This window comes from Paludisphaera rhizosphaerae (assembly GCF_011065895.1).
Lineage (GTDB): Bacteria > Planctomycetota > Planctomycetia > Isosphaerales > Isosphaeraceae > Paludisphaera > Paludisphaera rhizosphaerae.
This window is the reverse complement of record NZ_JAALCR010000031.1, coordinates 1-57,671: the sequence shown is the minus strand read 5'-3', so window position 1 is coordinate 57,671 and position 57,671 is coordinate 1. Positions and strand designations below refer to the sequence as shown.

Here is a 57,671-nt window from a genome sequence, read left to right as displayed (position 1 = left end):
GCGTATCGAGGAGCTCGATACGACGTGGCCAAGGTGCTCGACTTCGGACTTGTGAAGTTGATCGCCGACGCCGATGCGCCGATGGTCACGCTGGAGGGAATCGTGACGGGGTCGCCGCTCTACATGGCGCCGGAGTTAGTCGCCCGAGACCGGATCGCCGACGGCCGGGCCGATCTGTACAGCCTTGGGGCGGTCGCCTACTTTCTGCTGACCGGGAGGCCCCCGTTCCTTGGGCCCGACGCCGTGGCTGTCATGTTGGCCCACGTTTCTGACGAGGTTGAGCCGCCCTCACGCCTCGAACCCAGCATCCCCTCCGACCTGGAGGCCGTTGTGCTCCGCTGTCTGGCGAAAGTCCCCGAGGATCGTCCGGCCGATGCCGGCGAACTGGGGAGGCTTCTGGCGTCCTGCCGGGACGCCGGCGGCTGGTCGGCCGATCAGGCCGAGGTGTGGTGGCGAGAACACCAGCCGATCGAGCCGGACTCTAAAACAGAGCGGCCGATCGATTCCGAGGACTTCCACGGTCCCACGCTCGTCGTTCGCGATTTCCCGGGGATCGACGCGCCGGGCGAACCCGATCCCGACGATCCACTCTTGACCCGGGCGGAGGAGCCGCCACCCGTTTAGTGGTAGACGTTCGCCTCAACGTGTTCCACGCCGGCGGCTGCCGCCGCGTCTTTTACGTGCTGCTGGTCTTCGGGAAGATATCGCGAGCCGAACAGGAAGAACGCCGCTCCAACCGCCAGCACGGGAGCGACCACCAGCATGGCCACGGTCAAGTTCTCGTCGCCGGTGGGCGTCGCGCCCAGCGAGGAGAAAAAGGAGCCCAGCCATGATTCGGCCACGTCAGGCCTGCCGAAGAACGTCGAGATCCATCCCAGGATCACCGGCGAGCTGATGTCGCCGAAGACGTGGATCAGGAAGATGTACAGAGCGAAGCCTGAGGCTCGCTTGTTCGCCGGCACGACGTTGGCGATGACCGTGTTGCACGGGCCCAGGACCATTGACGTCAGGAGCATCGCCCCAAAGAGCAGCCCCAAGGATACGGCCGTGTCCTTCTCCAGGATGGCGAGAAGCCCGAGGGGAACCGCCGCCGCTGTCACGATCGCCGCGAGGAGCAGATAGGCTCGTCGGGTGAACCGCATCGTGAAGTCCGCTAGACCCGTCCCCAGAGCGATCCCCAAAAGGCCGGCCAGAGCGGTCAGGATGCCGATCGAGGAGGTCGCCCGGGTCATGGACATGCCGCGGACCGTCTGGTAGAAGTTCGCCCCATGGACGGCGTACGCCCCCGTCGCGAACGTCACGGCGGCCATGCCAACCGTGTTCAAGACGTACGTAGGAATCTTGAACAACCGGAGATAGTCGATCATTCTCGGCCGATCGGTCGAGCCGGTCGGCTGGCCCCCTTCAGACGCCCCGCGTCCGGGGTCGTGGATCAAGAGCCCCGCCACCGCGGCCAGCAGCCCGGGGAGCCCGACGATCAGGAACGCTCGCGACCATCCCCAATGGTCGCCGATCCAGCCCCCAAGGGCGTAGCCGAGCGCACCGCCGAGCGGAAGGGCCAGATAATAGAGTCCCATCGCCTTCCCGCGCTTCTCCACCGGGAAGAGGTCAGCGATCAGGGTTGGAGCGAGGACGCCGTAGCTTGCCTCACCCACTCCCAGCAGCGAACGCCAGAAGAACATGTGGTAGAAATCGAGTGAGAATGCAGAACCGACCGTCGCGAAGCTCCAGAGCGCGACTCCACCCGCCAGCAGTCGACGGCGGTCGTAACGGTCTCCCAGCCAGCCCATGACCGGCGAGACGACCGTGTACACTACCATGAAGGCTACGCCCAACACGCTGTACCAGAAGTCGTCGATGTCGAACGACTTCTTGATATCCACCCCGACGGCGAAGAACGAATAGCGGTCGATGTAGTTCAGGAGATTCATCCCGAACAACACGGCGAGGGCGAAGTTGGGGCCGCCGATGGTCGGGAGCAGACGGGGAGACGCGGGAGCGACTCCGGCCGAGCCGGATGCGGGGGACGACATCTTCAAGAAAAGCCTCGTCGAGGAAAATCGCGTGGGTCAACTCTGTTTTATACCCGCCCCGGGCTCTCCTGACGAGACCGACGCATCCGCCGTCGCGCTTGAACCGAGGTGAAGTCACCGCCAGAGCAGCGCCGATTCAAGGTGAATGACCGTGTGCGCCGCCTCCATTCTCGGCAGGGGAAGAACTCCGTGACCACCGCGTATCGTCCGGGCCGGAGCCAGGATCCGGTCGGTCCATTCCTTCACTATCTTATGGCCGAATGCGGCGTGTCGCCGCATACGCTGGCTGCTTATCGGGCCGATCTGATGCGATTCCTCGGTTGGCGTCGCGAACACGCCTCGGGGCCGATCGCCGAATTGGACGTTCCGACGCTTCGGGGGTATGTCGATGCGCTGGTCCAGGGAGGGCTTGCTCCCAGCAGTGTCGCGCGACATCTCGCGAGCCTCTCCACGTTTTTCCGGTATCTCGTGCTTGAGGGCAAGCTGGCGGACAACGTTGCCAAACTGCTGACGGCTCCGGCGGTGTGGGATCGATTGCCGGTCGTCCTCGGCCCCGCCGCGGTGGAGCGGTTGCTGTCGGCTCCGACAGCCGAGACTCGTTTAGGACGTCGCGACCGAGCGGCTCTTGAGACGCTGTATGCGACCGGCTGCCGGGCTTCGGAGGTCGTCGGCCTACGCCCCAATGACATCGACCTGGAAGCGGGGCTGGCGCGTTGTATCGGCAAGGGCGATAAGGAGCGGGTGGTTCCCATCGGATCAAGGGCTCGGGAAGCCTTGACCACCTACCTGAAGCGCGATCGTCCTGTGTTGACCGCCGGGCGGGCCGGTACGGACGCCGTGTTCGTAACACGTTCGGGCAAACCGCTTTCGCGAGTCGGATTGTGGCGGATCGTGAAGCAACACGCTAGAGCGGCGGGTCTCCCAGAAGGAGTCAGCCCTCACACCTTGCGTCACAGTTTCGCCACGCATCTTCTGGCCGGCGGCGCCGATCTGCGCGCCGTGCAGGAGATGCTTGGACACGCCTCCATCGCGACGACCCAGATTTACACGCGTGTCGAACTCAGTCGCCTCCGTCAGGTCCACGCACGCTTTCATCCCCGGTCGGCACCTGGAACGTCGTCGACCTGATTGGCGTTATCCCGAGTCGGTCGAGGTGGGAAAGCGCTGCAAGAGTTCCCGGTGTCGACGGCGGTATTCGTCTTCGAACGTCTGATCGATCGGATTGCCCTCGGCACGAGCCATATCAATCCAGTCGTCCAAGGCTTCCTTGGCGTTAAGACAATCGGTTCGCCCGCGTTCATCGTTCCCCAGACGATGATGCAGGAGACTCCTCGTCAGTAACGCTTCTGTGCGGCATCCTCGGCGGAGCGACTGATTCACGGCCTTGTTCAACGTATCCGCGAGATCCAGGTCGGCTAGCGCCTCGTCCATCTGCGGCAGAGCCTTTGCACGAGCCTCATCATCCGCTTCGATGGCCTTCTTCGCGCGCCTGATCGAGACTCGGCAGCGTTGCGTCCGAAGGGAGCCGAGCAGCGCCTTCTGGGTCGCCTCTTTCGGGTCGATGGTGGTCTCGAGAGCGGCCGTAAGGCGCTCATAGGCCTTTTCGAGATCGCTGTGGATCTCGGCGATGGTGGCAAGCCCTTGAAGCGCGTCGGCTGAGACCAAAGGGAGATTCTGGACGCTGGAAAGTTCAAGGGCCATCTCGAAGGCGTCGGCTGCCGTCTCGAGTTCCGCGCGCAGCGGGGCCAGTTCCTCGGGGGTCATGTCCCGGTTCTTCTGGGTTTCGTCGTTGTAATGTCCCAGCCTGCTGTTCGCAAATGCAATGAGATGCTCGACGACTTCCGAACGACCTGCCGACCAGGCCCGAAGTTCCTCGTGGGCCCCAGGTAGCTTGATCGCCTTGGCGTAGTCGAACTGAGCCGGTGAAGGCATGGACGAACCAACCCCGTTCCGGGCGAAGCTCAGGTAGAAGTGCAGGAGAGAAGAGTCGGGATAAAGTTTGACCAGATTCTCAAGAATCGGCACCGCTTCGGTGTATGAGCCGGAATCGACGGCTCGTACAGCGCGGTGCATGTCTGGCTGGTTCTTGAGGTCGGGCAAGAGGAGGAGAGTCGCCTTCTGGATCAGCAGTGGCGAGATCAACGCGAGGACGGCGAGGTAGAAAGCGTTGGCGGCGAGCAGGCGGCGATTTCGCACAGCCCAGTTGCCTAGGCGTTCCGTGCGGGACGGGTTTTCGGTGTGGATGAGCGGCAAACGCTGCAGGAATCGTTCCAGGTCCTCGGCGAGCTGACGGGCGCTGTACCGTTCTTCTGGATCGTATAGGAGGCACTTCTGAACGATCGCCTCAAGGCCGTGCGGGGTATTCGGGGCGTGACGGCGGATGTCCGACGCCAGACAGAGGCGGCGGTCCAGAAGATTCTGCAAAGCTCTGGGCGTCAAAAGTTTGCCGTTAGGGGCGTCAAGCGGCTCGCCGGTGAGCAGCTCACGGAGCACGAGTCCGAGTGAATAAACGTCGGCTGGATCGGACACGTCGGCCCACCGCGCCGGATTGAGGAATGCCTCGATCTGTTCGGGGGCCATGTAGGGGAGAGTTCCCCCCTGGAAGGCGGAATTGGCCTCGTCGGCGGAGTGCGGTGACTGGGCGAGGTTGAAGTCCAGGAGTTGCGGGCCGTGCTGGACGGTCAGCAGGACGTTCCCCGGCTTCACGTCGCGGTGAAAAGTCCGGTGATCGTGCGCATAGGCCAGGGCTCGTGCAAGCACCATCCCGATCCAGGCGACTCCTTGTGCGAACGAGCCGTTGATGGGGAACCCACGCCAACCGTCGCTGTTCGGCCCAACCTTCAGGGCATTGGCCAGGTCTTCGCTGATAGGAGCGGCCGAGTTGCGAACTCCCGCAGCCATGGCGTCCCAGAGTTCCGACGCCGATCGGGGACGGCGTCCGTCGACGCGTAGACGATGAACCACGTCGTCGAGAGGGAGCCCTGGCCGGTAGGGCATCGAGAGGCCGCGAAACTCCCCCTGGTCTGGAAAGGCGACGGAATTGACCGGAACGATATGGGGATGGTCGAGCGCCCCCTGGGCTTCGGCCTCGCGGCCGCGGTCGAGAGCCACCTTCAGCACGACCCGTTTACCGCCCAACGAATGGTCAGCGGCCAGGAAAACTCGCGAATACCCCCCCTTGCCAATCTGCTTCAGAAGCTCGAATTCCTCAAACCACTCTCCTTCCTTGGGGAAGGAAGGTCGAGGAGGCGTCAGCCCAGCCGCTTGACTCAGGATGCGGTGATAGCCGAGCTGAGCTTTAAGGGAGTCCTTCCAGGGAGCGTAGCGGTCACAGAACGAATCGACGTCAAGCGGCTCGCCGCGTTCTTCGCGAAGACAATACTCCTCGTACACAAGACTTACGACGCGATTGGAGGCCTCGCGTAGTTCGGGGAATTCTTTGAGATAGGCCGACACCGAAGGGGATTCGCCCTGCTCGAAGCGACGTCCCAGGTCTTCCTTGATAAGAGCGGTGAGACATACGAGACGTTCCGCCTCGTTGATCAGCTGAGCCTGAGGGGAGCGACCGATCCAGTAAGGTCGAAGAGCAACGTGTCGAGCACTGGCGACGTATCGACGGTATTGTTCCACTTCGACGTCGATGCGCTCCAGACCATCTGCGCTCACATCGTCGGAATCGAAACCACTCATAGAGCCTACCGCCCTCCGCTGTGCAGCGAGTCGTGGAGGCGTTTGAGAAACCGCTGGACCTTTCGGATGTTCCAGCCGGTCTTATCGGCGATGTCGTTGTTGTCATGCCCCTGCCGACGCAGGTCGATGATCGTCCGCTCGATTTCATCCCGCTGGCTCAGCAGGATCGCTTCCGCTTCATTGGCCTGGGCCAACTGACTTGCGGTGGGCTCGTCGGAAGCAAGCTGGACGGGTGTCGAGGCGGCCTCGATGCGGCGCTCACGGGTCACATCGCGTTTCAAGGTCCGCCGGCGACGATATTCGTCGACGACCTTCTGCTCCGCGACCTGGGCCAAAAAAGCAACGAGATGCTCGGAGGAGGGGAAATCGAGCCGGCCTAGATTTGCTGCCAGGCTTTTCATGACATCGCTGGCGAAATCGGTCGAATCGTAGACCGATCTCATCGAGTGGCCCATCTTGCGCCTGACAACGCGGCGCACCTTGGGATAATACTCTCGAAAGAGCTTTTCCCAGGCCAGCTGATCGCCACTTTGTGCTTCTTTAAGCGTCTGGCTCAGATCGTCGTCGATCCCGCGATTCGACAACGGCGCCATGATGGGCCCCTCCCGCGTGGGTCTAGGGAAGCATCGACGGTCGCCTCAGGCGATAGTTGATGTCGTTTCCGAGAAGTTAGGCGTCATCTCAGGATCCCAGCCTTGAGCGACTTCGTTAATTGTAACGATGTACGGCACCTCGGGAAGAGGTCTCGGGGGGGATTTCAGGCGACGACGCATCAAGGGACTCGCGTCTCCACCAACGGAGTCGCAAACTCATGGAAAGATAAGATGTGATTCCTGATCAAGCAAGTCCCAGGAGTCAAAAAATAGCTTGAATGCGAAGGCGAGTGTTGCTTTTTTTCAACATTCATCCGGCGGGAGGGAAGAATGTTGTTTAGGTAGGCGGTTCTGCGTGCCGGAAAGTGGCCTCAGGCGTTCACCGTGGCGGGAGGATCGATGCTCGTCGAGGTGTCGGAACCGACGTAAGTTTCGTCGGTCGTCGTGGTATCTGTGATCTTGACGGGATCCGTCGGAAGCGGGCTCACCGTGGGTGATGTTTTCGGAACTAGAATTGGGGCCATGGGATCGGTGGTGGCCAGGGTGGACAAGACAAGACGAAGGGACAGCGTTTCGACGACGGGGCGGAAAGCGCGGCGCGTGCGCATGGTCAGGCCTCCTCAGGCAGGATTAGGTAAAGCTAAGGGATGAGAGATTGGGTCTTGAAAAGCGTAATCGGCGCGACGAGCGAGAAGAACTGCGGGTGGGGGGCGACCAAAGTCTAGGTGGAGACGGTGTTAGGTTGAGACGGCGGCGGCGACGTCTCTCGACCGTGCTCCCAAATTCGATCGGTGATATCTATATTCGGCGAATAGAACTTATGTCGAAACTCGCCGAATTTGGAATTGAACCGGTGGTAAAAGACGCACTTTTTAGTTGAGCGAGGAAAGCGTCGAATAGGTTCGGATCGACGCTGGCGATGTAAGCTCGATCCCGACGGGATAAGCTTCGACGGGAAGGAAGTCGCAGCATGCCGACCGGTACAGCGGGCAACTGTCGTGTTGGGCCAGCGCCTCGCGGCTCCATTCATCGGCGAGATCGGGCCTCAGGGCCCTTCGGGCGACGATGTAGCGGCCGAGTGGCGACAGCTTGGCGTTGGCGCCTCCCACAACGTCGCCAATCGAACGTCCTCGTTCGATCAATTCCTCGGCGCGACGGATTTCGCGGGCTAGTTCGCTTCTGAGTTGGCGTATGATCGTCACGACCTGATTTCGATAACGCTTTTGGGCGAGCGGTGAGGCCAGGTCGGTCCATGGGTTGTCGACCGTCTGGGAGGCCACGAACAACTCCGGGTCGACCGGCAGTTCGGGATCCTCGATGTGGCATTGGATCAGAGCGAGCGCGGCGGCCTCCCAAACGCGGGCCGTCGAGCAGCCGTCATGCCATCGGAAGCCTCGCCGACGGCAGGCGTTCTGGATCCGACCGGCCAGCCGTTCGATCTCGTGACGTGAGGCGAGTGACACCGGTCCAACCCCTAATAATGATGACAATCCGAAATCGGCAGGGCCTGTTTCGGGAGGCGGTTGCGGGTTCTCGTCTCCCTCGACATCATCCACCGTGATCCGCCGGCCTCGGCGACAGGTCGGATTCCGGAAGTTCGAGATTTCTGACGAGAAAAATTCGCTGCTTCTCGAGATTGACGGTGCGATCCCTCAAAGTGGAAACCGAGAATCGGCTCCATGGGTCATTTGAAGAGTTATAAATGGCCTGTATCTGGTTAAATGAGGCGATTTGCAAGCTCCTCGCTCTAGGGAGGCGTAGCCTCGGGGAAGGGGTCGTCCTTCCTGTCCGAGAGGCGTAGGGGCAAGTGAATGAGTTGTGACGGGGTTGAGATGGGCGATTCTGAATCCCACTCGGCGGAGTGGAACGAACTCAAACGCGAGGTTTCGCGGCGTGTGCGCGAGATCCGGCTAGAGCTTTACGGCGAGCATGGGGGACCGATGCTGGCGTCGGCCATCGACGTCCCCTACCGCAACTGGGTGCGCTATGAGTCCGGCGCTACGATGCCCGGACCTGCGCTATTGCGATTTCTGGAGGTGACCGGCGCAAATCCCAACTGGCTACTTACCGGCGACGGGCCGAGGTTCAGCGGTCAGGCGGATCAGGACTGACCGCCGGAGCGTTTTCCACGATGCGCAGCGGCATTCCCGGCCGAATATCGCGGCGGATCTCGACGCCTCCCCAGGGCCAGGCGATTTCCAGGGTCTCGATCGCTGAAGCCGAACCAAGGCTGAATGTCAGCCGGGGAGGTGAGGACGAGAGGTACCCGGCTCCGCCGACCAGACCCGTAACCTCCGTCCGGCCTCCGATCCGAGCCGTCACGCGGGCCCCGATCGCGGGAACGCCCTGACGGTTCACGAGGTCGATGTGGACGACCGAGGCGGCAGGCGTCCGATTGACCAGAAGGGCGAACGGAACGTCGAGCGACGCGGCGGCGACATCCAGTCGGCCGTCGTCGTCCAGGTCGCCCACGGCGAGTCCTCGCCCCAGGGCAGGACGCGAAAACCAGGGGCCTCCCCGCTTCGAGGCGTCGTCGAAACCGCCTGCACGACCCTGTAGGAGAATCGGGCGCATGGCGAAGGGGACGCCGAGGCGGGCGCGGTCGAGGACATGGCCGTTGGCCTGGAGGAGGTCGATGCGGCCGTCGGCGTCGAAGTCAGCCGCGACGACGCCGAACCCGAGTACCTCGCGAGTGGCGGCGGCGATTCCCAGACGGCTGGATTCATCGCGGAAGCCGCCCCGGCCGTCGAGTCCTCGAAAGGCGATCGTTGAACGGCCCAGGAAGTTGGTGACGGCCAGGTCGATGAGGCCGTCGCCGTCGAGATCGGCGGCGGCCGTTCCCATTCCAGCGAGTGCTCGCCCCCCGCCGTCGCGGGCCGTGCCGGCTGCCTCGGCGACGTCCTCGAAGTGGAGGCCCCCGCGATTCGCCAGCATCCAGCAGCGGCCGCCGTCGTTCGCCACGAAGACGTCGGGGCGTCGGTCGCCGTCGAAATCAGCGATTAACACGCCGAGTCCGCGCTCCTCCCTTTGCGGCAAGCCGGCTTCGCGAACGACGTCGACGAATCGGCCGCCGTCGTTCCGGTAGATGTGGTCGGGCTCGGGGTCGAAGTCCTCGGGCGCGCAGAAGTCGCGACGACCGTCGGGGGCGGCGCAGTAGGGGGCGGCGGCTGGATCAAAAGCGACGTAGCCGGCGACGTAGAGGTCCAGATCGCCGTCTCCATCGAGGTCGGCCCAAGCGGCTCCGGTCGTCCAACTCTCGCCGGCGACGCCCGCGGCGACAGTGACGTCTTCGAAGCGGCAGTCGCCTAGATTCCGATAGAGTCGTCGTCCTCGCCACCCCGTGACGAAGAGGTCGATTCGGCCGTCCCCGTCGAAGTCCGCAGGGGCGACCCCCATCGCGTAACTGGGGCCAGGTATGCCGGCGGTCGCTGTTCGATCCTCGAACTTGAGACCACCGAGATTGCGGTAGAGACGGCAGGGGGGATCAATTGCGCCGGGGGTCGGCTGGATTGGTCCACCCTGGCAGAGGAAGACGTCCAGAAGCCCGTCGCCGTCCGCGTCGAACAGGGCTAAGCCGCCGGCCATGATCTCCGGGAGGTCATGGCGTCCTCGGGAGCCGGCGTGGAACTGGAAGTCGATCCCAGCGGATCGTGCGACATCTTCGAAGCAGATGTCCGCGGCGTTCGCTGTGAGGGCGGTCGCCACCAGCAGGAGCGCTGGAAGCAGGCGGATCACGGAGCAGACCTGGGGGGGGGAGCCTTCCAGAGAAAGACCTCGCCGGAATGACTGCAGGTGGCGAGCACCGTGTCGTCGCGCGAGAAAGCGACGGCGTTGATCCGGGCATTATGGCCGTTTAGACGCAGGACGATTTCTTGGGTTTCGGCGTCGCAGAGGCGGATGCAGCCGTCGTCGCATCCCGTGGCGAGCGTGAGCCGATCGTGCGAGAAGGCCAGGGCGCGGACGGAATCGGGATGTCCCTTAACCGCTCGCACAAAGTCTGTGGTTCCCATGTCGAGGATTTGGATCACTCGCTGGGACCCTCCTAACGCCAGCATCGAACTGAGCGAGCCTTCAGGTTTGCGGAACGCGACGGCCATCAACGATCCATCGCCTCGTTTGTCGGCGAAGCAGGTCTGGTCGTCGGTATTCCAGATCTTGAGCCGGCCGTCGCAAGAAACGGAAGCGAGGACGACCGATTGGGCCTCTGAGAACGCTATGGCTGTAACCATCTGCGTGTGGGCGTTGGAGATGGTCGCCGGGGCGTCGTAATTGGGGGCCGAATCGAGCAGGATGTCCGGCGTCAGACCGGATGCGGCGACTCGCTTGCCGTCCGGGGAGTAGGCTACGCATCGGAGTTGGCTCCGACCCTCGGGCCGGAGGACACGAAGGATTTCAAGGCGGACTGAGGAGGCGTCGGCATCGGACCGAACGACTCGCCAGATCTTCCAGGAGCCGTCGAGGCTCACGCTGGCGAGGTGTGCCCCGTCTGGAGAAAATGCAAGCCCCGAAACGGTTTGCGAATGGGCCTCGATGCTCGCCAACTCTCGCCCGTCGGCGACGTTCCAGAGCTTGATTTGATGGTCGTCGGCCCCAGACGCAAGGATTCGGCCGTCGGTCGAGAAAGCCAGCGCCCAGGCTTCCGCCTGGTGGCCGGCAAGTGCCAGCCGCGGGGGGGTGGCGGTCGGCGTCTTCCATACGAAGACCGACGGCTCATCGAAGTTCATGAGCAGGGTTCCGCCGGCCGGCGAAAACTCCAGGCAGCTCGGGGATCGGAACCGGCTCAAAACCTTGGGTTCCTCGGCGGGCTTCTGGAGGTTCCAGTATCGCACTGACTCGGATTCGTAACCGGCCACCAGGGCGTCTCCCCCCGGCGAGGTCGCCAGGCGGATCGGCGCTTTGCCGATCGTCGTCAAGGTTCTGCGAGTGCCCAGGCTTTCGAGGCTGTGGACGGCGAGCGTTTGCGTCCCCTCAAGGATCACGAGCCCGCGTCCGCCTCGGCAGAAGGCGATGTAGGAAGGGGGGCCGTCGACGCATTCCAACTCGGCCTGGGAACGGCCTTCGAGAACGTTCCAGAGAACCACCTGGCCATTGGACCAACCTGTCGCCAAGGATGCTCCGTCTGCGGAGAAGCATGCCGAAATCGGCCGTGCGAATTCAGGTGTTCGGAGTAGCCTTCGATCACCTGGTCTCGGCCCGAGCAGGAGGACCGAACCGTCCCCAAGACCCACGGCCATCTGATCGCCGGCGTGGGAGAAGGACAACCAACTGGTGTCGGGGAGTTCGTCGGCCTCTTCTTCGATCCATTCGCCGTCGCGGAGGCTGAAGAAGATGGTGCGCCAGGGGGCGTCGGCAGCAACCCGGCAACGGACCGCGAGTCGATTCCCGTCCTGGGTGAAGCCCATTTCGGCGACCTCGCGGAGCGTCTCCTTGAAACTCCAGTGGCCGGTTCGGCCTCGGTCTCCCCACACGTCAACGACGGCCGAATCATCGTCGACGTGTACGGCCGCGTAGTTGGTGGATCGGCCCTGGAGATCGCTGGCGCAGGCAAGCCCACGCACCGGAACCGCGTTCCCTTTCGCGAGGACCTGAGTATGCATGAGCGAGTCGAGGTCCCACTCGACGACCATGCCGTCGACGTCTCCCGTGATCAGGGTTCGGGCGTCGCGTGAGGTGGCGAGGTGTCGAACGGGCGCCTTGTGGGCCGCCTCGTTGCTCAACAGTTGGGCCGAGGAGTGGATCAGGCCGTCGACGTAACGCCACTCGAAGCCGCGCTTTCCAGGCGCGTTGCGACGCAACTCGTCGAAGCCTTCGATGGCGACCTCCAGCTCGTTGCGTCCCGCATGGTCGAAGACGCGACTGAGATCGTGGTCGTACTTGCTGCGCTGCGTAAGGTCGTTCTCGGTGTCGACACGGCTTTTGAAGGTGTCGCGGATCGTCTTTTGGATGTCGAGCTCGTTGCGCTGACGCTGGCCATCCGCGTAGAGGTCCTTGACATGGATGATGCCAACGGTCGCAAGCGTCAGCAGGGCTGAGAGAAGTAGGATGCTAAGGACGAGGAAAGCCGCGGCCTGAGGTTCGCGGCCAGCCCACTGCATGAGCCGGCGCAGACGCGGCGTGCGCTTCGCCCGAATCGGCTCGCGGTTTTGGAATCTTTGAAGGTCGTCGGCCAGGGCGAGCGCGTCGTTGTAACGGGAGGCCGGATTTCGCTCCAGGCATTTCAGGCAGATCGTCTCCAGGTCTTCGGGAAGCCCGTGGCGAAGCTTCGACGGAGGGACGATTTCTCCTTCCGCCACCTGGCAGAGCGTCTCCATGGGGGTCAAGCCGCGGTACGGCGGGGTTCCGGTGAGCATCTCGTAGAGGACCGCCCCCAGCGCGTAGACGTCGGTGCGGGGGCTTACCTCCCCCACTGCGTCTCCGAGTTGCTCGGGCGCCATGTACGAGGGCGTTCCCAGCAGTCGACCGGACTGGCTGCCGCCGTCGGCGAGCACGAACTTGGCCAGGCCGAAGTCGCCGATCTTGGGCGTTCCGGCCTGAGTCATCAGGATGTTCGACGGGTTGATGTCGCGATGAACGATGCCGCAACGGTGAGCCGTGTGGATGGCGCGCGCTAAGGTCTCGGTCAGTCGAGACGACCAGCGGATCGGCTGGGGCAGGGCTCGGATCATCTGGGCGAGCGTTCCGCCGTCGACGTACTCCATCACCAGGAACGGCAGGCCCTCGTGCGTGTCGGCGTCAAGGATCTGAACGATGTTGGGATGGGCCAGCTTGGCTGCGGCCTCGGCCTCGGTGCGGAGGCGGGCCTTCTCGCGCGCGTTGGCGAGGTCGCCGGCAAGGATCATTTTGATCGCGACCATTCGACCTGGCGTGAGCTGGCGCGCCTTGTACACGACGCCCATACCGCCACGGCCGATCTCCTCCAGCACATGGTAACGGCCGATACGTACCCGCGGCCCGGCAGGCGGGACGACGGTCCCAGGGCTTGGCCCAAGGGTCTTCATCTCAGTGGAGAGAAGGCTCAAGATGGCCTCGCGCCGTCGCGGCGTGGAGACCATCTCCTGGATGCGAGCCTCCCATTCAGCGGCCAACGGTTCGTCGCCTCGAGTGCGACGGGCGGCCATCTCGACGAGGATCAGGTCGAGAATCGCGTCGTCGTCGGCGGCCAGGCTCGGCTCGTCGGCGAGGATCCCTTCCACTCGGGCCGTGCTCGACTCCTCAAGTCGACGACGAAGCCGGTCGCACGCCTCCCGGCGCTTTCGAACCGATTCGTTCTGGGGCGCAGTCGTCGACATGACGTCCTCGACGATTCGAGGGCGGTGCGGGCCCATCCTAAGGCCCGAGAAAGGACTATCGGGCGTAGTTTAGCATCCGTGCGAGGCCGACCACAAGCGATGCTCCACGCGCGGAGCTCATTCGCCTTCGTTATGGAGTCCTTCGCCGGCCTCAAAATCCTCTTCGTCGTCGTCGTCGTCGGCGACGCCCGGATCGAACCAGGCGTAGGTAGCAGGGATCAGCAGTAGCTTGAGCGCTGTGCTTGTGACGAGGCCGCCGATGACGACGGTCGCCAACGGCCGTTGAACATCCGCCCCGGATCCGGTGGAGAAGGCCATTGGGATAAAGCCCAGGCTCGCGACCAGCGCCGTCATGAGCACGGGACGCAGCCTCCCCATCGAGGCCTCGGCCACCGCCTGTCGCATCGGCTCACCGGTCTCCACACGAGAGCGGATCGCCGAGACGATGACCAGGCCGTCGAGCACCGCCACGCCCGACAGCGCGATGAAGCCGACGCCGGCGGAGATGCTGAGATTCATCCCTCGCAGCCAGAGGGCGAGAATGCCGCCCATGGCTCCAAGAGGGACCGAAAGGAAGATCAGCGTTCCCAGCTTGACGGACTGGAACGTCCCGTACAGCAAGAGGAAGATCAGCGCCAGTGCGACCGGCACGACGATCGTCAACCGCTGGGTGGCCGATTGCAGGTTCTGGAAGGTCCCGCCCCACTCCAGGAAGTAGCCCCGTGGGAGTTCAACCTGATCGGCGACTCTTTTCTTCGCATCGGAGACGAACGTGGCCAGGTCGCGGTCGCGGACGTTGGCCTGAACCATCGCCCGCCTCTGGCGGTCTTTACGCCAGATCTCGTACGCCCCGTCTTCGAGTCGGAATTCCGCCAGCTCTGAAAGTGGAACCAGCAAACCGGTGGCCGAGGCGATCTTGAGACGCTTGATCGAATCCACGTCGTCGCGGGCGCTGGGGTCGAAGCGGACCTGAAGGTCGAAGGTACGCTGCCCCTCGATGACCTGGCCGACGACCTTCCCTCCCAGGGCCGTCACCACGTCCAGGATGGACGAGGCGTTGACGGCGTGGCGGGCGATGTCGTCGCGATTGATCTGAATTCTCAGAAACGGCAGGCCGCCGAGGACCTGAGCCCTGACGTCGGCGGCTCCGGGGATGTCCTCGACCACTGCGGCGATCTCGTTCACCTTGGTCTGAAGGACTTCCAGGTCGTCGCCATAGACACCGATGCCGAGGTCGGCCCGGACGCCGGCGAGCATCTCGTTGAAACGCACCTCGATCGGTTGGCCGAAGTTGAAGAAGGCCCCGGGAAGTTCCTGTTGGCAGACCTTTTCCATGTCCCGAATCAACTCGGCCTTGGAACGACCATGTTCGCCCCCCTGGAACAGAGCGATCAGGGGATGGATCGGCTTCAGCGCGAGGTCGAGATAGGTGTCCTGGTGCTTCTTTAGATAGACGAAGACATCGGTCTGATTGACCCCCGCGGGATCGATGCCGATCTCAGGGCGTCCGGTCCGACAGACAATGGAATCGATCTCGTCGGGGAACTTCGCTTTCAACGATTTCTCGATCCGGGTGGAGTCCTCAAGGCTCTCGCTGAGCGAGGCGGACGGCGGTCGAGTGACGACGATCAGCACGTCGCCCTCGTCGAGCCTGGGGATGAACTCGCCGCCCAGGCTCAAGGCGATCGGCATGGTCGCCGCGAACGCGATCAGCGAGAGCAATACGACGGCGACGGGATGATCCAGTGCCATGCGAAGGAACGGGCGATAGATCCGCTTGCCCAGCCGAACCGGAAGCGTCTCGACTTCCGAGGCGCCCGGCTTGAGGATCATGGAAGCAAGCACCGGGGTCGCCGTCAGCGACAGGATCAGCGAGCCGACCAGGGCGAAGACGACAGTCAGCGCCATCGGCCGGAACATTTTTCCTTCCACCCCTTCCAGCGCCAGCAAGGGGAGGTGGACGATCGTGATGATCGCCACGCCGAAGACGACCGGCTTGCGGACCTCGAAGGCGGCCTCGCGGACCACGTCGACCGCCTTTCGGCGACGGTCGGCGTGAGCGAGGTGGCTGACGCAGTTCTCCATCATGATGACGGAGCTGTCCACGATCAGGCCGAAGTCGATCGCCCCCAGGCTCATCAGGCTGCCTGCGATGCCGTAATAGACCATCATGTTGATGGCGAAGAGCATCGAGAGGGGGATCGCCAGGGCGACGACCAGCCCCGCCTTCAGGTTGCCGAGCATCGCCAGAAGAACGGCCACAACGAGGATGCCGCCTTCCGCCAGGTTCGAGGCGACCGTGGTGATCGTCCGGCTGATGAGGACGGCGCGGTCGTAGTAGGGTTCGACGACGACTCCTTCGGGGAGCCGGGGGCGAATCTCGTCGAGCTTGGCCTTGATCCGGTCGACGACGACGCGGGAATTCTCGCCGGCGAGCATCATGGCCGTCGCGGTGACGACCTCGCCGCGGCCGTCGCGGGTGACGGCCCCGTTGCGGATCAGGGGGGCGAAACGAACGTCAGCCACATCGCGAACGTAGACCGGCGTTCCGGTCGGCGTTGTATCCAGGACGATGTCGGCCAGATCCTTCAGGTCGCTCACCAGGCCGACCGCCCGGATGACGCGCTGTTCTCCCAGGCGTTCGAGGTAGCCGCCGCCGGCATTGCTGTTGTTCTGGCGGATCGCCTCAAACACCCGGTTCACCGGGATGTTGCGGGCCAGGAGTTGTTCAGGGTCGAGCCGAACCTCATACGTCTTCAACTCGCCGCCGAATGCGTTCACTTCCACCACGCCCGGGACGCTTTTCAAGGGCCGGGCCACCTCCCAGTCGAGGATCGTCCGCAGCTCCATCAGCGAGCGTGGCCGGGCCGCGTCGGGAGCGTTCCTGACCTCGAACTGGAAGACCTCGCCGAGACCTGTGGTGATCGGCCCCATTTCGGGCTGGCCGAACTCGGGCGGGATCGACGAGCGAACGTCGACGAGCCTCTCACCGACCTGCTGACGAGCCCAGTAAATGTCGGTCCCTTCCTCAAAGACGATCGTCACGCCCGAGAGACCGAACTGCGAGAACGACCGGACCTCCTGGATCTTGGGGATCCCATTCATCGCGTTTTCGACGGGGATCGTGATGAACTGCTCGACTTCCACCGGGCCCAGCCCCGGCGAACTCGTCAGCGCCATGACCTGAACGTTGGTGATGTCGGGCGTGGCGTCGATCGGCAGCTTCAGAAGCGATCGCACGCCCCAGAGCAACAGACCGACGAGCAGGAGGAGGACCAGCGACCGATTGCGAAGTGCCCAGTCGATGAGACGGTCGAACATATTCTCGTCTAGCTTCGCTTTGCGGGAAGGTGGGGGGAATCGACGCGCCTGGCCTCAGGAGTCGGACGAGGCCAGGCGGATCCACTCAGCCTTGAGCTTGAACGCGCCCCGGGTCACGACTTCCTCTCCGGGGCGAAGCCCCGAGAAAACGGCCGTCCGGTCCTCGCCGGGGCCTCGCGTTTTCACCTCGCGCATCTCGAACTCTTCGGGGCCGGTCCGCACGAAGGCGATCCAACGCTCGTCGTCGGAGAGAAGGGCGTCGCTGGGGACCGACGGGACCTGCTCGTCGGACCGGACCTGCAAGGCGACGTCGACGTACATGCCCGGCTTCAGCAGGCGGTCGGCGTTCTCGGCGCGGGAGAGGAGTGTGAGGGTCTGCGTCTTCTCGGCGACGAGGTCGCCCTTGTAGAGCAACCGGGCCGTGAATTGCTTCTCGGGGTAGACGTCGGACGAGAAGCTGATTGTGACGTTCTCGCCGTCGTGAACGTACGGGAGGTTGCTGGGGTTGACGTTGGCCTCGACCCAGACGTGTTCCAGGTTGGCCAGCGTGAAGATTCGATGCGTCACGTCGACGGCCACGCCCGGGACGATCAACTCGCGGTCGAGAATCGTACCCGAGAAGGGCGCCTTCAGCTTGTAGAGACTCGCGGGCTCTTCCGGGAGCGGCTTCGGCGCGACCGGTTCGGTCGCCGCCACCTCGCCGGGGGAGACGGGGGGCTTCACGACGGGCTGTTCGACGATGCGTTGCCGGAGGGTTTTGGGGATGTAATCGTCGTCGTCCGGATCGACCCCCAGCACCTGCAACTTCTCGCGGGAGACGAGGACGGACGTCTCAGCCTGCCGCAGGGCCTGCTGGGCGCGGGTGTTGGCCAGCGTCGTCTCAAAGCCCATCTGATCCAGAATCGTCTGATACGCGGCCAGGTCGGCGTCGTAGCGGGCCTTTGATTCCTCGATGAGCCGGCCGCGGATGATCTCCTGGTCGTAGAGATCGCTCTGGCGGGCGAGATTCGCCTTGGCGAGCCGGTGGGCGGTGTAGGCTGTCATCAGACGTTCACGATTGGTCCCCACCGGCTTGTCGGCGAACTTGTCGTTGATCACCTCGGGCGAGTCTCCAGCCTTCAGCCGATCGATCAACTCCAGGGTGTTCTTCAGGATCATCTCCTGCCAGCCGGCCTGCGTCTGGGCGACGTCGAGAGCCTGAAGATTCATCAGCAGGTCGAGCCGGGCCTGGCCCACCGACGCGCTTTCGATCGTGGCCAGCACGTCGCCTGCCTTGACGTCCTGGCCGATCCTCACGGCGACGCTGCGGACGATCCCTGGCGCTCTCGGCGTGATGAACGCGTAGCGGCTCTCGTCGGGCGCGATTCGTCCCGGAACGCGGACCATGATCGTCTCAGGTTCCAGGTTCACGGGCTGGACCTCGACGCCGATGAGTTTCTGCTGTTCGGCGGAGATCCTGACGACCCGTTCCACAGCCTTCGACGTCGCCGGGGGGGGCGTTTGGGTTTTGACCGTTGCAGTGGCTGATTCCGCCGGCGGCGCGGACGAACTCTTCGAGTAGCTCCAGACGCCGAAAGCCGCCGCTGCAGCCAGCAGCCCAAGAATCGACCAGGTCCAGGTGGACGTCACGCGAAACGGAACAAAACGTGTCATGATGCCTCGATACGGTTCGTGGGCGACGAGCCGAATTGAGCCGATGCGCCGGGGAAGAGACGGCGGTCGGTCGGGGTGCGGGGCACGACGACTGGGTCGCGGCAAACCCGCTGGGATGGAGGACTTCGGGGAGAGCGACACCGGCCGACCGTCCCCTGACGGCCTCGCATCGGGTCGTGCGATCACCTGAGGCGGGCCGCCGATCCTGGAGGGCCGCTCTCGCTCACCCCCCTAACTATCCGCCTCGAAGGTGCGGATTGTCCACCAACATTTCGCTATGTTAGCTGGATTTAAGGGGCCGTGGGTCGGCCTCCGCAAGATGCCCTAGCCAAACTGCGGGAACGAACTTAGAACAAGACCGCGGGCGATGTCGTCCGACAACAAGGAGGCGCCGGAGATGGCTGCGGATCAGCTTGAGACGCGCGACGAGGCCTCGCCCGGCCGTCGTTGGCTGCACGTGCTGGGGCTCAACCGGCCCGAACTGCGCGCCTGGGCGATGTACGACTGGGCCAACTCGGCCTTCATGTGCACGATCATCACGGCCGTCTTCCCGATCTATTACTCGGAGGTCGCCTGCGCTGGCGAACCGCCCCACGTGGCTTCTGGATGGTTCGCCGCGGTGACGACGCTGGGCATGGTGATCGTCGCACTGATATCCCCGGTCCTTGGCGCTTACGCCGACCATACGTCCCGGAAGAAACCGCTGCTGGGTGTATTCCTGGGGCTAGGCCTGATCGCCACGGCCGCCATGTACTTCATCCACACCGGCGACTGGATCCTGGCCTCGGTGCTGTTCATCCTGGCGAACATCGGGGCCAACGCCAGCTTCGTCTTCTATGATGCCCTCTTGCCCCATATCGCGAACGAGGACGAGATCGACCGGGTCTCCACGGCCGGTTATGCGCTGGGATACGTCGGCGGCGGCCTTCTCCTCGCGCTGAATCTGGCGTGGATCACCAAGCCCGAATGGTTCGGCCTGCCGGGGCAGGACGCCCCGACTGAGGCAGGGCGTACCCTTCGGATCCGGCTGGCCTTCGTTTCGGTGGCCGTCTGGTGGTTCCTCTTTTCGATCCCGTTGTTCCGTCGAGTCCCGGAACCCCGAGTTCCCGGCGGCGAGCGCTGGGCTCACCTGCACCCGGTACGCGCTTCCTTCGCCCGCCTCCGCGAGACGGCAGGAGAGCTGAGTCGGTGCCGCCAGGGCTTCTTGATGCTCCTGGCCTTTCTGATCTACAACGACGGCATGGGCACGATCATCCGCATGGCAACGGTCTACGGCAACGAACTGGGGATCGATCAGAACGCGATGATCGCCTCGATCCTGGTCGTCCAGTTCGTGGGGATCCCGTGCTCGTTCCTGTTCGGCTCGCTGGCCGGCGTGTTCGGCGTCAAACGGACCATCCTCCTGGGACTGGCGACCTACACCGTCATTTGCATCGTCGGATACTGGATGAAGACTTCGCGGGATTTCCTGCTGCTCGCTGGGATGGTCGGCGTGGTGCAGGGGGGGACCCAGGCGCTCTCGCGGTCATTGTTCGCCAGCCTCATTCCTCGGTCCAAGTCGGGCGAGTTCTTCGGGTTCTTCGCCGTGTTTGAGAAGTTCGCGGGGATTTTCGGGCCGGCGATGTTCGCCGCGATCAACTTCGCGTTCGGCTCCAGCCGCGACGCCATCCTGGGGGTCATCGGCTTCTTCGTGGTCGGAGGGCTGTTGCTGCTGATGGTGGACGTCGAGCAGGGGCAGCGGCTGGCGAAGGAATGGGACCTCAGGGAGTCGACGGAGCCGGTTGCTGAGCCCATCCCTTCAGCGTGATGTACCACGACGTGACCATGTAGAACGCCGGATAGATCATCGAGCCGTAGGCCATCACGCGCTCGGCCGTTGATCGCTCTGGCTCAGCGGACGTCGGCAGTAGGAAGACCAGCGCGACGACCAACACGCCCCACACGGCGCCGGTGATCGTGGCGAATCGATTCAGTTTGCCCGGCATCGACGGATAGAGATGCTTGACCGGCACGAAGGTGAGGAACGCCAGTAAGAGCAGCAGGTAAAGCGCTGGCCAGGGCGGAACCGGTAGGGCGTAGATGTACAACGCCACCACGTTCCAGAGGGATGGAAAGCCCAGGAAATAGCCGTCGTGCGTTTTGATGTCGACCTGGCAGAAGCCATAGGCGCTAGCCAGGAGCGGGGCGATGAGCCAGGGGACCGTGTGCTCGGGGATGAGTCCCGCTCGCCAGATGAGCATCAGCGGCAGGCAGGTGTAGGTGAGCCAGTCGGTGATGTCGTCGAGCCGTCGGCCGTCGAAGCTCGGGACGGCCTCCTTGATGCGGACCGCGCGGGCGAATGTGCCGTCGACGGCGTCCACGAGCGTGGCCAGGATCATCAGCAGAAACGACCAGCGGAACGCGTCGGGGCCCCCCTGAACGAGCAGGTACAGGATCACAGCGGCGATGGCGATCCCGGAAGCCGTGAAGGCGTGGACGCACCAGCCGAGGAAGCGACGGAGCAGGCTGACCTTGGAGGCAGGGGCGGTTGCTAGCGACTCGACCATCTTCGTTCCTTCGATCCTGCGATTACGACGATTCCCCAGGCGCGAGCTGAATGCCGATCGGCGGCGGTTCTTCGAACTCTTCCTCGACGGCCGCGTGTTCGGGCCGCACGCCGGCGCGGAAGCGGCCGACCGACAAATACCAGGCCGCGCCTACCGATAGCAACCCTGCCGTCGCGAGCGCCGCGGCGTACCGGCCGATCGGGTGGTCGCCGTAGATCTCGGGTCTCGGCCAACTCATGTTAGCCACCACGAAGACGCCCCAGGCGACTGCCGCCAGATTGATCGGCAATCCCCAACGGCCGAGGCTGAACCGATCTCCGGCGGGGTCGGGCTCGGCTTCTTCGGTTTCGCTTCGACTACGAAGACGGCTCGCCAGCATCGGCCCTGTGACCATGAGGTAAGCCAGGTTGGCCCACACCAGGGCGACCGAACAGAACGTCTCGATCAACCTGGGGGCGTTGACATTGGCGAGCAAGACGGTCGCGGCCAGAACTCCCGTCACGACGGCCGGCGCGATCGGCGTGCGGGTTTCCCCGGTCACCTTTGCAAGAGCCTCCGCGAACGGCAGGCTGTTGTCGCGGGCCATCGCGAAGATCAAGCGGACGGTCCCCGCGTGCACAGCGAGGGCGCAGACCGAGACCGCGAAGACGACCTCGATCAGGAAGACGGTTCCCAGCTTCGGGCCGAGCACTGACTTCATGACCATGGGGAGTCCGCCGGAGACCTGACTCAGCTCAGGGGCGGTCGGGTCAGGCATGGCGAGAATCCCGGTCGCGATCAACAGGGCTCCCGCCACTCCGGCCGCCGCGAGGGCCCGGAGGATCGCCCAGGGGGCGCGTCGACGCGGGTTCGAGGTCTCCTCGGCCAGGGTCCCCGCTGTGTCGAATCCATACAGGACGTACGACGCCATCACCGACGCCGCCAGGAAGGCTGCCAGCCAGCCGGTCGGGCCCCCCGCGCCGCGTCCTTGGGTGTCCAGAAGGAGCGCCGGCCCTCGTTGGGCGTTCGCCCCAAGCAGCAGGATTAACAAGACGACGCCGGTCAACTCCGCCGCGACGCCCACGTTGTTGACGATCGCCATCAGCCGCACGCCGACGGCGTTGATGATCGTCGTCAGAGCGATCAGTATGCAGCCCAGCAGTACTGCGTTCTTCGCCTGGTCCACGGGGTTTGAGCCGTCGCCGAACCACTGAAACCAGGCGGAAATCTGAGGCATCGTGTTCTGCAACGCCAACGCCACGGCGGCGAGGGAGAGGATCTGGCAGGCCAGATAGACCCAACCCGTCAGCCAGCCGACCATCGGCGAGCCGACCTGCTTCGACCACTGGTAGACGCCCCCCGACAGCGGGTACGCCGAGGCGAGTTCGGCGAAGCAGAGCGCCACCAGGAACTGGCCCAGGAACACCGCCGGCCATGTCCAGAAGCACGCAGGCCCACCCGCGGCGTAGCCGAGGTAGAACATCTGCGGGACGCCGGTGAGGATCGAAATATAAGAGAAGCCCGCCGCGAACGAGGAGAAGCTCCCCAGCGAGCGGTCGAGCTCCTGCTTGTAGCCGAACGCCGCCAGGTCGCGGACGTCGTCGTTCGCGGTTCCCGGCATGCGGCTTTCCACTGCTGGTCGCCCCTCGACTTTCGCTTTCGATGAGACTTGGGTGTCAAGGCCACGCTCGTCGTGGCCATGCGACCGGCGACGGACTTGCCGATATCCCACGCCGATTCATGCCCACGGCGAGCGCGGGCATGGTCTCCGTTGGAGACGGATCGACGTTGAATTTCCCTGATGAACTTGTTGGGGGTCAGGCCGGCTTGGTGGCCAGGTAGATGCCCCACTTCATGTCGCCGGCCTTGCAGAAGCCGATCTTCATATTCCAGCGGTCGACCAGGTAGTCCAGGTCCTTCTCACTGAAGTCGCTGAGGAAGGTCTGGCGCTCCTCGACCAGCCGCCTCTCCTCGCGCTTGAGGATGTCGACGAAGGTCTCGGTGGCGTCGTCGACGACGACGTCCGTGAAGCCGACGGACTCCAGCACCTTGCCGTACTGCTCCGGCTCAATGACGCTGTAGCCGGTCTTCTTGATGTAATCCTCGAACTCGTGCGAGCCGGGGGTCTTGCCGCGAGCGTAGTCGGTGATGATCAGCTTGCCGCCCGGCTTGAGAAGGCCGAACAGCGTGGTGAAGAGCTTCTTCTTGTCCGGGATGTGCATGAAAGCGTCCCGGCTCCAGGCGAGGTCGAACTTCTCCGGGAACGTCGTCTCCAGGACGTCGCCCAGGATGAACTGGACCTTGTCGGACATGCCGGCGGTCGTGGCGCGCTCGTGGCCGACGGCGATCATTTCCTCGGCCAGGTCGATGCCGACGACCTGCGCGCCGTACTTCTCGACCAGGTGGAACGCCGCGCCGCCGATGCCGCTGCCGACGTCCAGGACGCGGACTCCCGGCTTGAGGAAGCCCTGGAGCCGGCCGGTGAGGTTGTCGGTGGTTTCGGGACCGCCGGTGCTGATGTAGTTGTCGCCGAAGATTTTCTCGTAGCGGAGGATCGAGTTCCGGCTGTACTGGCCGTTGTTGTCGAACTTCTGCTTCGAGGCTTCCGACGCGGCTTGCGTGCCACTCATGATGGGTTCAGGCTCGGATTGCGTGAGGAAGGAAGATCGACCGACCCAGGCCCATACGCGGATCGCAAGAGCGGGGCGGCTTCGTGCAAGACCGTATTGTGGGGTGGGGGGGAGAGCCTTGTAAAGGGGTCCTCAAGGACCGCCAGGGCGATGGACGCCGGCCGTGAACCCGACGATCAGCCGACGATAACGCTCCGGGTCGACCTCGGCGAGGTTGTTGTGCTTCGCCAGAGGGAAGCTTTCCAGCCGGGCGTGTGTGCGGACCTGATCGAAGATCGCCTTCGCTTCGGCCGGAGTCGCCAGGTCGTCGTCCTCGCCCGACATGATGAGGATCGGTACGCGCTCCGGAATCGCGGCGACCGCCTTCACCGGCGCGATCTCGTCAAGTTGCGGCAGCAGAAAGAGCCCAGCGAATCGCAGGCCCGCGTAGGCGATCTGCTCGAAGGGCGTCGGCAACGCGGCGCGAGTGCGGTTTCGAACCGCCGTCGTGAGATCCTGATAGGGGCTTTCCAGGACGTAGCCGTCCACGTCGTCGCCGAGTTCCCCCCCGGCGAAGGCCGCCGCGGCCGAGCCCAGCGAGACGCCGAAGACGACGACGGGCTGGCCCGGCCGCCGGTCGCGGAGGAAGTCGACCGCGGCGACGACGTCGCGACGGGCGCTCAGGCCGATGTCGTTGAAGTCTCCCGTCGAATCGCCGTGAGCCCGCAGCGAGATCAGCATCAAGGCGCAGCCCAGTTCTTTCGCCAGGATTTCCGCGCGGCCCAGGCAGTGCTTTCGCCCGCCGCCGTTGCCGTGGAGGAAAAGGACAGTCGGTGCGTCCGAGCGACCGTCGGCGAACCAACCGCCGATTTCCTGGCCGTCGTTTGTCTTCAACCGCAGCCCCTCGAACTTCGCCCACGAGACGGGCGGCGGCGGTTCGGGATAAGGAGCGTGCTTCCGCTGCGTTAGCTTGAATGCCACGGCGAATGAGATCATCAGCCACGCGGCCGTCAGTCCGACGAACGTAATCGCCCACCTTCGAGACCTTCGCCAACGGCGTCGGTGCGAGAGAGATGGGGCCTCGGTTGTAGTCGGGGTTGGCTCCGGTTCGTTCATGCGTGTAATCTTAATGCCGTCGTTGAGCGTCGGCGAGCGAAAGCTGTGGAGGAAGGATTTGATCATCATGAGCGCAGGCGACAAGACTCGGGAAATCGGCGGCGTCACGCTCCACCTGGCCGAGCCTGCCTCCACGGATCTAGGATGGATCGGCCAGGACGAGGTCTTGCGCCAACTTTCGGCCTGCTGGCTGACGGTCGACCCTCGGGATCGTCCGCTCTCGCCCAGGCTGGTCGGGCCGCCAGGGATCGGTAAGACGACCCTCGCCACGGCCGCTGCCAAGCTCCGCGGCCGGCCGCTCTACATCTCCCAGTGCACGGCCGACACCCGCCCCGAGGATCTGATCGTCACGCCGGTGCTTGCGGAGAGCGGCAAGATCGCCTATCACGCCTCTCCCCTTGTCACGGCCATGCTCACGGGCGGCGTCTGCGTGCTCGACGAGGGGAACCGGATGAACGAGAAGTCGTGGGCGAGCCTCGCCCCACTCCTCGATCACCGTCGCTACGTCGAGAGCATCGTCGCAGGGATTACCATCCCGGCCGACCCGGAGTTTCGCGTTTGTGTCACGATGAACGAGGACGAGTCGACCTACGAGGTTCCCGACTATATCCTCTCTCGCCTCCAGCCGACCCTGGAGTTGGGTTTCCCCGACCGCGACGACGAAATGGCCATCCTCCAGTACCATCTCCCGTTCGCCGAGCCCGAACTGCTGGCGATCACGGTGGAGTTCCTCCAGGAAGCCCACGCGCTGAAGCTCGATTTCTCGCCGCGCGACGGCATCAACATCGTCCGGTTCGCGCTGAAGCGGATGGCCCAGGACCGGGAGCACCCCCTTGGCCGCGACGCCGCCTGGCGCGAGGCGCTGTCCAAGGTGCTAGGCGACGAGGCGGCCGACCTCGACGCCCTCTCGCGTCGCAAGCGCCGGGCGCAGGAGAGCGCACACGCCCCCTTTGGGCTCGGCGATCTCTTCTTCGACCCTGACGATCCGCTCCACCCCGACCTCCAGGAGGATGACGAGGAGGACGAGGACTGATCGAAGCTCGGCGGCTCAATTCGAGCCGGGACGAACCGGAGCGTTCCACGAGGCGAGGACGGCTTCGTCCCGGCCCGGGAAGCAGTCGACGAGCATGGTGAAGCGGACCTGGTCCAGCAACGCCATGATCCGGGGATGGGCTTCGCAGACCCGAACGCCGCCGCCCGCCTGTTCCAGCCGGAGGTGGTGCGCCAGGATCACTCCGATCGTCCGTCGCGACATCCGGCCGACGAATTCCAGGTCCAGGACGACCCGCCGCGGCACGGGCTGAGCGGCCAGGTCGATCAGCCGCTGCCGGAGCGCTTCGTTGGCCGCCTCATCGTCGAGGTCGGTCAACACGGGCGTCACGACCAGGACGTCCTGCACGACCTCGTGCTTGATCCGCGAGGCCGGGTCGGCCTCCTCGGGGTCGTAGGTTGAGACCTCGTCGGTCGGCGCAGCTTCGGTGAGTGGGGGCGTTTCTTCGACGACGGGTTCAGGCGGAGCCGTCCAGGAGGGCTCGATCGCGCCGAGTTGCTCCATCTCTTCCCGCGTGACGCCGACCCAGATCTTGAAGTGAGCCGGACCGACGACCACCTCGTCGAGAGTGTGCAATTCGACCTCGGCGTCATGGAGGGTTTCGCCGTTGACCTGGGTGCCGTTGGTGCTGCCGAGGTCTCGCACGAACACCTGAGAGCCGCGGATTTCGATGCTCGCGTGGCGTTTGCTGACCTTCGAGGAGCCCAGCCGCAGTTGGCTGCCGTGGTCCCGGCCGATGAGGAACCGCTTCTTGCTGATCGCCAGCATGCGGCCCTCGAACCCTTCGTATTCGACGCGGAGCCAGACCTTGCCGTCGAGCGGACGATCGGGACGGGACTCACGCTCGCCGGGGAGGAGCATGGGCCTTCGGGACTCGGGCTCGGGGCCGAGCTCCAACTCCATCACGCCGCTGTCCGCGCTTCCGGAGGCGTCGACAGGGGCGCCGCCGCCGATGGGAGGCAGAGCGGACGCAGCCGCAAGAGCCTCGATGATGTCGACCGGCAGCGACCGCGGGGCGGAGCCAGGCCAGGGGCTTTCGAGCGCCGCGGCTTCATCGGGGCAGACGACGATCCGACGACCCATCCCGATCAGATTGAAGATTTCGCGAAGCTGTGGTTCCAGGTGGCAGACTTTCAGCCGACCCCCGCTGACGGCCTCGCAGCGACGATGGGCGTCGACGACGGCGGCAACGATCCAGCTTCCCAGCCGTTCGACCTTGGAGAAGTTCAGGACCATCCGGTGATTGCCGACCTCGATCAGGTCGCGCAGGTCGTCGGCCAGTTCGTTGATGTCGGCCTGTTGCACGAGGTTGCGGTCGGTGAGTCGGACGATGGTCACTCCCCGCTTGTAGACGACGCTGAACCGATCCCAGCCGCCCCGCGATTTGAAGCCTTTTTCAGGCTTCCCGTCGCTGCGGGGCTTCTTGCGGGCCGTCGGCAGATTGCCGACCAACTGCGTCCACAAGTTCGTGGCCGGCCGCTCGACCTCGGGGTCGAGGTTGAGGGTGATCCAGTCCTCCAATCGGCGGTCGAGAGCGGCCGATTCGGGCGCTGCGGTCAGGCGGACGCTCCGCGACTTGCCCTTGGAGGCTGAGGCGTCGCCGGTCATGAGGATCAGTTCGCCTTGGGCCATCGCCGGAACGCTCCGCGGGAATCGAGGACGGGCCGACGACGAGCACCGACGGCGCACTCAGGCGTCGGCGCGTCACGTCCATCGGCCAGGACGGTCACGACCAAGCAACCCGGGCGCGCAGACCGAACCCGTGGTTGCGTTTTGTTAAGTTTCGGCACAGGTGGAGGCCCCGACCGAACGTCGGGACGCTCCCCAAAAGGGGGAAGGATTCACAGCTCGGGAAGCCGTTTCGGATTCCCTTGTGGGCCGGGCCTGACCGCTCGTTCGCGGCCCTCGGCACTGGCTCACAACCTCACTAGGCGACATTCCACCGGAGGCCGTCCCAGCCGGTTTGAATTTTGTTCGGAAGGACGTAGACGCAACCAACCTCAGGTTGCGTCGCCCGTCGCGGCGAGGCCTGGTAGACTGGCCGTGGAGACGCAGACCAACCGCGCCGAGCACGCTGGGGGACGTATGCCGAAAGCCGTTGCGGACGATTTTCTGACAATCGCTTCGGGGATCCGCGTCTTACCGATTGTTCATGGTTCGGGAGATTTCGCAATTCGCGTCCGAGAGGAGTTGCTTGCTCGGCCATATGACGCTGTGGCCGTGCCGTTGCCGCCGGCCTTTCAGGAGGACGTTGAGGAGGCTGTCGAACGGCTTCCGGAGATCTCGGCCGTTGTTCGGCAGGATGTCGGCGACGAGGGGTTCAGCTTTGTTCCGATCGACCCCTGCCAGGGAGTCGTCGCGGCGATCCGGACGGCGATCGGCGAGCGGATCCCACGCGAGTACATCGACCTGGACTCTCCGCGGTTCGAGGCCGTGCAGGGAGTTTTCCCAGACCCCTACGCCCTCAAACGGGTGTCCGTCGAGCGGTTCTCCGCGGCTCTTTTGCCAGCGATTCCCAGGCCCAGCGAGGGCTTTCAAACCGAGCGGATCGCCTGGATGGCCTCTCGCCTTCGCGAGATCTCGCGCAGGCGGAAGTTGACGCTTCTCGTCTGCTCGATCCTCGACTGGCCCTGGATCCGCGACGCCTACCGTCGTGAGCTCGAAGCGCCTGAGCCGGAACCTGTCTTCGAGTCCACCGCGAGCCACCGCGTCGACCCCGGGACCTTGCTATTCTTCCTCGGCGAGTTGCCGTTCCTCACCGCGTTGTATGAACGAGGGAGACGGGAACTCACGCCCGACGACAATCTCTCGGTCGACGGGATCAAGGAACTGATTCTCCAGGCTCGCGAGTCCCTTCGCGGCGACCGGCCGAAGCTTGCGGCGCGGGTGACGCCTTCGCTGCTGGCGACGCTCTCGCGGTACGTCCGGAACCTCGCCCTCATCGACCGTCGACTGACGCCCGACCTCTACACGCTGGTCACCGCCGCCAGACAGACGGCCGGCGACGACTTCGCCCTGGCCGTCGCCGAAACCGCTCGCGAGTACGCATATGCCGAGCCCCTCCCCGACGTCCGCGACGAGGACGATCCCGGGGTGTTTCGCATGGGAGTCGGCCGCGCCGACATTCCCGGCTGGGGGCTCGCGACGGTCGTCAACCGGCTCCCCGGCCAGGCGACGACCTGGCGCACCTGCCGGCTGCGTCCCCGGCCCCAGGAACCGGAGCGGAAGCGATGGCTTCAGCGCTGGGATCCTTACGGGATGTGCTCGTGGCCGCCGGAGGACGATCGAATCGAGAGCTTCCACCGTCATGTGAAAGAGCAGGCCCGGGCGATCCTCGGCGCGGACCTGGCGCGGTCGGAGAAGTTCACCACGAGCGTCCGCGACGGCCTGGACATCCGGGAGACCCTCCGCAACTGGCACACCGGCGACGTCTACGTGAAGGTCGTCCCCCCCGGACGCGGTTCGATCGAGGTCGTCGTCTTCCTCTTCGACGTCCCCGCCGACCCCAAGGTCTACACCAACCGAGCGACCTGGTACGCCGAGCATTCCGAGGAATCGACGCTGGCCTTCTACGCCACCGACCCCTTCCAGAACATGATCGGGCCCGGGATTGCTCAGGCCCAGTACGGCGGCGCTCTTTTCCTTTTTCCCGCGCGGCCGATTCCGGAGATCTGGACCGATTCCCGGATCGCCCGGCTCGACACGCTGGAGGAGCGGCTGCTCGCCGCCGGCTTTCTCCACAGCCGCGACCGCCACGTCGCCGTGGTCAGTCCGGGGCCGCCCTGGGCATCCTGGCGACGACTGGCTCGTTCCTACGGCCGAAAGATCGTCCATCTTCCTCTCAAACGCTTTAGCGGTCAGATGATCGAGCGGCTGAGGACCTTCCACGTTCTGAACGGCAAGCACGTCCGTTCCTTCGCCGCCGACTACATCCGTGAGCTTTGACCGGATTGACCGAGTCCAGCCGGCCCGGTGATAATTTCTCAAGGACGAGGCCTTCGAGGCGGACGTTCCAGAATTCGAGAGGTTCGGCAAAGGCGGGGGATTCGCGTCGGTGATCACGATCGAGAACGTCCATGACTTCCCCGCCCGGGCGCGAAGTGCGTTTGTCACGATCGGCAACTTCGACGGCGTCCATCGCGGCCACGCCCGCCTGATCTCCGAACTCGTCCAGCGCGCCCGCGACGCCGGCGTTCCAGCGATAGCCGTCACCTTCAATCCCCACCCGGCGGTGCTTCTCCGTCCCGAAGCGGCACCGGAGCCGCTGAGCTGGATGGAACGTGAGATCGAGTTGTTGAAAGCGGCAGGCGTCGACGAGGTCGCCGTTTTTCACACCGGTCCCTGGCTGCTCGGGCTTTCCGCGCGGGAGTTCTTCGAGCAGGTCGTGATTCGCCAGTTCGGCGTTCGGGGGATGGTCGAGGGGCCTAACTTCTTCTTCGGCCGCGATCGACGAGGGGACGTCCGGATCCTCGGCGAGTGGTGCGAGGAATCAGGAGTGTCGCTCCACGTCGCCGAGCCCCTCACAGACGGCGGCCGACTGATCTCCTCCTCGCGAATCCGGCAGGACTTGACCGAAGGGGACGTAGCCGAGGCCCGCCGGCTGCTCGGCCGGCCGCACCGGATCCGAGGCGTCGTCTCCCACGGAGCCGGCCGGGGAGCGGGGATCGGCGTGCCGACGGCCAACCTGGAGGAGATCGACGTCCTCATCCCCGCCGAGGGCGTTTACGCGGCCGTGGCCCGCGTTCCCGACCCTTGCGGCGGCCCTCCCGAACGCCACGCCGCCGCCTGCAACATCGGCCCCAACCCGACGTTCGGCGAGCAGCGGTTCAAGGTCGAGGCCCACCTGATCAACTTCAAGGCGGACCTCTACGGCCGGACCATCGAACTCGATTTCCTGGAGCGGATCCGGCCCACCCGCGCCTTTGCCGGGCTCAACGATCTGCTGGAACAGATCGGCCGGGATATCGAGCTGGCGAGCCGAATCGTCCAGGACGTCGATCCGGTCAGACCTGTCGGCGAACCTCGTAATACTGACTGATCGCCCGAATCCGCTTGACCATCCGCGAGACGACGTAGCCCGTAAGCGCCAGACAAGCCAGATACACGTTGGCGTAAGGAAGGGCGTCGGGCCTGGACCAGCCGGGTGTCGTGGCATCCCAGTGCAGGCCTGCCAACGCATACAGGGCAACGTAGCCGGCGATGGCCAGGGCCGCGGTGAGCCACACCAGGCTCTCGCGGAACCAGAGCCCCGACGCGGCGATCATCAGCGGATAGCCGACAAGCAGCGGCGTATCCAGGTCGCGCATGATCCAGAGGAGCATCGTCAGGCAGGCCATGTCGCCGAAGATCCAGCCCCCACGGAGGGCATCGGACTGCCAGCCGCGGCGGTGCAACTGCTGGAACAGCAAGGTCAGCAGGGCCCAGAGGCCGAGCACCGTCTGAACCCAGGCGTGGGCACGGGCGTCGGGGTGGGGCGTAAAGAACCGGTAGTTCAACTCGGTCAGGATGCTGACGAGTCCCAGGCCTGACAAACGGGCGACGATCTCAGGCTCCCTCCGCGCCCACCTTCGGAGTTTCTGCCACGGTCCGGAGGCGTCGATCGCATCTCCCTGAAGGAATCGCGTGAGGTCGTCGGCGAGTGCGGCGGCCGTGGCGTAACGCTCGGCGGGGGCTTTCTCAAGGCACTTGAGGCAGATGAACTCCAACTCGCGAGGTACGCTCGGGCGAAGCTCTCGCGGAGGGGTTGGGTCGCAATAGATCGCCTGCATGACCGTTTCCATCGTCGTCGACATCCGGAACGGCGGCCGGCCGGCGAGGAGTTCGTAGAGGATCGCTCCCAGGCCGTGAACGTCGGTCGTCGGGCCGAGGTTTGTGCGATCGCCCGAGGCCTGTTCCGGAGCCATGTAGCTGGGCGTTCCCATGACGGCGCCGGAAGCGGTTAGGCCGCTCGCTTCGGCGGCGTGGCGCGCCAGGCCGAAGTCGGTGATCTGGGGCGAGCCGTCGCGGTCGATGAGGATGTTCGACGGCTTCAGGTCGCAGTGGATGAAGCCCAGGCCGTTGGCGTACTCGACGGCCCTTGCAAGCACTTCCAGCAATCGAGCCGCGGCGTTGGGATCGTCGCGATAGTCCTGGATGCGGCCGGCCAGACTGCCGCCCTCGATGAGCCGCATCGTGAAGTACAGGAACCCATCCTGTTCGCCGACCTCGTAGATCGGCACGACGTTGGGGTGGTCGAGCTTCGCGGCCAGGGCGGCCTCGCGGCGGAACCGCTCGCGTTCGGAGTCGGTGGCCATCGCCCCACTGAGGATCATCTTGATCGCCACGACGCGGTTGAGGATCGTGTCGCGGGCCTTGTAGACGACCCCCATGCCGCCTCGGGCCAGTTCGGAGAGCAATTCGTAACGCCCGAACCGTTCTCCCTGAGCGGGCGGCGCGGACGATGACGGAGAAATCGGCCGGGGCGCTTCGTCCGTCAGCGTCGGTGGACAGAGGAGTGATTCCGTATCAGACTCAGCGGGATCATGCCCGAACAGACGAGCGACGACGTCGGCCTGGAACGGGAAGCGTTCGAGATACTCGCGCCTGGAGGGATGCTCCCCCTGGTCGCGCCGGAGTTCGATTTCCAGACCGGCGAGCTCTTCGATCAGCTTCGGTCGAGCGGGGTCGTCGGGAGGGCCCAGATAGTCCTCGACTCGGGGGCGTGCGGAGGCTCGCCAGTCGGTCTCAAAACGCTCGCAGGCGGCGTGGACTCGTCGCGCGGCGGCCAGGGATTCCGGGCCGTCGACATGGGCCGACTGACGGTTCACCATCCGGGTTCGTCCTCGCCGTGAGACCAGGTTTTGCGGATCAGGTCGAGCCGTCGGGCCACGGTCCGCCGCGCGCAACCGAGTCGCTCGGCGATCTCGTCGCAGGTGTATCCTTCCATCCGACGCAGAGCGACCTCGCGGAGACCGTCGTCCTCCAGGGCGTCGAGCAGGCGCTGAAACTCCTCGGCGACCATCGCGGCGAACTCGGGGGTGGGCTCGGAGCCGGCCAGGAGATCCAGACCTTTGGGATCGCGGTCGGCGTCGCTTGAACGCCGGCCGCCGCCCCGTTTCAGGCGGCGTTCGCGTCCCACCTGGGCGAACGCCTTCCGCGCCGTGATGACGACGAGCAGCTTCCAGAGGTCCTCGCGGTCGTCGAGCTTGGGGAACTTCCCGCCCGCCGCCCCGGCGCAGAAGCTGTTGAACGCCGAGAGCGCGGCGTCCTCTTCATCGCCCTCGGCGCCCGTCTTGTGCAGGCCCTTGAGCTTGGCGCGGGCGAGCACGACGAGCTTGCCGAAGTAGCGTTCCCAGAGCGGCTGCGCGGCCGCCAGATCGCCTACCTTCAGATCGCCCAGCCAGTGGGTGACTGATCCACGGTCTTCCTCGGCCATGGGCTGAACCTCAGGGCTCGCCGACGTGATTGGCGGCGACTTCAGCCTTCGTCAGCGGTCGGATCGCGATTTTGCGGACGAGGCCGGCGGAATCCCACGCGGAGAAGCCCATCGGCTCGCTGGCTCGGACCTGGATCCGCGTCGAGAGTTCGCGGTTCCGGACGTCGACCTTCACGATCTCCTTGTCGTCGATCCAGCATCGAACGGCGTCGGCCGTGACGCGGATGCGGAAGCGGTACCAGGTCTTGTCCTTGTAGGTGAATCCGGTGGTCGTCTCGTTCTCCGAGGCGTCCGCGCCGTCAAGGCAGGACAGGCCGGTAATATTCCCGCCCCAGCCGCCGTTGACGAACGTGAGGAAGCCGTCGCGAACGGGGAACGTTGCGGCGGCGAAGAAATCGTTCCCTTCAGTCCGCATGGCCTCGTAAGAGAGCTCGTAGTCGGCGGTCGGCAAGTCCTTGCGTGTCGTCGTCACGCCCGAGAGCGAGTCGCCCACTGGGAGCACGATCGCACCGTCGGCCACTCGGACATTGAGCGTCTGGGCCTTGTAATAGTCCGTCTTTTCCCAGCCTTCCAGAGTCGCCCCGTCGAACAGAGAACGCGCTTCCGGGGCTTTCGGGGGAGGCTCCTCCGCGGCGAAGGCCCCGAAGCAGATGATGAGGGCCAGAATGCTCGGCATGCCCGACTCCTTGCGAAACGAGCGGCTCATTCCATCGATCGCCGCGTCCGGCGGTCGATCCACCCGATGCTAATCGAACCGTCCCGTCGGGTCGACCTGGCGTACAGTCGGCCTTTGCGGATTCGTCGCACGCTCGAGCCCGTTCTCGACGATTTCCTGGAAGGCCGCGCCCTATGATGAAGAAAGATAAAAGGGCTGGATCTGGATGCGGATGCACGGCAATGCAGGAGAGCGGGCATGGCGACCAGAGTGAACGACGGAGGAATTGACAGGCGGGGCTGGCTCCGCGCGACGGCTGCGGGCGTACTTGGGTGTGGGTGCGTCGGACGCACCTTGGCCGCCTTCCAGGACGTTGCCCCGTCAACGTCGACGCCTCTGGTCGTCCGCGACGTCGATCCCGACGAGATCGTCCGCAATGTCCGTGAGGCCGGGCTGGGCGAGCCGAGAAAGCTGCGATCGAACCACTACCTGGCGATCGGCGACGCCGCCGAGTCGTTCATGAGGTCGAGCCTTACGGACTGCGAGATGCTGTTGCTGGAGTATCTCCAGCACTTCAAGGACCGAGGCTTTGACGTCCACGAACCGACGAAGCCGTTGATTGTGGTCGCCTTCCGCGACGATCGTTCGTTCGGTCGCTTTCACAAGATGCCGTCGCTGATGGAGGGCGGTCCCCAGCCGGTCGGGATGTATGACAAGACGACCAACATCCTGAGCGTCTTTGACTGGCGGAACGTTCCCATGGCCAGCCGAGCGGCCAGCAAGAACGTCCAGACCGTCTCCCACGAGGGGACCCACCAGTTGACCTTCAACACGGGGTTGCTCGACAGGGCAGCCGACGTGCCGCTCGCGGTGATCGAGGGACTGGGAACCTACGGGGAACCGCGCAAGGTGATCGGTCCCAGCGAACTCGGCCGGATGAACCTGCAACGGGCCGACGATCTGGCCAAGCTCCGCCGCAGCATCCCCTGGATCCCGGCCCGCGAACTTCTCGCCGCCGACGTGATTCTCCGGTCCGGCTCCTTCGGCCGTGTGATGCTCGCATACGCCGAATCGTGGGCTCTGGCGCACCTGCTGCTTCACGACAAGGACCGGATCGTCGGCTTCCGCGAGTACCTCAAGGCCGTGCGGTCACGTACGAAACCCGACCACCGCCTCGACGATGCCAAGCAATTCCTCGGCGATCTCAACGAGTTGGATCGCGATCTCCAGGCCCATGCCGTGAGTTTGGTCCGATCGATTTGATTTCGAAAAGCCGACGGCGCGGCCCGCTCGTGTAAGGGGACCGCGCCGGTGTGGTTTGTTTTCCGACCCCGGTTCAGGTTCAGTTCGCCTTGGGGTTCAACAGCGTCGAGCCCGGCAGCGGCGGGAGCGAGGCGGTCGTCTCCTCGTTCGAGGGCATGAGCTTGGCGGCGGCTTCTCGGACGTCGGACGAGGCGTCCGACTTGGCCATCTCAACAATTCGTCGCTTCACCGCGGGGTCCTCGGTCTTCCGCTCGCCGAGAGCCTGAACGGCCTGCATCCGGACCGAATGGTCGGCGTCGTGCGAGAGCCGCAGCAGCCAGATCACGGGATCGATGTCGGTGCGGTCCTTGACCAGGGCCACCACCGAGGCTCGCTGGTCAGCGCGGGGGCTGGTCATCAAGCCGCCCAGACTGATCTGCTCCTGGCTCAGACCCCGGAGCTTCAGAGCCGAGATCGAGGCGCTGCTGATCGGGCCGTCGCTGTCGTGGATCCGCTGGAGCAAAAGGTCTTCGCTCAGCAGCGTGGGACGGGAGGCGAAGGAGAGGATCGTCTGGCGACGGACTTCCACGGCCGGGTCGTCCAGGTGCGCCAGGGCCGGCGCGGCGGCCGAGTCAATCGGCAGGAAGCCGAGCGAGTAAACCGCCGCGGCGCGGGTGCGGACGTCATTGGAGGCCAGGCAGCGGACGACCGGCTTGTGGAGATTCTCCTTCCAGACGGCGACGGAGTTCTCGTCTTCCTGTGAGAGAGTCCGCCCCGGAATCCACGACCAGAACTTGCTCGTCTGGCCCAGGGCTGCAAAGCGGACGTCCGGATTGGAGTCGGACAGGGCCGCGTTGTAGATGTCGTGAATCGGCTTCAACGATTCCATGAACCGAGCCGGGGCCGGATCGGCGCCGAACCGCTCGATCATCGTCCCGGCGACGACCGTGGCAGCGCCTCGGCCGGCGGGCGGGAACTTCAAGAAGCCGGCTCGGATCCCCGAGATCAGGTCGAGAAATCCGCCGATCTCAGTATCGGCCACGGCGGCGCGAGGCGCGTCAGCCTTGCCGGCCACTCGCTTCTGCGTCTCTTCCAGCGCTCGGGCGTCGCCCTCACGAAGACCGGCCGCCAACTCCTCAACCGAGTTGGAGTCGCTGTACGTCTTCGTCGGCGACGTCGTGGCGGCGGACTTCGGGTCGCTCGCCGAGCCGCAACCGCTCGCCGTGAAAACCAGGCCCGCACCGGCCGCAACGACGGCCAGACCGCCTCTGATCCAAAGTCCAGCCCCGCTTCGCTGTGGCATGTCGGCCTCCTTGCCTTTTGTCGGAACCTGTCCGTGATTCCCGCGCCGATCGCGCGCTCCAAGTGATGGGCGTGGATCTTAGTGACAAACGCCTCGTCGGCAAGATCGATCTCGATTTCGCCTCCAGTTTCGCCGCGCGTCGGCCGACGCGCGCGAGATCCGACTACATGTCCCAGGGACCTCACGCGATCTTAGGGTCTTCCTAAGTTGCCTGGTTTTTCTTGGGGTGCGGAAATTACCTGGTTTGCTTGGGATCCGGTCAGGATTCAGGGCCGATCGACCGATCCCTAGGAGTGTGGAGAGGCAGACTCGGGGACGGAGTCCCGAGGAGTAGCCGACGCGGGAGCGGCGGCCGAGACAGGATGGAGCGCGCTATGACCGGAACTGGCGACGATCGCTTGCGATCGGCGGTCGGCAAGGCCGTCGGGTTGATGTTGACCCTCTCCATCGGCCTCACGCACGCGGCGACGGGGGCAGGGATTGGCTGGAGTCGGACCGAGCCCTCCCAGGTGGTTCCGCTCGAGCAGATCCCGGCGGAGTTCCGCGAGTCGATCAGCGAGGTCATCCGGGATCACACCTTCCATCGCCGAGGGGACTCCGAGGCGTTCCCCTGCGATCCCTCGCTCTATCTCTCGCTGGTCAACGAGCCGGCCATCACGCTGGCTCTGTGGAAGGATCTCGCGGACAACCCGGTCCGGATCAAGCGGACTGGACCCGACAGCTACACCGGCGAGGACGGGTCGGGCTCCTCGGCGGCATGGCAGTACGTGTTGCGGTCGCCCAAGATCCACGTCGTCCTGGCCAACCTGGCCTACGTCGGCGGCACGCGAGGCTCAACCCGGATCGACGCCCGGGTCGTCCTGATCCTGCGTGCGGGCTACTACCGCGAGGTCAACAAGGAGCCGTACATCCAGCACGACGTCGAGGCGTTCGTGAAGGTCGACTCCAAGGGCTGGAAGACTCTGGCTCGGACCTTCCGTCCGGTGGTCGAGCGGCTGCTGGACGACCAGGTGAAAGAAGCCGGCCAGTTCATCTCGCTGATGACGCGGTTGGTGGTCAGCTACCCGAACTGGGCCACCGAGGTCGCCAATCGCGAGCCCGAGGCCACGCCGGAGACCCGCGCCCAGTTCCGGACGTTCGTCGCCCAGAATCGCCGCCCGGACGCCTCCGAAGGCCGGCCGGTCGTGATGGCGGACGCCTCGCAGGCTCAGGGGGACGCCCGTCGCCGTTGACGAACGGGCCGTCCGCATCAGATCTCGGCGTCCTCGTAGACCGGCTTACGGTGGGGGGCGTCGGGGTCCATGCCGCAGCGGATCATGGCCATCCGCTCGCGGTGCGTGATAATCATCTTGACGATGCCGCTCACCGCCCCGGAAAGGATGGCGACCAACGCGATCCAGGCGAACCAGGGGAGGACGTTGAGCAGGCTCCCCGCGACTTCGACGTGCTGCATGCGACTACCCTCATGGAGGGGTGGGGGACGGTTTCGAGGCGCTCTGTCGATGACCGATTCGCCGCCGGCCGGTCGATATTTTGCAGAATCCTCCAAGACCCCCCGCCTATTTGACCGGCGGCCCGCCCATCTCATGCAACCGCCGGCGCATCTCCCAGCCGGCGAGAGCGTCGAGCGGGCGAACGACCTCGCCCTCGAAATCCAGGTCGACGGCGACCCGGACCCAGCAGCCGATCCGCTCCACGTCGCCCGGGGCGGGTTCGGGGACTTTACGGAGCCTGACTGACCCGTCCGAGCCGGCAACGGCCAGCCGACGGCCGTCGGGGGCGAAGGCGAGGGCCAGCGTTCGCCCCCCCTGAGACATCGACGGCCCCACCGCCAGGCCCGATGCGGCGTCCCACAGGCGGGCCGAGCCGTCTCGGCCGCGCGAGGCGACCAGTGATCCCTCCGGATGGAAGACGGGGGAGACGTCCCGTCCGTCATGGACGAACGGCTCACCGAGCGGCGATCCATCGCGGGCCGAGTGCAGCCTGGCCTCGCCAAGCTTCGACGCCGTCGCGAAGGTCTCTCCGGAGGGGCTGAACCCGACCCAGGCGATTTCGTCGTGGCAGGGGATCTCGAAGAGGGTGCTCCCATCGAACAGGTTCCAGAGCCGGATCAACCCGTCGTGGGAACAGGTCAGGACGCGATCGCCCGCCGATGATGCGGCGATCGCGGTGACGGTCTCGGCGTGGACCAGCGGACGTTCGCTCCGGCGGCGGGTCAGGAGATCCCAGGCCCACACCTCGCCGTCGCCGGTCGCCAACGCGAGGAGAGACCCTCCGAGCGCCGTCAATTCTCGAGCCGAGCCCAGCAGCGGCCGTGGATCCTCCGCCACGGCGAGATTTGCGTCCACGTCGCGGAGCCATCCCCGAGCCTCCCGATCCAGCACGGCCAGGCACGAGCCGTCGCCGCCGGAATACAGATGGACGACCCCCGCGCCCATGGCCGACGATTCGGTCTGGGGCTCGCCGGAAAGGCCGTCCCAGCGCCGGACGACGCCCCCCTCGCAGCCGGTGGCCAGGCGTCGTCCGTCGGGCGAGAACTCCATCGCCCGGACCGGGCAGGGGTGGACCATCGGAGTTCCCAGGGGCGTGGATCGTGAGACGTCCCAGATCCGGACCACTCCGTCCGCCGAAGCGGTCGCCAGACGTTTGCCGTCGGGGCTGAACCGGAGGATGTGGACCTCGCCGACGTGCGCGATCGTCCTTTCGACCATCTTGTCGCGGCGGTGCCAGGCGGAGAGGCTGGTGCGAATGCCACGGTCGCGGTCGGTGGGGCCCCGTTCGAGCGCCCTGGCCAGCCAGAGCATCCCCTCGCCGTCTCGGCCGCGGTGGAAGCACGTCGAGGCCCTTTCGACGGCCAGCCGGGCCTGGGATTCGCGGACCGCCTCGAGCGCCTCCTGTTGTTCGTCGCGGAAGCGGATCGCCGCCAGCCAGCTTTCCAGGGCGTCGGCCATCGCCAGCGGCGAGGCGTAGCGATCGGTTGGACGTACAGCCATCGCCTTGAGGCAGATCGCCTCTAGTTCGGCGTCGACGTCCTTGCGCTCGCGGCGGGGGGAGGGAAAGACTCCTCGGCTGACCTGCTCAAGCATCTCGCCGAGATCTTCGCCGACGAATGGCGGCCGGCCGACGAGCAAGAAGTACAAGGTCGCGCCGACGCCGTAGACGTCGCTCGCCGGACCGATCCGATCCACGTCCCCGGCCGCCTGCTCGGGACTCATGTAAGCGGGGGTGCCGATCGCCGAGCCGGGACGGGTCATGTACGGCAGGGCGCGGGGATCATGGTCGAAAAGGGGCAGGGGAGGGGACGCGTCCGGAGCCCGCGAGTCGAGCGTCTTGGCGATGCCCCAGTCCAGCAGGAGCGTTTCGCCGAAGCGGCCGAGCATGATGTTCTCGGGTTTGACGTCGCGGTGGACGACGCCTCGGCTGTGAGCGTATCCCAGGGCGTAGCAGACCTCGACGACGCTCCGCAAGAGGCGGCGGAAGGTCAACTCGCGCCCTTCCCTCGGCTCCCCACGAGCGGCTCGGTGGAAGCGGACGACGGCCGCATGGAAGGTCTCCCCCTCCACGAGCCGCATCGCGTAGTAGGGCCGACCGTCGGCGTGCCGCCCCAGTCCGTAGACCGGCACGACGCCGGGGTGTTCCAGCCGGCCGGTGATCTCGGCCTCCTGGAGGAATCGGAGCTGGCAGATCTCGTCGTGCGCGTGGCGGGGCTGCAACTCCTTCAGGGCCACCTTCCGGTCCAACTCCAGGTCGAGGGCTTCGAAGACCACTCCCAGGCCCCCCTGCGCGTGGAGCTTGCCGACGCGGTATCGGCCGGTCGCGGGCGTGGGCGTCGGCGTTTCGGGGACGTCGCCGCCCGCTTCGATCGGCGGGCCGGTGTAGGCGACGGTCTCGGTCGACACGGGAGCCGACGAGGGCTCCGCGAGACGGGCGAGCTGAGCCGGGGTCAGCCGCGTCCGTCGTCGGAGGATCTCGGCCATCGTCGCGCCGGGCTCGCGTTCCCAGGCTTCGAAGGCGGCCAGGAGCGCCTCGGTGTCTACGAACCCCTCGCGGAGGGCCCGCAGGCCGACGGCCAGATCCGAATCGTCGTTATTCGGCACGGATGTTCTCCCGGGAGCGCAGGGCGGGTTCGCTGGACCTGCCGACTCCTCCTCTAGGAGGAACCGGGGCGGATATGAGACAATCTCCCCCCGGAAAACGCTCGACTACCTGCAAGGAAAGAGTTCGACGACATGAGCGACGGCAGCACGCCTGCACAACTGGCCTGCGACTTCTGCGGACGCCCCGCCTCCGAGGCTGGGCCGATGATCGAGGGGAAGGCCCTCCAGCCGATCGTGCCGGGCCGGCCGATCTCTCACATCTGCTCCAACTGCGTCGACGTTTGCGACGGGATCTTTCAGCAACACGACCGGGCCAAGATCCAGATCGACAAGGTCCCCACGCCCCGCGAACTCGTCGCTCATCTTGACGACTACATCATCGGCCAGGAGAACGTCAAGAAGACCCTGGCTGTCGCCGTCGTCAACCACTACAAGCGAGTTCTGGGCCGCGAGATCACCGACCCCGACCTGCAAGACGTCGAGGTCGCCAAGAGCAACGTCCTCCTGATCGGCCCCACCGGCTGCGGCAAGACGGCCCTGGCCCAGACGCTCGCCCGTCGGCTGCACGTTCCTTTCGCCATCGGCGACGCCACCACGCTGACCGAGGCCGGTTACGTCGGCGAGGACGTGGAGAATCTGATCCTCAAGCTCGTCATGGCGGCCGATTACGACATCGCCGCGGCCGAGAAGGGGATCATCTACATCGACGAGATCGACAAGATCGGCAAGACCAGCCAGAACGTCTCCATCACGCGCGACGTCTCTGGCGAGGGAGTCCAGCAGGCTCTGCTGAAGCTCCTGGAAGGGACGACGGCCAACGTCCCGCCCCAGGGGGGCCGCAAGCATCCGGAGCAGCAGTATCTCCAGGTCAATACCACCGACATCCTCTTCATCTGCGGCGGCACGTTCGTCGGGCTTGAGGAGATCATCGCCAAGCGGTTGGGCCGCAAGATGATCGGCTTCGGCCGCGGCGAGGAGGCCACCGACCGCGAACTCGAACGCAACGAGTTGGTCGCCCAGGTCACGCCCGAGGATCTCGAACGCTTCGGCATGATCCCCGAACTCGTCGGCCGACTGCCGATCATCGCGACGCTTGACCAGCTTTCGGTCGAGGACCTCGAGAAGATCCTCGTGGAACCTCGGGACTCGCTGAGCAAGCAGTACCGCGTCCTCTTCCACCTCGACGACGCGAAGCTCGAATTCACCCCCGAGGCCATCCACGAAATCGCTCTGCTGGCCAAGGCGCGGGGCACCGGCGCGCGGGCGTTGCGATCGATCATGGAAAACCTGATGCTCGAGATCATGTACGAGCTTCCCGAACGCGAGCCCGGCCAGACCTACACGATCACCGACAAGATCGTTCGCAAGGAGGCCCGGCTGTTCGAGCCCGCCGCGAAGGTGTGACTTCCTCTCGGGGATGATCGTCATGACCGAAGAGACTTCCGGGAGTTCGGAGCCCGCCCCGACCGCGTCCCGTCGCTGGGTCGACGGGATGCGGCCGTGGCTCTTCGGACTGCTGGTACTGGCGATTTACTCGTGCAACCGTCGGGGGATCTTGGCGGCGGACGACACGGGACCCAACCAGCTTCTGGCTTACACCTTCGTCGTTGGCGACGGTCCGTTCCTCGATCAATTCAAGTGGTACTGGGATCTTCAGGGCGCTCGGGAGGACGAGGTCGCCTTCATGAACGGGCGGATCCTCTCGCGCCACCCCGTCGCCCCAGCGATCATCGCCGCGCCGTTTTACCTGGTGCAGATGTGGTTTGTGGATTGGGCCTGGCCGGGATGGCGGAACGACCCCTTCCTGGTCGCCGGCTATTGCGGGCGGTTCTCCAAAAACGCCGCGGCGGCGATCGCCGCCCTGATCTCCGTGGTGCTGATCCAGGTTCTGGATCGCCACGGCCTGAGACGCGTCGCCGTGCCGACCGCCCTGGCGGCGGCGCTGGGGTCGGATCTCTGGGTGGTGGGGAGTCAGGAGTTGTGGGCGCACGGCCCGGCGGCGCTGGCGTTGATCGTGCTGGTGCGGCTGCTCTCGCCGGGGAAGGTCTCGCGCTGGCGGTTGGCGGCGGCCGGTCTGACCGCCGCGTCTCTGACGGCGATCCGCCTGGTCGACGTCGTCTTTTCCGTGGCGGTCGCGCTCTGGGTGCTGAAGGCCCGCCCCAGGGATTTCATCTGGTTCTTGATCCCGGTGATCCCGATCGCCGCCGCCTTGCTGGGGTACAACCTCTGGTATTTCAGGTCGTTGGAGGGGGGCCAGGCCCAGCTTGAAGCGTTCCACCCCCGGCTTCACGGAGTCGAGGGCGTCTGGACGGGGAACATCCTCGACGGCGCCGCCGGCACGCTCTTCAGCCCGGCGCGAGGGCTGTTCGTCTTCTCGCCCTGGGTTGCGCTCGCGCTGCTGGCGATCCCCGCCACGGCTCGCCGGCTGGCCGCGTTTCCGGCCGTCGTCTGGATGCTTTGGGCGCTGATCCCGTTCGGTCTGCTGATCTCCAAGTATTCGGTCTGGTGGGCCGGCTTCTCGTTCGGCCCGCGCTACTGGACCGAGGTGACGCCGCTCTTCGCCATCCTGCTCGCCTTCGCGCTGGATTGGGCCTGGAGCCGGAGCCGCTGGCTGCTCGTTCCGTTCGCGGTCGTCATCGTCTGGTCGATCGCCATCCAGGCGATCGGCGCGTTCTGTTATCCAAGTTCCTGGAACCTGGCCCCGGCCACCGTCGACCTCAACCACGAGCGACTCTGGGACTGGCGCGACAACGAGGTCGTCCGTTGCCTCCGCGAGGGCCGCAAACGCTGGTAGAGACCGATTCGGAGGAGACGCGATCATGGATCTGGCGGAGAACGACCCCGAAGCCGGCTCAATCCCCCTCCAGCGCCGTCGGGCCGTCCTGAAAGGGCTGGCGGGACTGGGAATCGGCGGTCCCGTCTTCCATCGGGCGCTCGCAGCAGAGGCCGCCCAGGCCGCCGACGTGACTCCCGAAATGGTCCGCGCCGCCGAGTGGATCGCGGGCGTTACATTCACCGACGCCGAGCGCGAGCAGGTGGCCCGATCCGCCCGTGGCAGCCTCGCCCGTTTCGAGGCTCTCCGCAAGGTCGACGTCGACTACGACGTCAGCCCCGCCATCCAGTTCAACCCCGCGCCGGGGCTTAAGCCGGCTGAGGGAGTCACGCGCAACCAGGCCCGCCCCATCGCCTCGGCGACGATCGAGCGGCCGACGTCCGAGGAGGATCTCGCGTTTCTCCCTGTCGCGAAGCTTGCCGAGTTGGTTCGCGCCCGCAAGGTCTCGTCGGTGGAGTTGACGAAGCTCTACCTGTCGCGGCTCCGCCGCTTCGACCCGCTGCTGAAGTGCGTCGTCACCCTGACGGAAGAGCTCGCGCTCAAGCAGGCCGAGGCGGCCGACGCCGAGATCGCCGCGGGTAAGTATCGAGGCCCCTTGCACGGGATTCCGTGGGGCGCGAAGGACCTGATCGCCTATCCGGGATATCCGACGACCTGGGGGGCGCCGCAGTTCAAGGACCGCGTGATCGACCGCAAGGCGACGGTCGCCGCGCGGCTGGAAGAGGCGGGGGCCGTGCTGGTCGCCAAGCTGAGCATGGGGGCTCTGGCGATGGGCGACCGCTGGCACGGCGGCATGACCCGGAGCCCCTGGGATCCGCGTCGGGGATCGAGCGGGTCGTCGGCCGGCTCGGCCTCGGCGGCGGCGGCCGGGCTGGTCGGTTTCGCCATCGGCAGTGAGACGCTCGGCAGCATCATCTCACCGTGCCGGGCTTGCGGCTGCACGGGGCTCCGACCGACGTTCGGAAGGGTGAGTCGCCACGGCTGCATGTCGCTTTCGTGGACGATGGACAAGCTTGGGCCGATCACCCGCTCGGTGGAAGACTGCGCTCTGATCCTTGACGCGATCCACGGTCACGACGGCCTTGACCCCACGGCCGTCGACCAACCGTTCGCGTGGCCGCCGGCCGTCGATCTCTCCCGGATCAAGGTCGGCGTCCCCGCCCTCCAGGATCGACCCGTTGACGATCGCCCAGAGGTGGCCCTGCTGCGAGGCGTCGGCATCGAGACGGTTCCCATCGAGCTGCCCACGCGGTACCCGGCCTCGGCAATCTCCCTGATGCTAGGAACCGAGGCCGCCGCCGTCTTTGACGGCCTGACGCGCGGGCACGTCACCGAGGGCCTTAACGAGTGGCCCGAGACGTTCCGCGTCGGCCAGCTCACGCCGGCCGTCGAGTACCTCCGCGCGGCGCGGGTGCGGACGCTCCTCATGAACGACATGGCCAAGCTCTTCGAGAAGGTCGACGCCTTCCTCGCCTGGGGGAGTCCCGACCTGACGATCACCAACCTCACCGGCCATCCTTCGGTCATCTTTCCCATCGGCCTGACCGACCGCGACGGACGTCCCACCCCCCGTCTCCTCACCTTGACAGGCCGCCTGTACGACGAGTCGACCCTCCTTTCGATCGCCCTTGCCTGCGAATCGGCCGCAGCCGATCCCTCGCGCCGACCGCCGATGGAACGGTGGCTGGCCGAGTCGGGGCGTTGATGACCTCGCGCGATGAACTCCGAATGCCGAGAGGTTGAAGATGACGCGAACACTTCGATTGATCGGGACGGCCTGCATCGTCGGCTCGCTTTGGCTGGACCTCCCGAAGGCCTGGGCCGTCGACTCGGGCGTCCAGGTTGAAGAGGCTGACCACCGTGTGCGAGTGACCTGGCCGATCTCCAACGGCGAGAGTGGTTCGGCGGTCTTCAGCCTCGATCCCGCGAAGCCCCTCATCGAATCGCTCGGGACGACAGCGGCAAAAGGGAGCGTGAAGCCGGTCGCGACGGGCTTGAACCCGGTGATGACTCTGACCGTGGGGAGCCGCGATCTGAAGAACCCGGCTGGGTGGGTCGCGTTCTTCGACAACCCTCCTCTGCGTCCACACCAGACCTATCCCGTCGTGCTGGGGAAGCGACGGGCGGTCGTGAGTAGCCTGGGCTCCAGGACCACCGTGAGCATCGCCGAGGTCTCCGCCGCGTCGTTTCGCGGGGACCTTCGGTTCACGTTCTACCGCAACAGTCCCTTGATCCGGGCGGAAGCGGTCGTCGCCACGCAGGAGGACGGACGGGCGATCGTCTACGATGTCGGCTTCGCGGGCGCGAGTCCGGGATGGGAGGCGATCGTCTGGAACGATGCGTTGCGCGCCCCGAAGAAGGCTGCGGTCGATCCGAACTCTCCGGCGACTCCTCTCGCGGTCGCCGGCCGGTCCGTCGCGGCCGAGTCAAGCGGCGGGGCGCTCGCCGTTTTCCCGGAGCCGCATCGCTTCTTCTACCCCCAGGACGAGGCGTTCAACCTGAAATTCGTCTGGCATGGCCGAGACTACGGCGGCTCTACCAGCGGGTACGGCATCGGGATCCGCCAATCCATTACTGGGGATAAGCGATTCGTCCCCTGGTTCAATGCGCCTCCCGGGACGGAGCAGCACCTGGGCGTCTACCTGCTGGTGTCGTCGGGCGACGGTCGCAGAGCTCTCGACGCCGTCGCGAAGTACACGCGAGGCGACCGATACAAGGTGCTGGCGGGCTATCAGACGTTCACCAGCCACTATCACATCGAGCACACTCTCGAATACCTTCGCCGGCAGAAGGATCAGGGGACGACGGGCCTCCCACGCGAACTCGAAACGCCGGGACTCGTCGAGACGTTCAAGGCCCGTGGGGTCGACATCGTCCACCTCGCCGAATTCCACAACGGCCAGACCCCGAAGCTCGGCGACGCCGAACGGCTCCCGCAGTTGAAGCTCCTGCACGAGGAATGCGCCCGCCTCTCCGAGAAGGGGTTGCTCGTTCTGCCGGGCGAGGAGCCGAACGTCCACCTGGGCGGACATTGGCTGAGCTTCTTCCCGAAGCCGGTCTACTGGGTGCTGAACCGTCAGGACGGCCAGCCGTTCGTGGAGGAGGTCGAGGGCTACGGCAAGGTCTACCGAGTCGGCAGCGCGGACGACGTCCTCCGGTTGATGGAGTTGGAAGACGGCCTGATGTGGACGGCCCATCCCCGGATCAAGGGGGCCATCGGCTTCCCCGACAAGTACAAGGACCGCGACTTCTTCCGCTCCGAGCATTTCCTCGGCGCCGCCTGGAAGGCGATGCAGGCCGACCTATCGCGGCCCACCCTCGGCTGGCGCGTGCTCGACCTGCTCGACGACATGGAGAACTGGGACGCGCGGAAACAGGTCCTCGGCGAGGCGGACCTGTTCCGCATGGAGCCCGACTACGAAACCTACGCGCACATGAACATCAATTACCTCAAGCTCGACGCCTCGCCGCGTTTCGCCGACGGCTGGAAGCCGGTGCTTGACGTCCTCCGCGGCGGTCGGTTCTTCACCACCACGGGCGAGGTCCTGATCCCGGATCTCACCATCGGCGGCAAGCCCTCAGGCCAGACCCTCGGACCCATCGGCGACGGGCCCGTCATGCTGGAAGCGACCCTGGAATGGACCTTCCCCATGGCCTTCGCCGAGGTCGTCTCCGGCGAGGGCCGGCGCATCTTCCGCCAGCACATCGACCTCACAGACACCGAGGAATTCGGCTCCCGCAAGCTTCGCATCCCAATCGACCTCAAGAACTGCACCTGGGCGAGATTCGAGGCATGGGACGTCGCCGGCGACGGGGCCTTCACCCAGCCCGTCTGGATCAACGCGGAAAAGCCGTGAACTGATGAAGTCGCATGTGTGAGGGGTAGCAGCGTTGGTCCGACGGCTGGCCGGCATGGATACGCTCCAGTCGCCGTGCTAATATTGGGGTATGTCAACAGGACTCGTCGGCACATCATCGAAGAACGGAGCGGCCATCCTCGGCCGGGTCATCAACCCCGACGACCCGTCTTTGCACCCGGAGGCCGCCCGCTCGATCCTGAAGTTTACGTTTCCGGAAGAGGACAAGGAGCGAGTGGCCGCTTTGCTCGCGAAGAATCAGGAGGCTGGACTCACTGCGGACGAGCGGGCCGAGCTTGACGAATACCTTCGCGCCGACGCCTTTCTCTCTGTGCTCAAGTCGAAGGCTCGGCTCTCGCTTAAGCGCGCCGGGCTGAAGTCCTAAAGCATGACGCCCACACTGGAACGTCGCGTTCGGCGACGTGCGAGAGGACGCTGCGAATACTGCCGGCTCCCCCGCTTTGCCTCTGAATTCACCTTCCCCATCGACCATATCATCGCCCGGCAGCACGGCGGCGCGACCGAGGCTGACAACCTCGCGCAAAGCTGCCCTCACTGCAACGCCCACAAGGGGCCGAATATCGCCGGGCTAGATCCCAGCACGGGCGAATTTACACGGCTTTATCATCCCCGTATTCACCGCTGGCGCGAGCATTTCGCCTGGACGGGAGCCGTGCTCAAGGGGCGCACTCCCATCGGTCGTACCACCATCGAGGTTCTCGCGATCAATGACCCAGACATGGTAGCCGCTCGCGAGGCGCTCATCGAAGAGGGCAGATTCCCGGGTCGATAAGACCTGGTCGGGCGTCGGCACGGCATTGAAGGACCCGTGTGGCAAGGACCTGGATTAGGGTGCCTCCGCGTGCTCCGTGCTGACGACGCGTCCCTGGTCGTCGTACAGGTTCAGGAAGTAGACTCGGGCTCCGGTCGGCACAGGCGCGGAGACGCGCTTGGCCGCCTGGTCGATTTCGGCCGCCTTCGACTCCCATTTTCGGTCTGACCATTTGCCGAGGTCGGCCGTCCAGAGCAGTTCGGCCTTCTGGACGGGGGTGTGGGGCTCGTACGACGCCTGGACGCGGTCTTCCTGGGTTTCGAGTTTGCCTATGCGAGGGAGGGGAGGGCCGCCCTTGAGGATGGAGTCGGCGAAGGCGTGGATTTCCTCGGGGTTCTCGCCGGCGCCGCCGTGGCCGTGGGGCATGCGGAGTCGGACGGCCAGCGTCGAGGGGCCGCCGGCAGCCCGGTACGACTTCTGCAGCGAGTCGAGCGGGTAGGCGAAATCGTTGGTGCCCGTCACCCAGAGCTTCGGCATGACGCCCTTGGGCAGGTAGTGGGACGGATCCCAGAGCGCCAGCCAGCGTTCGCCGGCCGGGCCCATCTTCCCGAGCTGATCCTTCCACGTTGAGTTCTCGCCGAGGAACCCGCAGCCGTAGACGGGGACGGCGAACTTGAAGCGGTCGTCGAGGCCCGAGACGACGCAGGTCAGGTAGCCGCCCCAGGAGATCCCCGTCAGGCCGATCCGGTCGGCGTCGACCTCGGGGAGCGACCGCAGCAGCGAGTGCGCCAGCAGGACATCGGAGACGGCGTGATAGGGCCACTGATCTTCCGGAGGGCCGAGCGCTTCGCCGAAGTGGTCGGGAGGAGGGCCGCCGTTTTCGTGCCGTTCCCACTTGGCGTACGACCCGCGCGGGACCGTTCCGGTCGTATCCATGGCGATAGCGGCGTATCCCCGACTCGTCCAGAGCTTCACCCAGGCCTCGAAAGCCGTCCCGCCGCCGCCGTGGACCAGCACCATCCCCGGCGCTTTCTCGCCGGCCGGGAGTTTCGGCAGTCCGACCCAGGCGAAAACCTCGGTCCGCTTCCCCTTCCAGGGCATCCCCTCGTAGAAGACGGCGGAGAGCCCGTCGCTCTGAAAGCCCTCGGCGGGACGGCTCTTCGGGGCGTTGAAGAGTTCCGGCTTCGCCTGCATCGGCGGCGGCGACTGACCAAAGGCCGATGCGGCGAGGAACAGCAAAGCGAGCCATGTCGGCAGGGGGCGGATCGTCATGGGAGGGCTTCCATCCGTTGGTGGCGGGTTGTACGCCTCCCATGCTACGGCGCCGTCGAGCCTCCACGAATCATTCTTCTCCGAGAGTCAGCGGTTCCGTCGGGCAAGTCCTCGGGTGTGGTATTGATGAGCGTCGGACGGTGAAATTGCCCCCCCATTCCGAGGCGAAGCACTCATCATGGGCCACTACCAGAAGATCGGCGTATTTGTCGTTCGTGCGTATGCCGTCTACACACTGGCCACCGGGCTTATGGGCTTTCTTGACTACTTCGTGATGCGGTTCCAGGCCCTTCCTGGATCATCCGATAGGCTCGGGGCCTCGTTCAGCTGGACGGTCGCCGGAATTGTAATGTTCTCCATGAGTCCGGCCCTGGGGCGAATCATGGCGGAAGGGCTCGACTCACCAAAGGCGGCTGAACCGCACGACGAGATGGAGTAAGCATCAGGCGGATGCTGATACGTCGGACGCTCCCCGAAGGCTGGAAACCGTCGCGCCGGGAACCACCTTCCACCCGGTGATCGACCGTTTTCACAGCGTGTCTCGGGTGCGCTCCGACGTGGCCGGATCGTCCTGAGGCGACGACTATTCAAAGGCCGAGAAGTTCCCGCTCGGCGCGGAGCCAATCGGCCTCCGCCGAGCCGCTCCCGGACGAGGTGAAGATCTCGAAGGCTCGTCCGGCGATCGACTCGTGGGTGACGAACTTCTCGAGGACGAATCTCGGGCCGGGGCCGTCGACCTCTCCCTCCGTCAAGAAGCGACCGACGATCGAAACGTGTGGAGTCGGGCGACTATTAACCGTCTCCAGAACCCCGGGCTCCTGGCCCGGCGATGTCCCGTCGCTCAGCAAGAGCAGATGATTCGGGGCAGTCCCGTTGATCAGGAAGAAGGCGTCTGTGGACATGTCCAGGTTGCCGTGGAACATCGTTCGAGTCTTCGCAGGCATCGACGAAACCTCCGAAGGGTCAACCGAGATGGTGAGGAGGACGACTCACGGCCAATTTCACCGTTGAATCATCGGCCTCAAATAGAACGCGTCGGCGTCGGCCGATCTTTCATCCATCCTCGCCCGCCATTCCGGGGATTCGTTCTGACCGTGTTTTCCGGAACAGGCGATCCTAAAGTTCTCGAGAAGCGGGCGGATTTCCGAACCGGGATCGTGATCCGAGACCAGCGTATTAATAGACGTTGTTCTTTGACAATCCGGCCGTTGGTCCATCTGCGATGGGGGGCGACCCTCGTACGATGTCGGCGAAATGAGTCGAACGGACCCAATTTGCGGGGAGGATTCCGAAGTTGAAATGATAGATGTGACAATGGCTTAGGGCGAATGGCTGGGTGCCGCGATGGGACGAGGGGAGTCAATCGAAGCCAATCATCCCTGGAGCGCGTTTGGTGTATGGCCTGGCCTTCAGGTTGGGATAGGGAGCGGAAATCATGACCACGCCTGATGTCGCATGACACCGGCGTGGTCAGGGAACCCAGCCTGGGGTTACTTAGGTTGAGCCGAGCGACAGGTCCTAGAATACGGGCGGAACGAAGCCGCTGCGCGGGATCGTATTGTCGATGCTAAGGCGTTTCCCATTGGAAGGTTGCGTCGAACGGCTTCGGTTGCGACGACCAGCAACCGAAGCCAATCGAACCCGCCGAGTCAATCGTCGTCGTCCTTGTCGCCCCCTGGTCTGGGGAGGACGAACGCGGCGCGGACGGGGGGAGGCATGGGGGAGTCGACGCCGCGGACGGCCTTCCAGATGATCTCGTTGAAGACCAGGTCGTCGGCCTCGTCCTCCTCGTCGAGGTCCAGCTCAAGGGACGCCTCCGCACCTGGGGCGTCTGCAGCGTTTCGTTGGTTGAGGTCGATCCGCGCCGGGCGGTTCTGATAGGGGGTGAGATCGGCGGTCGAGGAGAAGGAGGCCCACATCGGGCGGGCGGCGGCGTCGAACTGGCTCATGGGGTTGAGGCCCAGGATCAGCTCCATGGTCCGGAGCATCGAGGAGGTGGAGTACATCGTGGAGTCCACCCCGCGGTTACGCGTGTAGGGGCTGATCGCCAGGGCGACGGTCCGATGGGCGTCGACGTGGTCCGAGCCGTTCTGGGCGTCGTCCTCGACGACGAAGACGGCCGTATCCTTCCAGAACCGAGAACGGCTCAGGCCTTCGATCACACGGCCGAGCGCCAGGTCGTTGTCGGCGACCATCGCCTGCACCGTGGGGCTGCCTGGCTTGGCGCCGGCGGTGTGGTCGTTGGGGAGTCGCAGGACGATGAGGGCGGGCATCTCCCCTTTCTCCTCGAAGCCTTTCAACTCGGTCAGGAAGCGGTCGGCCCGCGAGACGTCGGTGATCGTCAGATCGAAAGTGGGGAACTCGGGATCGAAGTGGCCTTCCAGGGCGGGCATCTTGGTCGTCATGGGGGTTCCTGGACCGCCGCTCCGGGCGACGAACTCGCCGTACGACCGGTAGGAAATCCCTTTCTCCTTGGCCTTGTCCCAGAGATACCCGCCCGAGGGGAAAGCGATCGGCATCTTTCCTTCCGAGGGATATGGGACGCGCCGGTCGCCCCGATAGCTCAGCGGCCAGGTGCGTTCGACGAAGTCGGTGGCGTAGGCTCCCATCGTCCATTCGTGGCCGTCGGCGGAGACCTCGCCATCGACGTAGAAGTTGTCCAGCAGCACGAACTCCCGGGCCAGCGCGTGGTGGTTCGGGGTGATCTCTTCGGGGAAGAGACAGAGCTTGGGGTCGCCGTTGCCTTCGGGCATGTCGCCGAAGACGTGGTCGTAGGTCCGGTTCTCCTTGACGATGTAGATGCAGTGCTTGATCGGGGAAGGATCGCCGACCTTCGCCGGGATCGGGTTGCCGGCCGGCGGCTTCGGGCCGGCGGCCACGGCCGAGCCCTCGGCGGGGAGCGGGCAGCATTCGTAGACGGTTCTTGTGTACGCAACCATCTGCTTTGGAGTGGGCATCGGGACGGTGGAGAGCGTCCCCTTGAGCAGGCCGGCGATATACTCGCGGAGCGAGGGGGTCGCGATCCCCGGCACCGGCCCTTCGCGATTGGCCCTGGACGAGGTCCCCTTGCCGTTGGCGATCCAGAGGCTCTTGCCGTCCCGCGAGACCCGGACGGAGGTCGGATACCAGCCGGCCGGGATGAACCCCAGCGGGGCGCTGTGTTCGGGGTCGGCGATGTTCACCACGGCCACGTCGTTGGTGTTGGCGTTGGCCACGAACAGCAGGGATTCATCCGGCGAGACGGCCAGCGAGTTGGGCGTGCTCCCCGACGGGGCCTTCGGATGGATGGCCGTGCCGATCGTGGGCAGGGGGATCTCGTCGCTGGCCTCGAAGACGCTGACCGTGTTGCGGTTGGCGTTGGCGACGAAAAGGTATCGACCGCCCTTGGTCAGGAGCAGTTCGTTGGGGTGCTCCTCGGTCTTCCAGGAGGCGACCACCTTGCGGTCGGCCGTGGCGATGACGGCGACCTCGGCCTTGCCCCACAGGCTGACGTAGAGCCGGCCGCGAGTCTCGTTGAGCGCCAGACCGTAGGGGTAGCTGTCAACCGGCAGAGGGATTTCGCCGACGGCTTTACCCGCCGCCAGGTCGATCTGGACGACCCGATGGCCCCAGGCGTCGGCGACCCAGAGCGTCGAGCCGTCCTTCGTGGCGGCCAGACCGGCCACCGCGCCTCGGATCTCGTCGACGCCTCGGCGCGTGCGGGGGAGCGGGGCGACCGGGTCGGCCTCGGCCGCCGGCGCGGGGGCGTGGAGCGACAGCGGACGGCGGTTCGAGAGCAGGCCGTCGGCGTGGTCGAAGACGTAGACGAGGTCGTCGAATCCGCCGCCGACGAAGAGCTTCGAGCCGTCGGCCGACCACGTCAGTCCGCCGTAGGTCTCGGGCACGGCGACTCGGCCGATCACGTGGTGCGTCGCCGTGTCGATCGTTACCGCCTCGTGCTCGCCGTATCCCGCGTGAAGCACGGCCAGGACCGGCTTCGACGGATGCTCGGCCAGCAGGATCGGGAAATCGCCGAGGGCGGTCTGCCGCCCCACGGGCTTCAGCGACCAGCCGTTCGGCAGCAGCACCGAGCCCGAGGGCTTCACGCCTGGCCAGACGACCGCCTCGGCCCGCGGCGGCTTATCGGTAACGACCTGTCCCCAGGAAGTCCCAGCCGTCGCCGCCAGGCCCAGCCAGCCGACCAACCGCATCATCCGTCGCATCGTCGCGCCCTCCGCCACGAATCTGGTTCGTTCGACGGAGGCGCATTCTACCAGGCGAATTCGCTCAGGTCAGGTTGGTGAGCGGACCGTCGCCGCAGAAGTCGGGGTTGCCGAACCTGTTCAGTTCGGTGTGACCCATGCCGTGGGCGACCGCCAGCAGGAGCCGGTTGTGGGGCGTCTTCTTGTACTTGAGCGACCGCCCCATCTTGAAGTCGAGCCCGTTGCCGACCAGCACGAAGGGAATGTTGTCGAGCGTGTGCGAGTTCCCCTTGCCCAGCTCGTTGGTCCAGATGATCGTCGTGTTGTCCAGCAAGCTGCCGGGGCCGCCGGGCTCGGGGGTTTCGGCGAGTCGCTTCGACAGGTAGGCGAGTTGCTCGCAGTACCACTTGTTGATCTTGGTGAGCTTCTCCACCGACGCCTTGTCGCTGTCCGGGTTGTGGGAAAGCTCGTGATGGCCCTCGTTCACCCCCAACCAGTGCATCTTGGCCCCGCCGACGGAGTTCGTGTACTGGAGCGTCGCGACGCGGGCGAAGTCGGCGGCGAAGCTCTGGACCATCAGGTCGATCTGGGCCTTGCTGATCCTCGGCATCTCGTCGTTGGCCGTCTTGATGCCTGGCTCAAGCTGAGGGACGGCGTGGTCGAGGCCGGAACCCTCGGTCGACTTCAGCTCGCGCTCCATTTCGCGGACGAACGTCGCATGTTCCTCAAGGATCCGGCGGTCTTCGACGCTCACGGCGGACTCGATCTTCTTCAGGTCCCCCTGAACGTCGTCGAGGACGCTCCTGAGGGTGGCCTGGTCTTTCATCCGACCGTAGAGCTTGTTGAACATCTGGTAGGGGTCGTCGATCGGGGCGATTGGCTTGTTGGGGCCGTCGTAGACCATGCGGGTCCAGGTGTCGGCCCGGTCGGGGACCATTACGCCGAACTCCAGCGAGCCGAACCGGGTGCGGGTCGCCTCGTCGGCCTGATACTTCTTCTTGATCTCCTGGTCGATCGACAGCCCGCTCGCCCAGCCGGCCGGCGTGTCCGAGCCCCCCTGGATGTTGCCGGGGAACAGCTCAATCCCCGTCAGCAGGCAGCCCATCCCGCGCATGTGGTTGTCGCCGTCGCCGCGGACCTTGTCGCAGACGCCGTGCAGGATCAGGGTCTTGTCCTTGAACGGCTCCAACGGGGTCAGGCTCTCCTTGAGCTTGAAATCCGCCCCTTCCTCATCGGGCCAGAAGGCGTCCGGGATGATGCCGTTGGGGCTGAACATGACGATGAGCCGCTTCTTCCGCGCGGAGGTCCCAGCGAAGCCCAGGCTCGGGAGGTTCAGCAGGAACGGCAGCGCCGCCGAGCCAAGGCCGAGGTCGCGGATGAAGTCGCGTCGCGAGCGGGATCGGGCCATGGTTACTTCTCCGAGCTTGAGGCGACGCGTCGCCGAGAGGAAAGGAGGTCCGTTCGATTAGGGAGTCGCCGCCACCGTCTTTTCAGCAGGCTGTCGGGAGGCCGTCGCCGAGTCGGCCATCATCTCGACCATCAGCTTGCGGATGTTGAAATCGGCCTTCTCGAAGGCCGTTGCCAGCTTCTTGAGTTCGTCGGGGCCGAAGGCGTTGACCGGCTGCTTGACCAGGTTGTGGAACAACTGCTGGGAGAAGGCCGTCCGCGTCTCGTCCGCCTTCACAAGGTAGTCCGCCAACTCGCGAGGCCCGCGCAGGACGATCGACTCGCCCGACGTCGCCTGATAGGTCCCGCTGGCGTCGATCGGCTTGCCGTTCTCCTCCTTGCGGAAGCGGCCGAGGGCGTCGAAGTTCTCCAGCGTGAATCCCACCGAGTTGATCATATCATGGCACATCCGGCATTCCTTGGGGCTCGTCTGCAGAGCCACTCGCTCGCGGGTCGTCAGCCCGGCGTGAAGGTCTGGGGCGAGCGGCGCAACGGCCGCCGGAGGCGCCGCCAGGGCTCGACCCAGAACGCCTCTCGCCAGGAAAACGCCGCGATGAATCGGGGAACTGGTCGCCGTGTAGGCGAAGCTCGCCATCAGGTACGGATGGGTCAACAACCCCGCGCGAGGCTCATCGCTGAGTTTGATCTTCTGGAACGGCGCGTCGGCCGGCAGCGACGCCCCGTACAGCTTCCCGAGCCGGCCGTTGAGGTACAGTTCGTCCGATTCCAGGAAGCGTCGGAAGTCCGAACCGTCCGACCAGGCCACGTCGTCCAGGAACATCTCCAGCGAGGTTCGCAAATCGGCCGCCGTCGCTTCGTCGAACTCGGGGAACGCCTTCGGGTCCTTGGACAGGTCGGCCACCCGGTCGACTCGGAGCCACTGGAGGAGGAACTCCCGCAATTTGGCCTTCGTGCGGACGTCGTTCACCATCCGCTCGGCCTGCTTCGCCACCTGATCGCGGTTCTTCAATTCGCCCTTCGCAGCGGCTTCCAGCAGTTCCTGATCGGGGATCGAGTCCCAGAGGCCGAACGAGAGCCGCGAGGCCAGGTCGTACTGGTCCGGGTTCGCCGAGGCCTCCTGATAGAGAAACGCCGGCGAGAGCAGGGTCGACAGCACGACCCGCTTCACGGCGATTTCCAGGTCGACGCCGTCGCCGAAGCGACGGTCGACATACATCTGTTTCTGCTCGTCGTCGAGCGGCCGGCGGAAAGCTCGTTCGACGAACCGCTTGCAGAACGCCTGGACTTTCTCCCGACGGTCGGACGCGTCGGTGCTCGTTTCCGCTAGGCGGTTCAGGTGGTCGACGACGTACCCGGCCGTCTCCAACGCCGCATCGGTCGCGGCTTCGTCCCAGGCCCGCGAGACCGACGTCCCCCGCTCGTAGCCCATGCTGCGATCATCCGGGGGGAAGGGCGTGTGGAGGACGAAAACCTCGGGGGTCTTCTTGGGAGAGAGATATCGTGCGGAGAGCGTCTCCACCACCCCCTTCGGCCGCTTCCAGAGCAGGGCGATGCTCGCCGGAGTCGGGGGCGGCGGGCCCTTCTTCTTGTCGTCGTTGACCCCTTGCTTCCCCTTCGCCATCTCCATCCGGATCGGATAGACCCGACCACCGATCAGCCGGATCGTCTCGCGGTACTCGTTGTCCTTTCCCGACTTCACCCAGCGGTCGATGAGCGGCTTCTCAAGATCGTTCACCCAGAGCTTCACCGAATGCTCGGTCCGGACGACGAACTCGTAATCCCCCGAGTCCGGCGCGAGCACTCCGCCCTGCCATCGGATGAAGAATCGATGCCCGACCTCGTCCGAGCCAGGCAGATTGACTCCGAAGTCGAACTGGACCGACGGATCGACGCGGTCGATCAATCGGTCTTCCTGACGACTGCGTTGGGACTTGAAGTAGTCGCCCTGAAGGCCCTTCGGCCCGTCCCACTCCATGGAGCCTCGGAACGAGCCGATCAGATCGGCCAGGGCGTTCTGGTGCTGGCGTACCGTCAGCCGAGACAACTCGATCCGAGCCGGCTTGTTTCGCGCCTGCGCGACGCTCGAATAGAAGGCGTCGTGAATATAAGCGGCGACCTCATCGGCATCGTCGCCCACACAGGTCCCCGGGTCGTCCTCTGGCATCGTCTTGGCGATGTACTTGGCAAGCTCCTTGATCGACTTGTCCCCCACGAGCGCGTGCGGATAGTCCTCGGCGCCTTCACCCGCTAGACCGTGGCACGATGCGCACTGCTTCAAGTAGATAGCTTTGCCCTTCGTCGCCTCATCCCCTTGGACGGGACGTGACAGCGCGACCATCGCCAGGGCCAAAACCACGGGCATCCAACGATCGGCCATAGGGAGGAGAGTTCTCATGGCGAGCCGACCTTACCACGCAGAGGAGGGAATGAGCGTGACCGAGAGGGACGAGTCGAGCAGGCGGGAGTCTCGGCGAATCGAGTGGACCGCTACCAAGGATCAGCGTGAGAAGAAGATCGCCCGGCCCATCTTGATGGTGGCGTTCAACAATTCTTTGACTCCTCTCCCTCTTGTACAGCGTGGATGAGGCTGAAGCAAGATCCTCTCCTCTGAGAGTCGTCGTCATGGAGCCGATTTCCCTCCCTAAAGCTGATCGCGCTCCAAGCGAATTCGGGGAATTTCCCAGAGCCGAGTGTGATCGTAAACTACGTCCGCATTAGGTTTTACGGTTGACCATGCCGGGCCGCGACGACAAATAAC

41 protein-coding genes (1 of these 41 running past the window's edge) are annotated in these 57,671 nt (G+C 65.2%); 16 read left to right on the top strand and 25 right to left on the bottom strand.

Features of this window, described 5'->3' with window-relative positions; translation table 11 throughout:
• Positions 1–624 carry the 3' end of a serine/threonine-protein kinase gene (locus G5C50_RS27130; RefSeq protein WP_165074115.1) on the top strand. Its footprint begins 1,095 nt before the window's first position, so the window shows 624 of its 1,719 coding nt (coding positions 1,096–1,719); its start codon lies off the left edge, out of view; the stop codon is at positions 622–624.
• Here G5C50_RS27130 and G5C50_RS27125 read toward each other — a convergent pair.
• Positions 621–2,033: a spinster family MFS transporter gene (locus G5C50_RS27125; RefSeq protein WP_165074124.1), complete on the bottom strand. Its 1,413-nt coding sequence runs from the start codon at positions 2,031–2,033 to the stop codon at positions 621–623. The genes G5C50_RS27130 and G5C50_RS27125 overlap by 4 nt on opposite strands.
• A gap of 189 nt (positions 2,034–2,222) precedes the next feature.
• Here G5C50_RS27125 and xerD point away from each other — a divergent pair, with 189 nt between their 5' ends.
• On the top strand, positions 2,223–3,161 hold the full coding sequence (xerD, locus tag G5C50_RS27120) for a site-specific tyrosine recombinase XerD (protein WP_240907387.1): 939 nt from the start codon (positions 2,223–2,225) through the stop codon (positions 3,159–3,161).
• A gap of 6 nt (positions 3,162–3,167) precedes the next feature.
• Here the strand turns inward: xerD and G5C50_RS27115 are convergent, their stop codons facing one another.
• From G5C50_RS27115 to G5C50_RS27100, 4 genes are all read right to left on the bottom strand, one after another.
• Positions 3,168–5,723, bottom strand: a complete 2,556-nt coding sequence (locus tag G5C50_RS27115) for a serine/threonine-protein kinase (RefSeq protein WP_240907386.1) — start codon at positions 5,721–5,723, stop codon at positions 3,168–3,170.
• Between the two features lie 5 nt (positions 5,724–5,728).
• On the bottom strand, positions 5,729–6,316 hold the full coding sequence (locus G5C50_RS27110; RefSeq protein WP_165074113.1) for an RNA polymerase sigma factor: 588 nt from the start codon (positions 6,314–6,316) through the stop codon (positions 5,729–5,731).
• A gap of 371 nt (positions 6,317–6,687) precedes the next feature.
• On the bottom strand, positions 6,688–6,924 hold the full coding sequence (locus G5C50_RS27105; RefSeq protein WP_165074112.1) for a hypothetical protein: 237 nt from the start codon (positions 6,922–6,924) through the stop codon (positions 6,688–6,690).
• A gap of 264 nt (positions 6,925–7,188) precedes the next feature.
• Positions 7,189–7,779, bottom strand: coding sequence for a hypothetical protein (locus tag G5C50_RS27100; RefSeq protein ID WP_165074111.1), 591 nt, complete (start codon positions 7,777–7,779; stop codon positions 7,189–7,191).
• Between the two features lie 348 nt (positions 7,780–8,127).
• Here G5C50_RS27100 and G5C50_RS27095 point away from each other — a divergent pair, with 348 nt between their 5' ends.
• A complete protein-coding gene (locus G5C50_RS27095) occupies positions 8,128–8,427 on the top strand; it encodes a helix-turn-helix transcriptional regulator (protein ID WP_165074110.1) in 300 nt (99 codons plus the stop codon).
• Here the strand turns inward: G5C50_RS27095 and G5C50_RS27090 are convergent.
• The 4 genes from G5C50_RS27090 to G5C50_RS27075 form a co-directional block, all read right to left on the bottom strand.
• On the bottom strand, positions 8,402–10,051 hold the full coding sequence (locus G5C50_RS27090; RefSeq protein ID WP_165074109.1) for a CRTAC1 family protein: 1,650 nt from the start codon (positions 10,049–10,051) through the stop codon (positions 8,402–8,404). The genes G5C50_RS27095 and G5C50_RS27090 overlap by 26 nt on opposite strands.
• Positions 10,048–13,605, bottom strand: a complete 3,558-nt coding sequence (locus G5C50_RS27085; protein ID WP_165074108.1) for a WD40 repeat domain-containing serine/threonine protein kinase — start codon at positions 13,603–13,605, stop codon at positions 10,048–10,050. The genes G5C50_RS27090 and G5C50_RS27085 overlap by 4 nt, the downstream gene beginning before the upstream one ends.
• A 117-nt stretch (positions 13,606–13,722) precedes the next feature.
• Positions 13,723–16,926 (bottom strand): efflux RND transporter permease subunit, encoded by a 3,204-nt coding sequence (locus tag G5C50_RS27080; RefSeq protein WP_165074107.1) that lies wholly within the window; start codon positions 16,924–16,926, stop codon positions 13,723–13,725.
• A 54-nt stretch (positions 16,927–16,980) separates the two neighbouring features.
• A complete protein-coding gene (locus G5C50_RS27075) occupies positions 16,981–18,579 on the bottom strand; it encodes an efflux RND transporter periplasmic adaptor subunit (RefSeq protein WP_165074106.1) in 1,599 nt (532 codons plus the stop codon).
• Between the two features lie 367 nt (positions 18,580–18,946).
• On the opposite strand from G5C50_RS27075, the gene G5C50_RS27070 reads away from it, so the two are divergent.
• Positions 18,947–20,386, top strand: a complete 1,440-nt coding sequence (locus tag G5C50_RS27070; protein WP_407673609.1) for an MFS transporter — start codon at positions 18,947–18,949, stop codon at positions 20,384–20,386.
• Here G5C50_RS27070 and G5C50_RS27065 read toward each other — a convergent pair.
• The 4 genes from G5C50_RS27065 to G5C50_RS27050 all read right to left on the bottom strand — a co-directional run bounded on the left by G5C50_RS27065 (position 20,340) and on the right by G5C50_RS27050 (position 24,694).
• Positions 20,340–21,125, bottom strand: a complete 786-nt coding sequence (locus G5C50_RS27065) for a CDP-alcohol phosphatidyltransferase family protein (protein ID WP_165074104.1) — start codon at positions 21,123–21,125, stop codon at positions 20,340–20,342. The two genes, G5C50_RS27070 and G5C50_RS27065, sit on opposite strands and share 47 nt — an antisense overlap.
• A gap of 22 nt (positions 21,126–21,147) precedes the next feature.
• On the bottom strand, positions 21,148–22,725 hold the full coding sequence (locus G5C50_RS27060) for an amino acid permease (RefSeq protein WP_165074103.1): 1,578 nt from the start codon (positions 22,723–22,725) through the stop codon (positions 21,148–21,150).
• A gap of 196 nt (positions 22,726–22,921) precedes the next feature.
• Positions 22,922–23,734: a methyltransferase domain-containing protein gene (locus G5C50_RS27055; RefSeq protein WP_165074102.1), complete on the bottom strand. Its 813-nt coding sequence runs from the start codon at positions 23,732–23,734 to the stop codon at positions 22,922–22,924.
• 132 nt (positions 23,735–23,866) lie between these two features.
• On the bottom strand, positions 23,867–24,694 hold the full coding sequence (locus G5C50_RS27050; protein ID WP_206107876.1) for an alpha/beta hydrolase: 828 nt from the start codon (positions 24,692–24,694) through the stop codon (positions 23,867–23,869).
• 202 nt (positions 24,695–24,896) lie between these two features.
• Here G5C50_RS27050 and G5C50_RS27045 point away from each other — a divergent pair, with 202 nt between their 5' ends.
• A complete protein-coding gene (locus G5C50_RS27045) occupies positions 24,897–25,862 on the top strand; it encodes an AAA family ATPase (RefSeq protein WP_206107875.1) in 966 nt (321 codons plus the stop codon).
• A 15-nt stretch (positions 25,863–25,877) separates the two neighbouring features.
• Here the strand turns inward: G5C50_RS27045 and G5C50_RS27040 are convergent, their stop codons facing one another.
• Positions 25,878–27,512: an FHA domain-containing protein gene (locus G5C50_RS27040; protein ID WP_165074100.1), complete on the bottom strand. Its 1,635-nt coding sequence runs from the start codon at positions 27,510–27,512 to the stop codon at positions 25,878–25,880.
• 453 nt (positions 27,513–27,965) lie between these two features.
• On the opposite strand from G5C50_RS27040, the gene G5C50_RS27035 reads away from it, so the two are divergent.
• Positions 27,966–29,825: a hypothetical protein gene (locus tag G5C50_RS27035; protein WP_165074099.1), complete on the top strand. Its 1,860-nt coding sequence runs from the start codon at positions 27,966–27,968 to the stop codon at positions 29,823–29,825.
• Between the two features lie 109 nt (positions 29,826–29,934).
• Positions 29,935–30,918 (top strand): bifunctional riboflavin kinase/FAD synthetase, encoded by a 984-nt coding sequence (locus G5C50_RS27030; RefSeq protein WP_165074098.1) that lies wholly within the window; start codon positions 29,935–29,937, stop codon positions 30,916–30,918.
• Here the strand turns inward: G5C50_RS27030 and G5C50_RS27025 are convergent.
• From G5C50_RS27025 to G5C50_RS27015, 3 genes are read right to left on the bottom strand one after another with little or no spacing between them, the layout of a single operon-like run.
• Positions 30,884–32,689, bottom strand: a complete 1,806-nt coding sequence (locus G5C50_RS27025) for a serine/threonine-protein kinase (RefSeq protein WP_165074097.1) — start codon at positions 32,687–32,689, stop codon at positions 30,884–30,886. The genes G5C50_RS27030 and G5C50_RS27025 overlap by 35 nt on opposite strands.
• A complete protein-coding gene (locus G5C50_RS27020; RefSeq protein WP_165074096.1) occupies positions 32,683–33,294 on the bottom strand; it encodes an ECF-type sigma factor in 612 nt (203 codons plus the stop codon). The genes G5C50_RS27025 and G5C50_RS27020 overlap by 7 nt, the downstream gene beginning before the upstream one ends.
• Positions 33,295–33,304: 10 nt before the next feature.
• Positions 33,305–33,970, bottom strand: a complete 666-nt coding sequence (locus G5C50_RS27015) for a 3-keto-disaccharide hydrolase (RefSeq protein ID WP_165074095.1) — start codon at positions 33,968–33,970, stop codon at positions 33,305–33,307.
• A 237-nt stretch (positions 33,971–34,207) separates the two neighbouring features.
• On the opposite strand from G5C50_RS27015, the gene G5C50_RS27010 reads away from it, so the two are divergent.
• Positions 34,208–35,212, top strand: a complete 1,005-nt coding sequence (locus G5C50_RS27010; RefSeq protein WP_165074094.1) for a DUF1570 domain-containing protein — start codon at positions 34,208–34,210, stop codon at positions 35,210–35,212.
• A 79-nt stretch (positions 35,213–35,291) separates the two neighbouring features.
• Here the strand turns inward: G5C50_RS27010 and G5C50_RS27005 are convergent, their stop codons facing one another.
• On the bottom strand, positions 35,292–36,494 hold the full coding sequence (locus G5C50_RS27005) for a HEAT repeat domain-containing protein (protein WP_165074093.1): 1,203 nt from the start codon (positions 36,492–36,494) through the stop codon (positions 35,292–35,294).
• A 374-nt stretch (positions 36,495–36,868) separates the two neighbouring features.
• Here G5C50_RS27005 and G5C50_RS27000 point away from each other — a divergent pair, with 374 nt between their 5' ends.
• A complete protein-coding gene (locus G5C50_RS27000) occupies positions 36,869–37,726 on the top strand; it encodes a hypothetical protein (RefSeq protein WP_165074092.1) in 858 nt (285 codons plus the stop codon).
• A 17-nt stretch (positions 37,727–37,743) separates the two neighbouring features.
• Here G5C50_RS27000 and G5C50_RS26995 read toward each other — a convergent pair whose 3' ends face one another.
• Both G5C50_RS26995 and G5C50_RS26990 read right to left on the bottom strand, forming a co-directional pair.
• Positions 37,744–37,947 (bottom strand): hypothetical protein, encoded by a 204-nt coding sequence (locus G5C50_RS26995; protein ID WP_165074091.1) that lies wholly within the window; start codon positions 37,945–37,947, stop codon positions 37,744–37,746.
• A gap of 106 nt (positions 37,948–38,053) precedes the next feature.
• Positions 38,054–40,591: a WD40 repeat domain-containing serine/threonine protein kinase gene (locus G5C50_RS26990; RefSeq protein ID WP_165074090.1), complete on the bottom strand. Its 2,538-nt coding sequence runs from the start codon at positions 40,589–40,591 to the stop codon at positions 38,054–38,056.
• 132 nt (positions 40,592–40,723) lie between these two features.
• On the opposite strand from G5C50_RS26990, the gene clpX reads away from it, so the two are divergent.
• From clpX to G5C50_RS26960, 6 genes are all read left to right on the top strand, one after another.
• Positions 40,724–41,995, top strand: a complete 1,272-nt coding sequence (gene clpX / locus G5C50_RS26985) for an ATP-dependent Clp protease ATP-binding subunit ClpX (protein ID WP_165074089.1) — start codon at positions 40,724–40,726, stop codon at positions 41,993–41,995.
• 22 nt (positions 41,996–42,017) lie between these two features.
• On the top strand, positions 42,018–43,385 hold the full coding sequence (locus G5C50_RS26980) for a hypothetical protein (protein WP_165074088.1): 1,368 nt from the start codon (positions 42,018–42,020) through the stop codon (positions 43,383–43,385).
• A gap of 25 nt (positions 43,386–43,410) precedes the next feature.
• Positions 43,411–45,129, top strand: a complete 1,719-nt coding sequence (locus tag G5C50_RS26975; RefSeq protein ID WP_165074087.1) for an amidase — start codon at positions 43,411–43,413, stop codon at positions 45,127–45,129.
• 40 nt (positions 45,130–45,169) lie between these two features.
• Positions 45,170–47,281 carry a CehA/McbA family metallohydrolase domain-containing protein gene (locus tag G5C50_RS26970; protein WP_165074086.1) on the top strand — a complete coding sequence of 704 codons (2,112 nt, stop codon included), beginning with the start codon at positions 45,170–45,172 and terminating at the stop codon, positions 47,279–47,281.
• Between the two features lie 91 nt (positions 47,282–47,372).
• Positions 47,373–47,666, top strand: a complete 294-nt coding sequence (locus G5C50_RS26965) for a phosphoenolpyruvate carboxylase (RefSeq protein WP_165074085.1) — start codon at positions 47,373–47,375, stop codon at positions 47,664–47,666.
• A 3-nt stretch (positions 47,667–47,669) separates the two neighbouring features.
• Positions 47,670–48,074, top strand: a complete 405-nt coding sequence (locus G5C50_RS26960) for an HNH endonuclease (protein WP_165074084.1) — start codon at positions 47,670–47,672, stop codon at positions 48,072–48,074.
• A 54-nt stretch (positions 48,075–48,128) separates the two neighbouring features.
• On the opposite strand, the gene G5C50_RS26955 is transcribed toward G5C50_RS26960, so the two are convergent.
• Positions 48,129–49,325: an acetylxylan esterase gene (locus G5C50_RS26955; RefSeq protein WP_165074083.1), complete on the bottom strand. Its 1,197-nt coding sequence runs from the start codon at positions 49,323–49,325 to the stop codon at positions 48,129–48,131.
• A 178-nt stretch (positions 49,326–49,503) separates the two neighbouring features.
• Between G5C50_RS26955 and G5C50_RS26950 the strand changes: the two genes are divergently transcribed.
• Entirely contained in the window at positions 49,504–49,764 is a 261-nt protein-coding gene (locus tag G5C50_RS26950) for a hypothetical protein (protein WP_165074082.1), read from the top strand.
• 148 nt (positions 49,765–49,912) lie between these two features.
• Here G5C50_RS26950 and G5C50_RS26945 read toward each other — a convergent pair whose 3' ends face one another.
• The 4 genes from G5C50_RS26945 to G5C50_RS26930 form a co-directional block, all read right to left on the bottom strand.
• The gene (locus G5C50_RS26945; protein WP_206107874.1) at positions 49,913–50,269 is read right to left on the bottom strand and encodes a DUF2934 domain-containing protein; all 357 of its coding nucleotides are present in this window, start codon (positions 50,267–50,269) and stop codon (positions 49,913–49,915) included.
• 705 nt (positions 50,270–50,974) lie between these two features.
• On the bottom strand, positions 50,975–53,527 hold the full coding sequence (locus G5C50_RS26940) for a bifunctional YncE family protein/alkaline phosphatase family protein (protein WP_165074081.1): 2,553 nt from the start codon (positions 53,525–53,527) through the stop codon (positions 50,975–50,977).
• A 64-nt stretch (positions 53,528–53,591) separates the two neighbouring features.
• Entirely contained in the window at positions 53,592–54,914 is a 1,323-nt protein-coding gene (locus tag G5C50_RS26935; RefSeq protein ID WP_165074080.1) for a DUF1552 domain-containing protein, read from the bottom strand.
• A gap of 57 nt (positions 54,915–54,971) precedes the next feature.
• Positions 54,972–57,275, bottom strand: coding sequence for a DUF1592 domain-containing protein (locus G5C50_RS26930; RefSeq protein WP_240907384.1), 2,304 nt, complete (start codon positions 57,273–57,275; stop codon positions 54,972–54,974).
• Between the last annotated feature and the right edge of the window lie 396 nt (positions 57,276–57,671).

Bases quoted from the DNA above. Each gene is read 5' to 3' on its own strand.
- G5C50_RS27125 (WP_165074124.1), bottom strand. From the start codon at position 2,033: ATGTCGTCCCCCGCATCCGGCTCGGCCGGAGTCGCTCCCGCGTCTCCC.
- G5C50_RS27115 (WP_240907386.1), bottom strand. From the start codon at position 5,723: ATGAGTGGTTTCGATTCCGACGATGTGAGCGCAGATGGTCTGGAGCGC.
- G5C50_RS27110 (WP_165074113.1), bottom strand. From the start codon at position 6,316: ATGGCGCCGTTGTCGAATCGCGGGATCGACGACGATCTGAGCCAGACG.
- G5C50_RS27105 (WP_165074112.1), bottom strand. From the start codon at position 6,924: ATGCGCACGCGCCGCGCTTTCCGCCCCGTCGTCGAAACGCTGTCCCTT.
- G5C50_RS27095 (WP_165074110.1), top strand. From the start codon at position 8,128: ATGAGTTGTGACGGGGTTGAGATGGGCGATTCTGAATCCCACTCGGCG.
- G5C50_RS27085 (WP_165074108.1), bottom strand. From the start codon at position 13,605: ATGTCGACGACTGCGCCCCAGAACGAATCGGTTCGAAAGCGCCGGGAG.
- G5C50_RS27080 (WP_165074107.1), bottom strand. From the start codon at position 16,926: ATGTTCGACCGTCTCATCGACTGGGCACTTCGCAATCGGTCGCTGGTC.
- G5C50_RS27075 (WP_165074106.1), bottom strand. From the start codon at position 18,579: ATGACACGTTTTGTTCCGTTTCGCGTGACGTCCACCTGGACCTGGTCG.
- G5C50_RS27070 (WP_407673609.1), top strand. From the start codon at position 18,947: ATGTCGTCCGACAACAAGGAGGCGCCGGAGATGGCTGCGGATCAGCTT.
- G5C50_RS27065 (WP_165074104.1), bottom strand. From the start codon at position 21,125: ATGGTCGAGTCGCTAGCAACCGCCCCTGCCTCCAAGGTCAGCCTGCTC.
- G5C50_RS27060 (WP_165074103.1), bottom strand. From the start codon at position 22,725: ATGCCGGGAACCGCGAACGACGACGTCCGCGACCTGGCGGCGTTCGGC.
- G5C50_RS27055 (WP_165074102.1), bottom strand. From the start codon at position 23,734: ATGAGTGGCACGCAAGCCGCGTCGGAAGCCTCGAAGCAGAAGTTCGAC.
- G5C50_RS27045 (WP_206107875.1), top strand. From the start codon at position 24,897: ATGAGCGCAGGCGACAAGACTCGGGAAATCGGCGGCGTCACGCTCCAC.
- G5C50_RS27040 (WP_165074100.1), bottom strand. From the start codon at position 27,512: ATGGCCCAAGGCGAACTGATCCTCATGACCGGCGACGCCTCAGCCTCC.
- G5C50_RS27035 (WP_165074099.1), top strand. From the start codon at position 27,966: ATGCCGAAAGCCGTTGCGGACGATTTTCTGACAATCGCTTCGGGGATC.
- G5C50_RS27025 (WP_165074097.1), bottom strand. From the start codon at position 32,689: ATGGTGAACCGTCAGTCGGCCCATGTCGACGGCCCGGAATCCCTGGCC.
- G5C50_RS27020 (WP_165074096.1), bottom strand. From the start codon at position 33,294: ATGGCCGAGGAAGACCGTGGATCAGTCACCCACTGGCTGGGCGATCTG.
- G5C50_RS27015 (WP_165074095.1), bottom strand. From the start codon at position 33,970: ATGCCGAGCATTCTGGCCCTCATCATCTGCTTCGGGGCCTTCGCCGCG.
- G5C50_RS27010 (WP_165074094.1), top strand. From the start codon at position 34,208: ATGGCGACCAGAGTGAACGACGGAGGAATTGACAGGCGGGGCTGGCTC.
- G5C50_RS27005 (WP_165074093.1), bottom strand. From the start codon at position 36,494: ATGCCACAGCGAAGCGGGGCTGGACTTTGGATCAGAGGCGGTCTGGCC.
- G5C50_RS27000 (WP_165074092.1), top strand. From the start codon at position 36,869: ATGACCGGAACTGGCGACGATCGCTTGCGATCGGCGGTCGGCAAGGCC.
- G5C50_RS26995 (WP_165074091.1), bottom strand. From the start codon at position 37,947: ATGCAGCACGTCGAAGTCGCGGGGAGCCTGCTCAACGTCCTCCCCTGG.
- clpX (WP_165074089.1), top strand. From the start codon at position 40,724: ATGAGCGACGGCAGCACGCCTGCACAACTGGCCTGCGACTTCTGCGGA.
- G5C50_RS26980 (WP_165074088.1), top strand. From the start codon at position 42,018: ATGACCGAAGAGACTTCCGGGAGTTCGGAGCCCGCCCCGACCGCGTCC.
- G5C50_RS26975 (WP_165074087.1), top strand. From the start codon at position 43,411: ATGGATCTGGCGGAGAACGACCCCGAAGCCGGCTCAATCCCCCTCCAG.
- G5C50_RS26970 (WP_165074086.1), top strand. From the start codon at position 45,170: ATGACGCGAACACTTCGATTGATCGGGACGGCCTGCATCGTCGGCTCG.
- G5C50_RS26965 (WP_165074085.1), top strand. From the start codon at position 47,373: ATGTCAACAGGACTCGTCGGCACATCATCGAAGAACGGAGCGGCCATC.
- G5C50_RS26960 (WP_165074084.1), top strand. From the start codon at position 47,670: ATGACGCCCACACTGGAACGTCGCGTTCGGCGACGTGCGAGAGGACGC.
- G5C50_RS26955 (WP_165074083.1), bottom strand. From the start codon at position 49,325: ATGACGATCCGCCCCCTGCCGACATGGCTCGCTTTGCTGTTCCTCGCC.
- G5C50_RS26950 (WP_165074082.1), top strand. From the start codon at position 49,504: ATGGGCCACTACCAGAAGATCGGCGTATTTGTCGTTCGTGCGTATGCC.
- G5C50_RS26945 (WP_206107874.1), bottom strand. From the start codon at position 50,269: ATGCCTGCGAAGACTCGAACGATGTTCCACGGCAACCTGGACATGTCC.
- G5C50_RS26940 (WP_165074081.1), bottom strand. From the start codon at position 53,527: ATGCGACGGATGATGCGGTTGGTCGGCTGGCTGGGCCTGGCGGCGACG.
- G5C50_RS26935 (WP_165074080.1), bottom strand. From the start codon at position 54,914: ATGGCCCGATCCCGCTCGCGACGCGACTTCATCCGCGACCTCGGCCTT.
- G5C50_RS26930 (WP_240907384.1), bottom strand. From the start codon at position 57,275: ATGCCCGTGGTTTTGGCCCTGGCGATGGTCGCGCTGTCACGTCCCGTC.